54 protein-coding genes (2 of these 54 running past the window's edge) are annotated in these 56,951 nt (G+C 71.8%); 18 read left to right on the top strand and 36 right to left on the bottom strand.

The annotated features are described in order from the left end of the window. From ACZ62B_RS22010 to ACZ62B_RS22000, 3 genes are all read left to right on the top strand, one after another. A protein-coding gene (locus tag ACZ62B_RS22010) for an ABC transporter permease (RefSeq protein WP_344566213.1) crosses the window boundary here: on the top strand, positions 1-360 show its end. 441 nt of this gene lie to the left of the window's left edge; 360 of the gene's 801 nt are visible here — the last part of the coding sequence; the start codon falls outside the window, past its left edge; it ends in the stop codon at positions 358-360. Positions 361-385: 25 nt separating this feature from the next. Then, positions 386-1,804 (top strand): NAD(P)/FAD-dependent oxidoreductase, encoded by a 1,419-nt coding sequence (locus ACZ62B_RS22005; protein ID WP_344566215.1) that lies wholly within the window; start codon positions 386-388, stop codon positions 1,802-1,804. Between the two features lie 85 nt (positions 1,805-1,889). Then, on the top strand, positions 1,890-3,704 hold the full coding sequence (locus ACZ62B_RS22000; protein WP_469691769.1) for a chitinase: 1,815 nt from the start codon (positions 1,890-1,892) through the stop codon (positions 3,702-3,704). Here the strand turns inward: ACZ62B_RS22000 and ACZ62B_RS21995 are convergent. Beyond that, complete coding sequence (locus tag ACZ62B_RS21995) at positions 3,643-4,281, bottom strand: phosphatase PAP2 family protein (protein WP_344566219.1); 639 nt, start codon at positions 4,279-4,281, stop codon at positions 3,643-3,645. The two genes, ACZ62B_RS22000 and ACZ62B_RS21995, sit on opposite strands and share 62 nt — an antisense overlap. A 433-nt stretch (positions 4,282-4,714) precedes the next feature. Continuing rightward, positions 4,715-6,049 carry a 4-aminobutyrate--2-oxoglutarate transaminase gene (gabT, locus tag ACZ62B_RS21990; protein WP_469691767.1) on the bottom strand — a complete coding sequence of 445 codons (1,335 nt, stop codon included), beginning with the start codon at positions 6,047-6,049 and terminating at the stop codon, positions 4,715-4,717. Between the two features lie 344 nt (positions 6,050-6,393). Between gabT and ACZ62B_RS21985 the strand changes: the two genes are divergently transcribed. The 3 genes from ACZ62B_RS21985 to ACZ62B_RS21975 all read left to right on the top strand — a co-directional run bounded on the left by ACZ62B_RS21985 (position 6,394) and on the right by ACZ62B_RS21975 (position 12,556). After that, positions 6,394-8,805: an ATP/GTP-binding protein gene (locus tag ACZ62B_RS21985; protein WP_344566223.1), complete on the top strand. Its 2,412-nt coding sequence runs from the start codon at positions 6,394-6,396 to the stop codon at positions 8,803-8,805. 127 nt (positions 8,806-8,932) lie between these two features. Then, the gene (locus ACZ62B_RS21980; RefSeq protein WP_469691765.1) at positions 8,933-10,489 is read left to right on the top strand and encodes a PucR family transcriptional regulator; all 1,557 of its coding nucleotides are present in this window, start codon (positions 8,933-8,935) and stop codon (positions 10,487-10,489) included. Between the two features lie 621 nt (positions 10,490-11,110). Continuing rightward, the gene (locus tag ACZ62B_RS21975; RefSeq protein ID WP_344565626.1) at positions 11,111-12,556 is read left to right on the top strand and encodes an aldehyde dehydrogenase family protein; all 1,446 of its coding nucleotides are present in this window, start codon (positions 11,111-11,113) and stop codon (positions 12,554-12,556) included. Between the two features lie 75 nt (positions 12,557-12,631). Here the strand turns inward: ACZ62B_RS21975 and ACZ62B_RS21970 are convergent, their stop codons facing one another. Next, positions 12,632-13,348, bottom strand: a complete 717-nt coding sequence (locus ACZ62B_RS21970; RefSeq protein ID WP_469691812.1) for a DUF4190 domain-containing protein — start codon at positions 13,346-13,348, stop codon at positions 12,632-12,634. Positions 13,349-13,462: 114 nt separating this feature from the next. Between ACZ62B_RS21970 and ACZ62B_RS21965 the strand changes: the two genes are divergently transcribed. From ACZ62B_RS21965 to ACZ62B_RS21955, 3 genes are all read left to right on the top strand, one after another. Beyond that, positions 13,463-14,581 (top strand): adenosine deaminase, encoded by a 1,119-nt coding sequence (locus ACZ62B_RS21965; RefSeq protein WP_344565773.1) that lies wholly within the window; start codon positions 13,463-13,465, stop codon positions 14,579-14,581. A 19-nt stretch (positions 14,582-14,600) separates the two neighbouring features. Further along, on the top strand, positions 14,601-15,311 hold the full coding sequence (locus ACZ62B_RS21960; RefSeq protein ID WP_344565628.1) for a glycerophosphodiester phosphodiesterase: 711 nt from the start codon (positions 14,601-14,603) through the stop codon (positions 15,309-15,311). 148 nt (positions 15,312-15,459) lie between these two features. After that, positions 15,460-16,614 (top strand): serine hydrolase domain-containing protein, encoded by a 1,155-nt coding sequence (locus ACZ62B_RS21955; protein WP_469691763.1) that lies wholly within the window; start codon positions 15,460-15,462, stop codon positions 16,612-16,614. On the opposite strand, the gene ACZ62B_RS21950 is transcribed toward ACZ62B_RS21955, so the two are convergent. Both ACZ62B_RS21950 and ACZ62B_RS21945 read right to left on the bottom strand, forming a co-directional pair. Continuing rightward, positions 16,607-17,128 (bottom strand): hypothetical protein, encoded by a 522-nt coding sequence (locus ACZ62B_RS21950; protein WP_344565632.1) that lies wholly within the window; start codon positions 17,126-17,128, stop codon positions 16,607-16,609. The genes ACZ62B_RS21955 and ACZ62B_RS21950 overlap by 8 nt on opposite strands. A 108-nt stretch (positions 17,129-17,236) precedes the next feature. Continuing rightward, positions 17,237-18,676, bottom strand: a complete 1,440-nt coding sequence (locus ACZ62B_RS21945) for a gamma-aminobutyraldehyde dehydrogenase (protein WP_468879598.1) — start codon at positions 18,674-18,676, stop codon at positions 17,237-17,239. Positions 18,677-18,883: 207 nt separating this feature from the next. Here ACZ62B_RS21945 and ACZ62B_RS21940 point away from each other — a divergent pair, with 207 nt between their 5' ends. The 7 genes from ACZ62B_RS21940 (at position 18,884) to ACZ62B_RS21910 (ending at position 25,671) form a co-directional block, all read left to right on the top strand. Then, entirely contained in the window at positions 18,884-19,402 is a 519-nt protein-coding gene (locus ACZ62B_RS21940) for an Lrp/AsnC family transcriptional regulator (protein ID WP_344565635.1), read from the top strand. Positions 19,403-19,404: 2 nt separating this feature from the next. Continuing rightward, positions 19,405-20,778 carry an aspartate aminotransferase family protein gene (locus ACZ62B_RS21935; RefSeq protein WP_344565636.1) on the top strand — a complete coding sequence of 458 codons (1,374 nt, stop codon included), beginning with the start codon at positions 19,405-19,407 and terminating at the stop codon, positions 20,776-20,778. A gap of 217 nt (positions 20,779-20,995) precedes the next feature. Next, a complete protein-coding gene (locus tag ACZ62B_RS21930; RefSeq protein WP_344565638.1) occupies positions 20,996-21,745 on the top strand; it encodes an ABC transporter ATP-binding protein in 750 nt (249 codons plus the stop codon). Continuing rightward, positions 21,727-23,031: a hypothetical protein gene (locus ACZ62B_RS21925; RefSeq protein ID WP_469691759.1), complete on the top strand. Its 1,305-nt coding sequence runs from the start codon at positions 21,727-21,729 to the stop codon at positions 23,029-23,031. The genes ACZ62B_RS21930 and ACZ62B_RS21925 overlap by 19 nt, the downstream gene beginning before the upstream one ends. 145 nt (positions 23,032-23,176) lie before the next feature. After that, positions 23,177-23,584 carry a VOC family protein gene (locus ACZ62B_RS21920; protein ID WP_344565642.1) on the top strand — a complete coding sequence of 136 codons (408 nt, stop codon included), beginning with the start codon at positions 23,177-23,179 and terminating at the stop codon, positions 23,582-23,584. A 128-nt stretch (positions 23,585-23,712) separates the two neighbouring features. Continuing rightward, positions 23,713-24,834 carry an LOG family protein gene (locus tag ACZ62B_RS21915; protein ID WP_468887718.1) on the top strand — a complete coding sequence of 374 codons (1,122 nt, stop codon included), beginning with the start codon at positions 23,713-23,715 and terminating at the stop codon, positions 24,832-24,834. Positions 24,835-24,981: 147 nt separating this feature from the next. Then, positions 24,982-25,671, top strand: a complete 690-nt coding sequence (locus tag ACZ62B_RS21910) for an LAETG motif-containing sortase-dependent surface protein (protein WP_469691758.1) — start codon at positions 24,982-24,984, stop codon at positions 25,669-25,671. A 66-nt stretch (positions 25,672-25,737) separates the two neighbouring features. Here ACZ62B_RS21910 and ACZ62B_RS21905 read toward each other — a convergent pair whose 3' ends face one another. From ACZ62B_RS21905 to rpsB, 11 genes are all read right to left on the bottom strand, one after another. Beyond that, positions 25,738-26,535, bottom strand: a complete 798-nt coding sequence (locus ACZ62B_RS21905) for a maleylpyruvate isomerase family mycothiol-dependent enzyme (RefSeq protein WP_468719611.1) — start codon at positions 26,533-26,535, stop codon at positions 25,738-25,740. 24 nt (positions 26,536-26,559) lie between these two features. Then, positions 26,560-27,579, bottom strand: a complete 1,020-nt coding sequence (locus ACZ62B_RS21900; protein ID WP_344565650.1) for an ABC transporter ATP-binding protein — start codon at positions 27,577-27,579, stop codon at positions 26,560-26,562. After that, the gene (locus ACZ62B_RS21895; protein WP_468719614.1) at positions 27,580-29,181 is read right to left on the bottom strand and encodes an ABC transporter permease; all 1,602 of its coding nucleotides are present in this window, start codon (positions 29,179-29,181) and stop codon (positions 27,580-27,582) included. Between the two features lie 47 nt (positions 29,182-29,228). Further along, positions 29,229-30,311 (bottom strand): thiamine ABC transporter substrate-binding protein, encoded by a 1,083-nt coding sequence (locus ACZ62B_RS21890; protein ID WP_468887722.1) that lies wholly within the window; start codon positions 30,309-30,311, stop codon positions 29,229-29,231. A gap of 210 nt (positions 30,312-30,521) precedes the next feature. Then, the gene (gene rlmN / locus ACZ62B_RS21885; RefSeq protein WP_073937015.1) at positions 30,522-31,628 is read right to left on the bottom strand and encodes a dual-specificity RNA methyltransferase RlmN; all 1,107 of its coding nucleotides are present in this window, start codon (positions 31,626-31,628) and stop codon (positions 30,522-30,524) included. A gap of 61 nt (positions 31,629-31,689) precedes the next feature. Beyond that, positions 31,690-31,860, bottom strand: coding sequence for a hypothetical protein (locus tag ACZ62B_RS21880; protein WP_344565654.1), 171 nt, complete (start codon positions 31,858-31,860; stop codon positions 31,690-31,692). 82 nt (positions 31,861-31,942) lie between these two features. Continuing rightward, entirely contained in the window at positions 31,943-33,067 is a 1,125-nt protein-coding gene (locus ACZ62B_RS21875) for a phosphatidate cytidylyltransferase (RefSeq protein ID WP_344565656.1), read from the bottom strand. After that, positions 33,067-33,624: a ribosome recycling factor gene (gene frr, locus ACZ62B_RS21870; protein WP_030866079.1), complete on the bottom strand. Its 558-nt coding sequence runs from the start codon at positions 33,622-33,624 to the stop codon at positions 33,067-33,069. The genes ACZ62B_RS21875 and frr overlap by 1 nt, the downstream gene beginning before the upstream one ends. 120 nt (positions 33,625-33,744) lie before the next feature. After that, complete coding sequence (gene pyrH, locus ACZ62B_RS21865; RefSeq protein ID WP_030866081.1) at positions 33,745-34,503, bottom strand: UMP kinase; 759 nt, start codon at positions 34,501-34,503, stop codon at positions 33,745-33,747. A gap of 191 nt (positions 34,504-34,694) precedes the next feature. Further along, entirely contained in the window at positions 34,695-35,531 is an 837-nt protein-coding gene (gene tsf, locus ACZ62B_RS21860; RefSeq protein ID WP_344565662.1) for a translation elongation factor Ts, read from the bottom strand. A gap of 154 nt (positions 35,532-35,685) precedes the next feature. Then, complete coding sequence (gene rpsB / locus ACZ62B_RS21855; RefSeq protein ID WP_468719625.1) at positions 35,686-36,552, bottom strand: 30S ribosomal protein S2; 867 nt, start codon at positions 36,550-36,552, stop codon at positions 35,686-35,688. Positions 36,553-36,833: 281 nt separating this feature from the next. On the opposite strand from rpsB, the gene ACZ62B_RS21850 reads away from it, so the two are divergent. Further along, positions 36,834-37,439 (top strand): M23 family metallopeptidase, encoded by a 606-nt coding sequence (locus ACZ62B_RS21850; RefSeq protein ID WP_469691752.1) that lies wholly within the window; start codon positions 36,834-36,836, stop codon positions 37,437-37,439. Between the two features lie 344 nt (positions 37,440-37,783). Here ACZ62B_RS21850 and ACZ62B_RS21845 read toward each other — a convergent pair whose 3' ends face one another. From ACZ62B_RS21845 to ACZ62B_RS21765, 17 genes are all read right to left on the bottom strand, one after another. Further along, a complete protein-coding gene (locus ACZ62B_RS21845) occupies positions 37,784-38,341 on the bottom strand; it encodes a TetR/AcrR family transcriptional regulator (protein WP_469691810.1) in 558 nt (185 codons plus the stop codon). 91 nt (positions 38,342-38,432) lie between these two features. After that, entirely contained in the window at positions 38,433-39,275 is an 843-nt protein-coding gene (whiG, locus tag ACZ62B_RS21840) for an RNA polymerase sigma factor WhiG (protein WP_344565668.1), read from the bottom strand. Positions 39,276-39,557: 282 nt separating this feature from the next. Further along, a complete protein-coding gene (dprA, locus tag ACZ62B_RS21835; protein WP_468719632.1) occupies positions 39,558-40,718 on the bottom strand; it encodes a DNA-processing protein DprA in 1,161 nt (386 codons plus the stop codon). Next, entirely contained in the window at positions 40,715-42,340 is a 1,626-nt protein-coding gene (locus tag ACZ62B_RS21830) for a YifB family Mg chelatase-like AAA ATPase (protein ID WP_469691749.1), read from the bottom strand. The genes dprA and ACZ62B_RS21830 overlap by 4 nt, the downstream gene beginning before the upstream one ends. Position 42,341: 1 nt before the next feature. Then, complete coding sequence (locus tag ACZ62B_RS21825; RefSeq protein WP_382053959.1) at positions 42,342-42,770, bottom strand: YraN family protein; 429 nt, start codon at positions 42,768-42,770, stop codon at positions 42,342-42,344. A gap of 79 nt (positions 42,771-42,849) precedes the next feature. Continuing rightward, the gene (locus ACZ62B_RS21820) at positions 42,850-43,158 is read right to left on the bottom strand and encodes a DUF2469 domain-containing protein (RefSeq protein ID WP_003965949.1); all 309 of its coding nucleotides are present in this window, start codon (positions 43,156-43,158) and stop codon (positions 42,850-42,852) included. A gap of 53 nt (positions 43,159-43,211) precedes the next feature. Further along, positions 43,212-43,739, bottom strand: coding sequence for an NUDIX hydrolase (locus ACZ62B_RS21815; protein ID WP_344565679.1), 528 nt, complete (start codon positions 43,737-43,739; stop codon positions 43,212-43,214). Beyond that, positions 43,729-44,490: a signal peptidase I gene (gene lepB, locus ACZ62B_RS21810; RefSeq protein WP_344565681.1), complete on the bottom strand. Its 762-nt coding sequence runs from the start codon at positions 44,488-44,490 to the stop codon at positions 43,729-43,731. The genes ACZ62B_RS21815 and lepB (ACZ62B_RS21810) overlap by 11 nt, the downstream gene beginning before the upstream one ends. A gap of 33 nt (positions 44,491-44,523) precedes the next feature. Further along, on the bottom strand, positions 44,524-45,513 hold the full coding sequence (lepB, locus tag ACZ62B_RS21805; protein WP_469691746.1) for a signal peptidase I: 990 nt from the start codon (positions 45,511-45,513) through the stop codon (positions 44,524-44,526). Then, entirely contained in the window at positions 45,425-46,492 is a 1,068-nt protein-coding gene (gene lepB / locus ACZ62B_RS21800) for a signal peptidase I (protein WP_469691745.1), read from the bottom strand. Before lepB (ACZ62B_RS21800) ends, lepB (ACZ62B_RS21805) begins: the two co-directional genes overlap by 89 nt. Further along, positions 46,485-47,216: a signal peptidase I gene (lepB, locus tag ACZ62B_RS21795; protein WP_344565684.1), complete on the bottom strand. Its 732-nt coding sequence runs from the start codon at positions 47,214-47,216 to the stop codon at positions 46,485-46,487. The genes lepB (ACZ62B_RS21800) and lepB (ACZ62B_RS21795) overlap by 8 nt, the downstream gene beginning before the upstream one ends. A gap of 45 nt (positions 47,217-47,261) precedes the next feature. Next, positions 47,262-47,612, bottom strand: coding sequence for a 50S ribosomal protein L19 (gene rplS, locus ACZ62B_RS21790; protein WP_004924850.1), 351 nt, complete (start codon positions 47,610-47,612; stop codon positions 47,262-47,264). Between the two features lie 133 nt (positions 47,613-47,745). Further along, positions 47,746-48,579: a tRNA (guanosine(37)-N1)-methyltransferase TrmD gene (gene trmD, locus ACZ62B_RS21785; RefSeq protein ID WP_344565776.1), complete on the bottom strand. Its 834-nt coding sequence runs from the start codon at positions 48,577-48,579 to the stop codon at positions 47,746-47,748. Then, on the bottom strand, positions 48,579-49,130 hold the full coding sequence (gene rimM, locus ACZ62B_RS21780; protein ID WP_344565685.1) for a ribosome maturation factor RimM: 552 nt from the start codon (positions 49,128-49,130) through the stop codon (positions 48,579-48,581). The genes trmD and rimM overlap by 1 nt, the downstream gene beginning before the upstream one ends. Positions 49,131-49,239: 109 nt before the next feature. After that, positions 49,240-49,479, bottom strand: coding sequence for an RNA-binding protein (locus ACZ62B_RS21775; protein ID WP_003973401.1), 240 nt, complete (start codon positions 49,477-49,479; stop codon positions 49,240-49,242). Between the two features lie 2 nt (positions 49,480-49,481). Next, a complete protein-coding gene (gene rpsP, locus ACZ62B_RS21770) occupies positions 49,482-49,901 on the bottom strand; it encodes a 30S ribosomal protein S16 (RefSeq protein ID WP_030866131.1) in 420 nt (139 codons plus the stop codon). Between the two features lie 427 nt (positions 49,902-50,328). Further along, entirely contained in the window at positions 50,329-50,928 is a 600-nt protein-coding gene (locus ACZ62B_RS21765) for a hypothetical protein (RefSeq protein WP_073937032.1), read from the bottom strand. A 585-nt stretch (positions 50,929-51,513) separates the two neighbouring features. Here ACZ62B_RS21765 and ACZ62B_RS21760 point away from each other — a divergent pair. Continuing rightward, complete coding sequence (locus ACZ62B_RS21760; protein WP_468719640.1) at positions 51,514-52,365, top strand: methyltransferase domain-containing protein; 852 nt, start codon at positions 51,514-51,516, stop codon at positions 52,363-52,365. A gap of 60 nt (positions 52,366-52,425) precedes the next feature. On the opposite strand, the gene ffh is transcribed toward ACZ62B_RS21760, so the two are convergent. From ffh to ACZ62B_RS21745, 3 genes are all read right to left on the bottom strand, one after another. Further along, entirely contained in the window at positions 52,426-53,976 is a 1,551-nt protein-coding gene (gene ffh / locus ACZ62B_RS21755; protein WP_344565691.1) for a signal recognition particle protein, read from the bottom strand. A 220-nt stretch (positions 53,977-54,196) separates the two neighbouring features. Continuing rightward, positions 54,197-56,692, bottom strand: a complete 2,496-nt coding sequence (locus tag ACZ62B_RS21750; protein ID WP_469691742.1) for a [protein-PII] uridylyltransferase — start codon at positions 56,690-56,692, stop codon at positions 54,197-54,199. 23 nt (positions 56,693-56,715) lie between these two features. Continuing rightward, on the bottom strand, positions 56,716-56,951 hold the 3' portion of the coding sequence (locus tag ACZ62B_RS21745; RefSeq protein WP_030231663.1) for a P-II family nitrogen regulator. 103 nt of this gene lie beyond the right edge of the window; only the last 236 of its 339 coding nucleotides appear in the window; the start codon falls outside the window, past its right edge — the gene reads right to left on this strand; its stop codon occupies positions 56,716-56,718.

Here is a 56,951-nt window from a genome sequence, read left to right as displayed (position 1 = left end):
AGCTTCGTCGTGGTCGCCGTGAAGGCGCGCGTGATGTCGATGGACCCGAGGCTGGAGCAGGCCGCGCAGGACCTGTACGCCGGCCCGTTCCAGACGTTCGTCCGGGTCACGCTGCCGATCGCCGCCCCCGGCATCGCGGCGGGCGCGCTGCTCGCCTTCGCGCTCTCCTTCGACGATTTCATCATCACCAATTTCAACGCCGGCTCGACCGTCACCTTCCCCATGTTCGTCTGGGGATCGGCACAGCGCGGAACCCCCGTGCAGATCAACGTGATCGGTACGGCCATGTTCGTCATCGCCGTCCTGCTGGTACTGGTCTCCATGGTCATCGGAAATCGCCGCAACCGGCAGAAGGCATAAAAAAGCACCGTAGGGAGTTGAAATCATGGCCCCTGGCGCCATGAGCCGTTGGACGAGATCCCTTTCCGAAGCCCGGCCGGCTTCCTACTGGCTGGACGACCCCGGCAGGCCCGACCCCGAACCCGCCCTCACCGGCGCCGAGACCTGCGACCTGCTGGTCGTCGGCGGCGGCTACAGCGGACTGTGGACCGCGCTGATCGCCAAGGAGCGCGACCCCGCACGGGACGTCGTGCTGGTGGAGGGCCGCGAGGTGGGCTGGGCCGCCTCCGGCCGCAACGGCGGATTCTGCGCCGCCTCCCTCACCCACGGCCTGCCCAACGGACTGACCCGCTGGCCGGACGAGATCCACAAGCTGGAGGAACTGGGCGCCCGCAACCTCGACGCCATCGAGGAGACGGTCGCCCGCCACTCGATCGACTGCGACTTCGAACGCTCCGGCGAGATCGACGTCGCCACCGAGCCCTACCAGGCGTGGGAGCTCAAGGACTGGTACGAGGAGATCCGCGCCAAGGGCCTCGCCGACGGCATCGAGTACCTGGACGCCGACGCCGTACGGGAACAGGTGAACTCCCCGACCTTCCAGGCCGGCCTGTACGACCGCCGGGGCGTGGCCATGCTCCACCCGGCCAGACTGGCCTGGGGACTGAAGCGGGCCTGTCTCGGCCTCGGCGTCCGCGTGTACGAGCACACCCCCGCCCTCACCCTGAAGCCGTACGGCACCGGCATGGCCGTACGCACCCCGTACGGGCGGATCCGCGCCCGCGCGGTGGCACTCGGCACCAACGTCTTCCCCAGCCTGGTCCGGCGGGTCCGCTCCTACACCGTTCCGGTCTACGACTACGCCCTGATGACCGAGCCGCTCACCGCCGACCAACTGGCGTCCATCGGCTGGAAGAACCGGCAGGGTCTCGGGGACAGCGCCAACCAGTTCCACTACTTCCGGCTCTCCGCCGACAACCGGATCCTGTGGGGCGGCTACGACGCGGTCTATCCGTACGGCGGCCGGGTGCGCGCCGAGTACGACGACCGGCCGGAGACCTACGCCAAGCTCGCCGGGCACTTCTTCACCTGCTTCCCGCAACTGGAGGGCGTGCGCTTCACCCACGCCTGGGGCGGCGCGATCGACACCTGCTCCCGCTTCTCGGCGTTCTTCGGCACGGCGTACACGGGGAAGGTGGCGTACGCGGCGGGCTACACCGGCCTCGGCGTCGGCGCCACGCGCTTCGGGGCCGAGGTGATGCTGGACCTGCTGGCGGGGGAACGGACGGAACTCACGGAGCTGGAGATGGTGCGCAGGAAGCCGCTGCCGTTCCCGCCGGAGCCGTTCGCCTGGACCGGCATCGCCCTCACCAAGTGGTCGCTGGCCAGGGCGGACGCGCGGGGTGGGCGGCGCAATCTGTGGCTGCGGACGATGGACCGATTGGGTCTCGGCTTCGACAGCTGAGCCGCGCGGGGGCTTGACAACCGAATTGGTCTGGACCAAATTGAGCGCGCTCCACCCTCCAATTCCCCCCTGCCCGGAGGCCCTTGTGGACCGCTCCAGACCTCTCGCGCGCCGGCCCCTCGTGGCGCTGCTCACCGCCACCGCCCTCGCCGCCACCGGCATGACCGCACTGTCGTCGGCCGCCCGCGCGGCCGACGCGGACCTCGCCAGGAACGGCGGCTTCGAGTCCGGCCTCGACGGCTGGAGCTGCACGGCCGGTACGACCGTGAACTCGCCGGTGCACAGCGGTAGTTCGGCGCTGAAGGCAACTCCGGCGGGCGCCGACAACGCCCGCTGCGCACAGACCGTCACCGTGAAACCGGACTCCCAGTACACGCTCTCCGGTCACGTCCAGGGCAGCTACGTCTACCTGGGCGCGAGCGGCACCGGCACCACCGACGTCTCCACCTGGGCCCAGTCGGCCCCCGGCTGGCAGCAGCTCACCACCACCTTCCGCACCGGCCCCTCCACCACCCGCGTCACCGTCTACACCCACGGCTGGTACGGCACCGGCGCCTACCACGCCGACGACATCACCCTGGTCGGCCCCGGCGGCGAGACCGGCCGGCCGCCCGCCCCGCCCACCGGCCTCAGGACGGGCACCGTCACCTCGACCAGCGTGGCCCTGTCCTGGTCACCGGTCGCCGACGCCACCGGCTACGCGGTCTACCGCGACGGCACCAAGGTCCAGAACGTCAGCGGCACTTCGGCCACCGTGTCCGGACTGTCGCCCTCGACGGCGTACGCCTTCCAGGTCGCCGCCGTGAACGACGCGGGCGAGTCGGCCCGTTCGGCCACCGTGACCGCGACGACGGGCGCCCCCGACTCCGGCGGCGGCCCCTCCGACCTCCCGGCCCACGCCCTGGTCGGCTACCTCCACGCCAGCTTCGCCAACGGCTCGGGCTACACGCGCCTGGCCGACGTGCCCGAGAGCTGGGACGTCATCGACCTGGCCTTCGGCGAGCCCACCTCGGCCACCTCCGGTGACATCCGCTTCGACCGGTGCCCGGCCTCCGAGTGCCCCGGCGTGGAGAGCGACGCCGAGTTCAAGGCGGCGATCAAGGCCAAGCAGGCGGGCGGGAAGAAGGTGCTGATCTCCATCGGCGGCGCCAACGGCCAGGTGCAGCTCACCACCACGGCCGCCCGGGACACCTTCGTCTCCTCCGTGTCGAAGATCATCGACGAGTACGGGCTCGACGGCCTGGACATCGACTTCGAGGGCCACTCCCTCTCCCTGAACGCCGACGACACGGACTTCAGGAACCCGAAGACCCCGGTGATCGTCAACCTGATCTCCGCCCTGAAGACCCTCAAGGCCAAGTACGGCGACGACTTCGTGCTGACCATGGCCCCGGAGACCTTCTTCGTCCAGCTCGGCTACCAGTACTACGGCACCGGCAAGTGGGGCGGCCAGGACCCGCGGGCGGGCGCGTACCTCCCGGTGATCCACGCCATGCGCGACGACCTGACCCTGCTGCACGTCCAGGACTACAACTCCGGTCCGATCATGGGCCTGGACAACCAGTACCACTCCATGGGCAGCGCGGACTTCCACATCGCCATGACCGACATGCTGCTCACCGGCTTCCCGGTGGCGGGTGACGCGAACAACGTCTTCCCGCCGCTGCGCGCCGACCAGGTCGCCATCGGCATGCCGGCCACCACCAACGCGGGCAACGGGCACGTGTCCCCGGCCGAGGTCACCAAGACCCTCGACTGTCTGACGAAGCGCACGAACTGCGGCGGTTACGCGACCCACGGGACGTGGCCCGGACTGCGCGGGCTGATGACCTGGTCGATCAACTGGGACCGGTTCGGAGGCTGGGAGTTCCAGCGGACGTTCGACGGCTACTTCGGCTGAGCGACAGCCGGAGGCAGATCAGCAGCACCGCGCCGAGGCACCAACTGGCCGCCACGTCCAGCGGCCAGTGGTAGCCCCGGCGCACCAGCCCGTACGAGGCGCCGGCGACCAGGACGGCGCAGGCCGCGACGAGCGCGCGACGCACCGCCGGTGACCGCAGCAGCGGCAGGAGCAGCAGCGTCGCCGCGCCGTACGCCACCACGGCGGTGGCCGTGTGCCCGGAGGGGTAGTAGCCGACCGCCGGGGGCACGGCCGGGGTGCCGGGGCGGTCGGTCCACTCCTTCAGGGGCGCGACCAGCGCCGGCACCAGCACCATCGCCAGGGCCCCGGCGGCGGGCGGCAGCCACCAGCGGTCCCCGCCTGTGGCACGTCCGTGCCAGGCGACGTACGCCAGGGCGACCGTCAGGACGGGGAGGGCGACCTGGACGTTGCCGAGGTCGGCGAGCAGTTCGGAGGCCTGGTCCGGGTGGACCAGCTCCCGGCTCAGCCGCTCGTCGAGGCCCACCAGCGGGCCGTCGGCGACGACCTGCCAGGTGATCAGCGCGAAGAGGAGAACGGGCGGTCCCAGCAGCAGCATGGTGCACAGCTTCGCAGGTGGGGCCCGGCGTACGCCGAAGGGCCAGTGCAAAGGGGGGGGTATGCACTGGCCCTTCTGGGAACGGCTTGCCGTATCAGGTGCCCGGATGGCCGTCCGGACCGGAACGTCGCGCGCCCCGGGGGGTTTGGGGCGGGCGACCGTCCGATCATGAGGAGATCCGAAGCCCTCAGGCCCCGGTTGTGTGCGCGAGGGCACGACCAGGTCGAAGCTGGGGAGGCCCCGTCCTGGAACCACCCACAGTTCCCTGTGGGCGGGGTGTATCTCTCATCCGCGTAGAAACCTACGGCAGGGGGTGGCCCCGCGACAGGGCCGACGGGCTCCTGTCATCCACCCCGCACACGTTCTTCACACGCTCTGCCGCTCGTCGGCCCCGGCGGTCCGGGGCAGGCGGCTCACCTGCCCCGATGCCGGCTCAGATGCGCGCGAACGCCTGCTCGATGATGTCGAGGCCCTCGTTCAGCAGGTCCTCGCCGATGACCAGCGGGGGCAGGAAGCGCAGCACGTTGCCGTAGGTGCCACAGGTCAGGACCAGCAGGCCCTCCTGGTGGCAGGCCTTGGCCAGCGCGGCCGTCGCCTCGGGGTTCGGCTCCTTGGTGTCGCGGTCCTTGACCAGCTCGATGGCGATCATCGCGCCCCGGCCGCGGACGTCGCCGATGACGTCGAACTTCTCGGCCATGGCGGTGAGGCGGGCCTTCATGACCGACTCGATGTTCTTCGCCCTGGCGTTGAGGTCGAGCTCCTTCATCGTCTCGATCGCGCCGAGCGCGCCCGCGCAGGCGACCGGGTTGCCGCCGTAGGTGCCGCCCAGGCCGCCGGAGTGGGCGGCGTCCATGATCTCGGCGCGGCCGGTGACGGCGGCGAGCGGCAGGCCGCCCGCGATGCCCTTCGCGGTGGTGATCAGGTCCGGGACGATGCCCTCGTCCTCACAGGCGAACCACTGGCCGGTGCGGCAGAAACCGGACTGGATCTCGTCGGCGACGAAGACGATGCCGTTGTCCTCGGCGAACCGGCTGATCGCGGGCAGGAAGCCCTTGGCCGGCTCGATGAAGCCGCCCTCGCCGAGCACCGGCTCGATGATGATCGCGGCCACGTTCTCGGCGCCGACCTGCTTGGAGATCTGGTCGATGGCCTGCGCGGCGGCCTCCGGGCCCGCGTTCTCCGGGCCGGTCGGCCAGCGGTAGCCGTAGGCGACCGGGACGCGGTACACCTCGGGCGCGAACGGGCCGAAGCCGTGCTTGTACGGCATGTTCTTCGCGGTCAGCGCCATGGTGAGGTTGGTGCGGCCGTGGTAGCCGTGGTCGAAGACGACGACCGCCTGGCGCTTGGTGTACGCACGCGCGATCTTGACGGCGTTCTCGACGGCCTCGGCGCCGCTGTTGAACAGCGCGGACTTCTTGGCGTGGTCGCCCGGGGTCAGCTCGGCGAGCGCCTCGGCGACGGCCACGTAGCCCTCGTACGGCGTGACCATGAAGCAGGTGTGGGTGAAGTCGGCGAGCTGGGCGGAGGCGCGGCGGACGACGGCCTCGGCGGAGGCGCCGACGGAGGTCACGGCGATGCCGGAACCGAAGTCGATCAGCTGGTTGCCGTCGACGTCCTCGATGATGCCGCCGCCCGCGCGGGTGGTGAACACGGGCAGCACGGAGCCCACGCCCTGCGCGACCGCGGCGGTACGGCGGGCCTGCAGCTCCTGCGACTTCGGTCCGGGGATGGCGGTGACGACGCGGCGCTCCTGCGGAAGTGCGGTCATGCGGGGCTCCTGGGGGGTGTTTCGGACGCTTGCGTTCTTTTCTCGCAGGCTAGGGCGGGGAGCGGGGGGTGGGCATGCTCCATGTGGGCGTTGTGCGGGGGGCGGGGTTGTCCGTGGTGGACATACCCCAGCCGCGGGCAGTCGTGCCGCTGGGGCGATGGGGGTACCTCCCGCTCGAGCGAAGCCGAGAGCGGGGGAGGGTGGGCGCGGCGGCACCCGCGAACGCGGGCGAGTGAAACCCGCCCCCGCCCGGCCCCGGCCGCGTAAGCAGTGAACTCGACCTGTCAGGGCGTTAGATTGACTCGCTGATGGTGGATGGAGCGGCAGCTCAGGGGGCAAGGGCGATGAACAGCGACGGTACCCAGGACGCACGGGGCGCGCATGCCGACCCCGTCCCGCGCCCGGCGGGCCCACCGGACGTACCGAGGACGCCACCGCGCCCGAGCCGGGCGCCGGGTGTACCGCCCGTACCCGAACAGGCTCCCCGGTCCGCGTCCACCGTCGCCGCATGGCTCGACGCGGAGCGGCCGGCCGCCCGGCCGGGGATCTGGCGGTACGGCTACCGCCCGAAGCAGATCCCGGAACGAATCGCTCCGGTGACGGTCGCCGGCATGCTGATCCCGGTCGCCCTGGCGATCGGGGCATGGTCGCTCTGGCGGCGCGGCTACTTCCCGTTCAAGGGCGCCGTCCTGCGGCTCTTCACACCGAACGACTGGTGGTGGGCCGGTTCGGTGGTGACTCCCAAGCCGGTCGAGGGACGCGTGGAGCCGCTCCCGGGGATGCTCTTCCTGCATGTCGCCGACGCCGTCTTCTTCGCCGCGCTCGTGCTCGCGGTGGGTGTGCTCGGCAGCTGGCGGGCCATCGTCCGCCACTACGTGAGCCGCGTGTCCCAGCCGGGACAGGCCCTGATCGCCGCCGGTCTGGCCGTCCTCGTCCTCAGTTTCGTCTTCCCCGACGCCTTCCCGGGGCTCGGCTGGGCGGAGGCGCCGGTCGTCTATCCGCTGCTGTCCCTCACCGTGCTGATCACGGACAGCTACGACCTGATGGCCTCCACCCTCTACACGTACACGCTGTACACGGTCGTCACGCTGCTCGTGCTGTGGCCGTTCGCCCGCCTCGGCGACTGGTGGCCGTACGCGAGGAAACTGCTCGCCCCCCGTCGACCGGCCACCGTCGCCCCCGACGTACCCGACCGGCCCCGCTCCCAGTGGCCCGCGCTCCGCGACGCCGGCCAGCACGAGGCCGCGGACCTGCTCACCGCCGAGGTCACCGGCGGCCGGATGAACGACGTCGACTGCGCCCGCGTCGAGCACGCCTTCGCCACCGCCCGGCGCACCGCCACTCTGGGCGCCTTCCGCGACACCGTCCTGAGCCGGGGCGGCGCGGCGTGGACGCATCCCTCCGGCGCCCGGGACGTGCCGCGCCGGACCGCCCGCCACGACCTGCTCGCCGGTCAGGTGCGCATCGGCCGCTGGGTGGAGCACGAGCACGCCCCGCAGCCGTACCACGGCGCGGGAGCGGCCCTCGGCCCGGACGTGCTCGGCACCTCGCTGCTCGCCGTCGGCCCCTCCGGGTCCGGCAAGACCCGCACCCTCGTCGAGCCGGTGACCGAGGCGCTCGCCGTGCAGGCGCTCACCGGGAGCTGTGCCGTCGTGGCCGTCTCCGCCGCCGGGAGCCCGCTCGGCGGAGACGGCCTCTTCGACGTGATCGTGCGGATCGGTGACGCGTCCTCGGCGCACGACCTCGACCCGTACGCCGAGTCCGACGATCCGGACGAGGCGGCCGCGATGCTCGCCGAGGCGCTGGTGGGCGACCTCGACACGGGCGGCGCGCAGGGTGCCGCCACCGCCCTGGCACAGCTGCTCGGCCCCTTCCGGGCGGTGCACGGGCGCTTCCCCGCCCTGCCGGAGCTGCGCGAGCTGCTGGAGGGCGAGGAAAGGGCGCTGACCCCGTTGCGGCAGGCGCTCGCCGAGAGCGGGAACGACATCATGGGCCGCGAGCTCGACGCGCGCGTCCGGCAGACGGGTACGCCGGGCGACGCGGGCCGGCCCCTGGCCGACCGGCTGGCGCTGCTGGACCGGCCGGTGTTCACGGGCTTCTTCGGCAGGGGCGGACCGGGCCGGCTCTTCTCCCTGCGCGCGATCGCCCACCACCCCCTGCGGGTGCGGATCGACCTGCCCGAGCACGGCCACGAGGAGGCCGGCCGGCTGATCACACGGCTGGTGCTCGCACAGTTCCACGCCGCCGTCCGGGTCGGCCGGCGCACGCACTTCGCCGCTCTGGTCCTGGACGACGCGACCGGCACGGTCACCGCGGAGTCGGTCCGGCGCGTCCAGCGGCTGCGTTCACAGAACGCGGGCGTGCTGCTCACCCTGCGCACCGTCGGTGACGTCCCCGAGCCGCTGCACGGCCCGCTCTACGGAGCGGTGGGCTGCCGTATGGCCTTCTGCGGTGTCACCACCTGGGACGGCAGCCGGTTCGCGCAGACCTGGGGCACCGAGTGGGTGGAGACGACGGAGATCGCCAAGCACACCGTCTTCGCCGACCAGCCGATGACGCGGTTCCTCCACGCGGTGCGCAAGCGGCTGACGGGCGAGGACGTGACGACGGAAGCGGTCACCGTGCGCCAGGTCGAGCGGGAGCGGTGGTCGGCGTCGCAACTGGCGCACGCGGTGCCGCCCGGGCACGCGGTGCTGTCACTGACGACCGTCGAGGGCGAGCACGCGCCGCCGCTGCTGGTGGACCTGCGGGGGTGAGCCGTCCGGTCCGGGCGGCCGGGGACCGTACAGTGAGGCAGAATCGACACGGGCCGTTCATACGCAGCGGCCAAAAGATCACCGCGTTCTCACACACCCGCCGCAGACCCGAAGGCTCAAGGCACTCATGCCCCCGACGCTCGCCTCGCTCGTCCACCACTCCGCGCTCAAGCTGACCGTGCGCGCGGGCGAGGACCGCCTCGACGTGCCGGTCCGCTGGGCGCACGCCAGTGAGCTCGCCGACCCCGTGCCGTACATGGAGGGCGGGGAGCTCCTGCTGATCACCGCGCTGAAACTCGACGCGGAGGACCGGGAGGCGATGCGCCGCTACGTGAGGCGGCTGGTGGGGGCGGGAGTCGTGGGCCTCGGGTTCGCCGTCGGCGTCCACTACGAGGACATCCCCGACGCCCTGGTCGACGCGGCCCGCACGGAGGGCCTGCCGCTCCTCGAGGTGCCGCGCCGCACCCCCTTCCTCGCGATCAGCAAGGCCGTGTCCGCCGCCATCGCCGCCGACCAGTACCGCGCGGTGACCGCGGGCTTCGCGGCCCAGCGGGAACTGACCAAACAGGCCCTGACCGAAGGCCCGGAGGGGCTGCTGGCCGCGCTCGCCGCGCAGGTCGACGGGTGGGCCGCGCTGTACGACGCCTCGGGCGCCGTCGTGGCCACGGCACCGGAGTGGGCGGGCCGGCGCGCCGCGCGGCTCACCCCGGACGTGACCCGGCTGCGGGAGCGGTCCGCGCCCGCCTCCTCGGTCGTGGCCGGCCCGGAGAACGAGGACCGGGTCGAACTGCACTCCCTCGGCACCGGCCGGCGCCCCCGCGCGGCGCTCGCCGTCGGCACCGCCGCCGCCCTCGGCACCGCCGAGCGGTACGCCGTCCACTCCGCCATCGCCCTGCTCACCCTGACCACGGAACGCTCCCGCTCGCTGCACGCCGCCGAGCAGCGCATCGGCGCCGCCGTGCTGCGCATGCTGCTCGCCGGGGAGCCGGACCACGCCCGCGCGGTGGCCGGGGACCTGTACGGCGGTCTTCTCGACGCGCCCTTCCGGATCATCGTGGCCGCCGGGGGCGAGGGGAACGGGGACGCCCTCGGAGCCCTCGCCGAGGTCGCGGAGTCCGCCGCCGCCCGCTCCGGGGAGGTGGTCCTGGCCGTGCCGGAGGGGAACCGGCTGGTGATACTGGCCTGCGACGGCGGCGCCGCCGTGGCCGCCTGCTGCGACCACGCCGCCGCGCGGGAGGCGGCCCGCAAGGCCGACGACGACGAACTGGTCGTCGGACTGTCCGCACCGGCCGGCCCGATCGCCGCGTCCACCGCCTACAAACAGGCTGAACAGGCTCTCTCGGTGGCGCGGCGGCGTGGACGGGTGCTGGTGGAACACGAACACATGGCCGCGGGCTCAGTGCTGCCGCTGCTCGCCGACGACGCGGTCAGGGCGTTCGCCGACGGGCTGCTGCGCGCCCTGCGCGAACACGACGCGACGGGCCGCGGCGACCTCGTCGCCTCTCTCCGCGCCTGGCTCTCCCGCCACGGCCAGTGGGACGCGGCGGCGGCCGACCTGGGCGTCCACCGCCACACCCTCCGCTACCGCATGCGCCGGGTCGAGGAAATCCTCGGCCGCTCCCTGGACGATCCGGACACCCGCATGGAGCTGTGGCTCTCCCTGAAGGCGACGACGACGGATTGACGTCCTCACCCGCCCGGGGGCGGGTGATTCCGGCCCGTACCGCTCCGCAGCACCACCACGGGTCCGGCCCCTGTCCCACGGGCCTCTGCCGACCGGTGAGGGCCGGCCTCACGCGGCCTCCGCAGACCTGACTTCCCGCCCGTCCGGCGACGGGCCGGGCAACCCCGTCGCCCGGCCCGTCGATCTCAGCCCTCCCCCTGCGGACCTTCAGGTCACCACGGCCCCCTCCCAGCCCCCCCGTCCCCCTCCCCCAGCCCGCCCGGCGCCCCCCTTCCTTCCCAGCCCGTCCATCCCTCTCCCCCAGCCCGCCCGTCCCTTCCCCCCAGCCCGCCCGGCGGCCCCCTTCCTTCCCAGCCCGCCCAGCCCTCTTCCTCCCAGCCCGCCCGGCGTTTGAGGGCAAGGGGGTCTGGGGCGCAGCCCCAGGGACGGGACGGGAAGGGGCGGCGGGGGCGAAAACCCAAAGACCCGCACCCCCACCCCACCCCACCCCGCCAAACCGTAGAACCCCCACACCCCCACCACTACGACTCGGCCAAACTCCACCCCCCGCCCTCCGCCCTACCGTGGATCCAGCAACCCACCCACCCACACCCCCAACCGCGGAAGGGCCGGAACCCGCACATGACTTCCACCACCGCCTTCTGGCTCGCCGGCCGCCAGGCCACCGGCGAGACCACCTTCGACGTCACCTCCCCCTGGGACGGCCACACCGTCGGCACCGTGAGCGTCCCCACCGACGCCCAGGTCGAAGAGGCCGTCTCCGCCGCCCACGCCGTCCGCGAGGACTTCGCCGCCACCCCCGCCCACACCCGCGCCGCCGCCCTCGACCACGTCAGCCGCCGCCTCGTCGAGCGCACCGAGGAGATCGCCCGCCTGATCTCCGCCGAGAACGGCAAGCCGGTCAAGTGGGCCCGCGGAGAGGTCGGCCGCGCCGTCTCCGTCTTCCGCTTCGCCGCCGAGGAGGCCCGCCGCTTCAACGGCGGCGAGGCCCAGCGCCTGGACACCGACGCCGGCGGTCAGGGCCGGCTCGCCTTCACCCGCCGCTTCCCCAAGGGCGTCGTCCTCGGCATCGCGCCGTTCAACTTCCCGCTGAACCTGTGCGCCCACAAGATCGCCCCCGCGATCGCCGCGGGCGCGCCGATCATCCTCAAGCCGGCCCCCGCCACGCCCCTCTCCGGCCTGATCCTCGGTGAGCTGCTCGCCGAGACCGAGCTGCCCGCCGGCTCCTGGAGCATCCTCCCGGTCCCCAACGACCGCATGCCCGCCTTGGTCCAGGACGAGCGCCTCCCGGTCATCTCCTTCACCGGCTCCGAGACCGTCGGTTACGCGATCATGGACTCGGTGCCGCGCAAGCACTGCACCCTGGAGCTGGGCGGCAACGGCGCGGCCGTCGTCCTCGCCGACTTCGCGAGCGACGAGGACCTGGACCGGGCCGCGCAGCGCATCGCGACCTTCTCCAACTACCAGGGCGGCCAGTCCTGCATCTCCGTGCAGCGCGTGATCGCCGACGCCTCCGTGTACGACCGGCTGCTGCCGCGCATCGTCGCCGCCGTCGAGGCGCAGGTCACCGGCGACCCGAACGACGACGCCACGGACGTCGGCCCGCTGGTGAGCGAGGCCGCCGCGCAGCGCGTGGAGTCCTGGGTCGACGAGGCCACCGCCGCGGGTGCCAAGCTCCTCACCGGCGGCAAGCGCGACGGCGCCTCCTACGCGCCGACCGTGCTCACCGACGTACCGGCCGACGCGACGATCGCCCGCGAGGAGGTCTTCGGACCGGTGCTGACCGTGCAGAAGGTGGACGGCGAGGCGGCGGCCTTCGCGGCCGTCAACGACTCCAAGTACGGCCTCCAGGCGGGCGTGTTCACGCACGACCTGCAGACCGCCTTCCGGGCCCACCGCGCCCTGGAGGTGGGCGGCGTCGTCATCGGCGACGTGCCGTCCTACCGCGCCGACCAGATGCCGTACGGCGGCGCCAAGCAGTCCGGTGTGGGCCGCGAGGGCGTGAAGTTCGCGATGGACGACTACACCTACGAGCGGGTGATGGTCCTGACGGGCCTCGCGCTCTGACCCACCCGCGAAAGGCCGACGGCCCGAGCCCACTGTGCGGGGGCTCGGGCCGTCGGTCCTTGTCGACCGGTGTGGTCAGCGGAAGGCGGGAGCGGTGACGGCCGGGCGGTGGGCGCCGTAGTAGTCCTCGTCCTCCCAGCTGTCCTCCTCGCTGTTGATGGCGGCCACGACGCCGATGGCTATCAGGACGATCACGGCGATGCCGAGGACGAGTCCGATGATGCCCGTGATCAGGCCGGTCTGGGCCTGTCCGTGGTTGTCGGCCAGGCCCTGCTCGGCCTTCTGGCGGCCCTTGATGCCGAAGACGATGGCGAGGATGCCGAGGACGACGGAGACCACGCCGTACAGGCAGAACAGGCAGCAGGCCAGGATGCCGAGCACCATGGCCGCGACGCCCATGCCGTTCTGCCGCTGCATCGGCATGCCGGGCCAGCCGTAGCCCGGCGGGTAGCCGGGGTATCCGTAGCCGCCGGGTGCGCCGGGGCCGGTGGGCGCGACGGGCGGCGGGGGCAGCGCGGAGCCCGGGGCGTCGAACGGCGTGGCACCGCCCGGGGGCATGCCTCCGGCGGGCGGGACGAAGCCGGCGCCCGGCATCCCGGCGATGGTGGGCTGGCTGTGCACGGACGGCGGCTGCGGCGCGGACAGCCCGTCGGCGACGGTCGGCGTGGCCGGTGACTGCGGCGGCCGGCCGGCGCCGGACGTGCGGTCCTTGTCCAGCGAGGGCCTGTCCTCCGGGGCCGCCCAGGGGTCGTCGGCGCCCGTGTCCCCGCCCGGCTGCGTCGCGTCCGTCATCTGGAGTTCCCCCTCGGCCCTCGATCGTCCGGCCATGCTACGGCTCCGCCGCCCCGTGCCGCCCCGCGCCCCCTCCCCGACCGCCTACGATGACCCCGAGTCACCGATCAGCCGATCATCCGCGTCCCGCCGCTCGCGCGGTCGAAGGGGCGCCGTTCCGGGGAGGAACCCTTGACCGACCGTCTCGTCGAGCCGCGCGTCCCACACGATCTGCGGGCCTTCATCGCCGGGCTGCCGAAGGCCGAACTGCACGTGCACCACGTCGGGTCCGCCTCCCCCCGCATCGTCTCGGAGCTGGCCGCCCGCCACCCCGACTCCAAGGTCCCCACCGACCCCGAGGCCCTGGCCGACTACTTCACCTTCACGGACTTCGCCCACTTCATCGAGGTGTACCTGTCCGTCGTCGACCTCGTCCGCACCCCCGAGGACGTACGGCTGCTGACCTACGAGGTGGGCCGTGAACTGGCCCGGCAGCAGGTGCGGTACGCCGAGCTGACCATCACCCCGTTCTCCTCCACCCGGCGCGGCATCGACGAGCGTGCCTTCATGGACGCGATCGAGGACGCCCGCAAGGCGGCCGAGGCCGAGTTCGGGACGGTGCTGCGCTGGTGCTTCGACATTCCCGGCGAGGCCGGTCTCGAGTCCGCCGAGGAGACCGTGCGGCTCGCCACCGACGACCGGCTGCGCCCGGAGGGCCTGGTCTCCTTCGGTCTCGGCGGACCCGAGATCGGCGTGCCCCGGCCGCAGTTCAAGCCGTACTTCGACCGCGCGATCGCCGCCGGGCTGCACTCCGTACCGCATGCCGGCGAGACCACGGGACCGGAGACGGTGTGGGACGCGCTGAACGAGCTGGGCGCCGAGCGCATCGGGCACGGCACCAGTTCCGCCCGCGACCCCAAGCTGCTCCAGCACCTGGCCGAGCGGCGCATCCCGCTGGAGGTGTGCCCCACCTCCAACATCGCCACCCGCGCGGTGACCGACCTCGACGAGCACCCCGTCAAGGAGTTCGCCCGCGCCGGCGTCCTGGTCACCGTCAACTCCGACGACCCGCCGATGTTCGGCACCGACCTCAACAACGAGTACGCGGTCGCCGCGCGGCTGCTGGAGCTCGACGAGCGGGGACTGGCCGGGCTGGCGAAGAACGCGGTCGAGGCGTCGTTCATGGACCCGGCCGGCAAGGCGCGGCTGGCCGCCGAGATCGACGCCTACACCGCGTCCTGGCTCGCCTCCTGACCACCCGCGAAGGGCCGCCATGCAGAACGTGACCGCCGTGGCCCACCGCGGCGACCCCTACCGCGTCCGCGAGAACACCCTCGCCTCGCTGCGGTCCGCGCTCCACCGGGGCGCGGACGCGGTGGAGATCGACGTACGCCTCACCCGGGACGGTGTCCCGGTGCTGCTGCACGACGGCACGCTGAAGCGGCTCTGGGAGCACGACCGTCCGCTGCTGTCGCTGTCGTGGGAGGAGGTGCGCGCGGTCACGGACGACGGGGTGCCCACGCTCTCCGACGCGCTGGCGGCGACGGACGGCGGCCGGGTGATGATCGACCTGCCCGGCACGCCGGACGTCCGCGCGGTACGCCGGATCGTGGACGCCGTGCGCGAGCGGGACGCCCAGGACCGCGTGTACTACTGCGCGGGCGCCCCCGCCATGCTCGCCGTGCGCGCGGCGGACCCGTCCGCCGAGATCGCGCTCACCCGTACGACGCTGGCACCGGCCCGCGCCGGTCTGCTGGAGGCGATCCGTCCGCGCTGGCTGAACTACCGCTTCGGCCTGGTGGACCGCGCTCTCGCGGACCGTGTCCACCAGGCCGGCTATCTGCTCTCCGTCTGGACCCCGGACACCCGCCGCTCCATGCGCCGCCTGCTGGCCCTGGGCGTCGACTCGATCACCACCAACCGCATCGACGTGCTGTGCGCGCTGCGTGCGGCCGGGGGCCGGTCGGGGCGGCAGGCACCTTAGGGGCAACCCCTGACAACTCCCTTGCGCATTCAGGGGAGTTGGTCGGGGGCGTGCCAGGGCGGGCGCCCTACCTGACGACGATCCGGAGGCGGCCCGCGCGGCCGGAGGATGATCACGTCCTTCCGCCGGACCCCCCGAGGAGCAGCCGATGCACGCCCGCCGCCGTACCACCCTGCTCGCCGCCTCCCTCGTCCTCGCCCTGGGCGCGGGCCCGCTCGCCGCGCCCGCGTTCGCCTCGCCCGCGCCGCGGGCACCCGTGTGCAGTACCGCACCGTCCCACCAGGCGTTGTGCGAGGCGATCGGGGGGCTGCCCGACGCGACCACGACCGCCGCACTGGTCCGGCTGGGCGGTACCGAGGGTTCCTGGCAGGGCAGTTCGGGGGTGCGGGACCTGGTGAGCGGCCGGGCGGCCGACCCGGACGCGCGGTTCAGGGCCGGTTCGACGACCAAGGTGGTGACGGCCGCCGCCGTCCTCCGGCTCGCGGCGCAGGGCGAGGTCGACCTCGACGCGTCGATCGAGCGCTACCTCCCCGGCCTGCTCGGTCCCGAGTTCGAGGAGCCCGTCACCGTACGGAACCTGCTGAACCACACCAGCGGCATCCAGCCGGGCGCCAGTTGGGGGAACACCTTCGAGGAGCAGTACGCGCACCGCTACGACACGCTCACCCCGCGGCGGGTCGTGGAGTCGGCGGTCGCGAAGGGACCGGCGTTCGACGCCGGTGATGAGCAGCAGTACCTCAACATCAACTACACGATCCTCGGCCTGCTGATCGAGAAGGTGACCGGGCGGTCGTACGCCTCCGAGGTGGCCCGGCTCGTGCTGCGCCCCGCCGGGATGCGGCACACGTACTTCCCCGGCACCGACCCCCGCGTCCGCGGACCGCACCACCACGGCTACCAGGCGGTCGAGCGACCGGACGGGACGACCCGGCTCGTCGACGTCACCGAGTGGAACGTGGCCGACCGCTGGGCGGCCGGGGACATGATCTCGACCACCGCCGACCTGGAACGGCTCGTCACGGCCCTCTTCGGCGGACGGATCGTGCCCGAACCGCAGTTGCGGGAGATGTTCACGGTCCCGGCGGACATCGAGGGCGCCGCCTACAGCGCGGGCCTGACCCGTCTGGAGCTCCGGGGCACGGTCTACTGGGGCAAGAGCGGTGCCCGCCCCGGCTACAGCACGATGATCGCCGCGACCGAGGACCTGAGCTTCACCCTCGTGTACTCGCTCTCCGACACCGACGCGAAGGACACGACGTCGAACCCGGTCGCCGAGCGCATCAAGGCGGCCGCTCTCACGTAGCGAGGACCGGCGCCGGGTTCGGCGTGAGCGCCTCCAACCGCTTGATCTTCCGGCGTACGGCGTACAGCGGGATCACGCCGAACACGCCGAACGCCATGTCGATGACGCTCCACCAGAAGGGGATGCCCCGGATCGGGCCGCAGACGAGGGCGAGCGGGACGATGCCGGCGCAGGCGATCATGCCGAACTCGATGACCCAGATGTTGCGGACGGGGTCGCGGTAGGGGCCGTAGAAGGCGACCGCGATCACGAGGTGCGCGAAGGCGAGCCAGTCGGTGCCGTAGAGGAGGAAGGGGTACTCGGCGTCGGCGGTGTCGAGCCCCTGGCGTACGCGCTCGATCCAGTCCATGAGGCCGGGGAGGTGCTCGGGCGCCGACAGGGACCGGAGCAGGTCCTCGGTCCAGCGCAGTTCGTGCACCAGCGGGAAGGCCGTGGCGCCGCTGAGCACCAGGCAGACGACGAAGAAGACCAGCCAGGCGCGAATGCCCTTGAGCAGGGCGGCTCTGTCGCTCATGGCAGCAGCGTACGCCCAGAGTTGAACATGTTCAAAAACAAGGTTCGGTTCCTGGAGACACGTCGGCCCCGGACGGTGGTGCACCGTCCGGGGCCGACGCTTCGACGCCTATCCGTCCAGGGACGTCATCACGTGCTTGACGCGCGTGTAGTCGTCGAAGCCGTACGCCGAGAGGTCCTTGCCGTAGCCGGACTTCTTGAAGCCTCCGTGCGGCATCTCCGCGACCAGCGGGATGTGGGTGTTGATCCACACGCAGCCGAAGTCGAGCTTCTTGGACATGCGCATCGCGCGGGAGTGGTCCTTGGTCCACACCGAGGAGGCCAGCGCGTACTCGACGCCGTTGGCGTACTCGACGGCCTGGTCCTCGTCGGCGAAGCGCTGGACGGTGATGACCGGGCCGAAGACCTCCTTCTGGACGATCTCGTCGTCCTGGTTGAGGCCGGAGACGACGGTCGGGGCGTAGAAGAAGCCCTTGTCGCCGACGCGCTTGCCGCCGGCGACCACGCGCGCGTGCGCCGGCAGCCGCTCGATGAAGCCCTCGACCTGCTTGAGCTGGTTGGGGTTGTTGAGCGGGCCGAAGAGGACGTCCTCGTCGTCCGGCATGCCGGTCTTGGTGTCGGCTGCGGCCTTGGCGAGCGCGGAGACGAACTCGTCGTGGATCGACTCGTGCACGAGCACGCGCGTGGCGGCCGTGCAGTCCTGGCCGGCGTTGAAGAAGCCCGCGACGGAGATGTCCTCGACGGCCTTGGCGATGTCGGTGTCCTCGAAGACGACGACCGGGGCCTTGCCGCCCAGCTCCAGGTGGACCCGCTTGAGGTCCTTGGACGCGGACTCGGCGACGGACATGCCCGCGCGCACCGAACCGGTGATGGACGCCATCGCCGGGGTGGGGTGCTCGACCATGAGGCGGCCGGTGTCGCGGTCGCCGCAGACGACGTTGAAGACGCCCTTGGGCAGGATCGAGCCGAGGATCTCGGCGAGCAGGACCGTGGAGGCCGGGGTGGTGTCCGAGGGCTTCAGGACGACCGTGTTGCCCGCGGCGATCGCCGGGGCGAACTTCCACACGGCCATCATCATCGGGTAGTTCCAGGGGGCGACCTGGGCGCACACGCCGATCGGCTCACGGCGCACGAAGGAGGTCAGCCCCTCCATGTACTCGCCGGCGCCCTTGCCCTCCAGCATCCGCGCCGCGCCCGCGAAGAAGCGGATCTGGTCCACCATCGGCGGGATCTCCTCGGTGCGGGTCAGCCCGGTGGGCTTGCCCGTGTTCTCCACCTCGGCCGCGATGAGTTCCTCGGCGCGCTCCTCGAAGGCGTCCGCGATCTTCAGCAGGGCCTTCTGGCGCTCGGCCGGAGTGGTGTCGCGCCAGCCGGGGAACGCCTCGGCGGCGGCGGCCATCGCGGCGTCCACGTCCGCCTGCCCGGACAGCGGAGCGGTCGCGTACGCCTCGCCCGTGGCGGGGTTGACCACCTCGGTGGTCCGTCCGTCGGCGGCGTCCCGGAACTCCCCGCCGATGTAGTTGCGCAGACGACGCAGCTCGGTGCTCACTGCAGGCCCTCCTGGTGTTCCTTGTGGGTGTCCGAGGTGTCTGAGATGTCAAGAAATGACCATTGTCCAACCTCTGAGACACCCACCCTAGACCGACGGCAGACGTTTTCAACACCCCTACCCAAGCCACTCCTGCGAAATCCGCAAGCTGAGACGTCCCAGACAACGAAATTCATCGATCGAGCCTTGCGAAACTGTCGATACGTCGTGCACAGTGGCACCGTGGCCAGTCGAAGCGCAGACCCGAAGGACTCCCGCGAGTCCAAGAACGGCGGCGGTCCCCAGTTGGACGCCGTCTCCCTCGCCATCATCGAGCAGCTCCAGGAGGACGGCCGCCGGCCGTACGCCGCCATCGGCAAGGCCGTCGGCCTGTCGGAGGCGGCCGTGCGCCAGCGCGTCCAGAAGCTGCTCGATCAGGGCGTGATGCAGATCGTCGCCGTCACGGACCCGCTCACCGTGGGCTTCCGCCGCCAGGCGATGGTCGGGGTCAACGTCGAGGGCGACGTGGAGTCCGTGGCCGACGCGCTGACCGCCATGGACGAGTGCGAGTACGTGGTGATGACCGCGGGCTCCTTCGACCTCATGGTCGAGATCGTCTGTGAGGACGACGACCACCTTCTGGAGGTCATCAACCGACGCATCCGGGCCGTTCCCGGAGTGCGCTCCACCGAGAGTTTCGTCTACCTCAAGCTCAAGAAGCAGACCTACATGTGGGGAACCCGATAATCGTGAGCACCGACCGCCCCCAGGACCTCAGCAAGTCCGCGTACGACCACCTGTGGATGCACTTCACCCGCATGTCCTCGTACGAGAACTCCCCCGTCCCCACCATCGTCCGGGGCGAGGGCACCCACATCTACGACGACCGGGGCAAGCGCTACCTCGACGGCCTCGCCGGCCTGTTCGTGGTGCAGGCGGGCCACGGCCGTCAGGAACTCGCGGAGACCGCCTCCAAGCAGGCCCAGGAGCTGGCCTTCTTCCCCGTGTGGTCCTACGCCCACCCCAAGGCCGTCGAGCTGGCGGAGCGGCTCGCGCACGAGGCGCCGGGCGACCTCAACAAGGTCTTCTTCACCACCGGCGGCGGCGAGGCGGTGGAGACCGCCTGGAAGCTCGCCAAGCAGTACTTCAAGCTCGTCGGCAAGCCGACCAAGTACAAGGTCATATCCCGCGCGGTGGCCTACCACGGCACCCCGCAGGGCGCCCTGTCCATCACCGGACTGCCGGGCCTGAAGGCCCCGTTCGAGCCGCTCGTCCCGGGCGCGCACAAGGTGCCCAACACCAACATCTACCGGGCGCCGATCCACGGCGGTGACCCGGAGGCGTTCGGCCGCTGGGCCGCCGACCAGATCGAGCAGCAGATCCTCTTCGAGGGCCCCGACACGGTCGCGGCCGTCTTCCTGGAGCCCGTGCAGAACGCCGGCGGCTGCTTCCCGCCCCCGCCCGGCTACTTCCAGCGGGTGCGCGAGATCTGCGACCAGTACGACGTGCTGCTCGTCTCCGACGAGGTCATCTGCGCCTTCGGCCGGCTGGGCACGACGTTCGCCTGCGACAAGTTCGGCTACGTGCCGGACATGATCACCTGCGCCAAGGGCATGACCTCGGGCTACTCCCCCATCGGCGCGTGCATCGTCTCCGACCGGCTCGCCGAGCCGTTCTACAAGGGCGAGAACACCTTCCTGCACGGCTACACCTTCGGCGGCCACCCGGTCTCCGCCGCGGTCGGCATCGCCAATCTCGACCTGTTCGAGCGCGAGGGCCTCAACCAGCACGTGCTCGACAACGAGGGCGCCTTCCGCGCGACCCTGGAGAAGCTGCACGACCTGCCGATCGTCGGCGACGTCCGCGGCAACGGCTTCTTCTACGGCATCGAGCTGGTCAAGGACAAGAACACCAAGGAGTCCTTCGACGCCGACGAGACCGAGCGCGTGCTCTACGGCTTCCTGTCGAAGAAGCTCTTCGAGAACGGCCTGTACTGCCGGGCCGACGACCGCGGCGACCCGGTCGTCCAGCTCGCCCCGCCGCTGATCTCCGACCAGGAGACCTTCGACGAGATCGAGCAGATCCTGCGCGCGACCCTCTCGGAGGCCTGGACCAAGCTGTAGGCCGAACGAGGTTCCGATCTTCCCTTTGGATGATCAACACCGGCCCCGGTGCCGCCCGTTCGAGTGAGAAACGGACGCCCGGGGCCGTGTGCTGTCCGGCCTCCCGCCGCGGCCTGCCTAGCGTTCCAGTGACCGATCGGCCCTGCCTTCGTTCCCCCGGACGGGGGATTTACCCGAAGAGCGCACGACATTTCCGATCCGAACCGAGGTGTACGCCATGGTGGCCCCACCGGACAACGACGTGCTCTGGGCGCGAGCCCTGCACTACCGGTACGACGACGGCTCACCCGGACTGAGCGGGGTCTCGCTCGGCGTCCGGGAGGGCGAGATCCTCGCCGTCGGCGGCCCGCGCGGCAGCGGCAAGACGACCCTGCTGCGCTGTCTGTCCGGCCTGCTGCCCGCGAAGGACGGCGAGGTCTGGTTCAACAGCGTGCCCGTGCACACCATGAGCCCCGTCGCCCGCGAGCGGCTGCGCCGGGACCGCTTCGGCTGGATCGACCCGGAACCGGTGCTGGTGCCCGAGCTGAACGTCTGGGAGAACGCCGCCCTGCCGCTGATGCTGCGCGGCACCGACCGGCGCCGCGCCAGGACGGCGGCCCTGGAGTGGCTGGAGCGCCTCGACATCGGCGACAAGGCCCGCAGGCACCACGGGGAGCTGACGCAGGCGGAGCGGCAGCGGGTGTGCATCGCCCGCGCCCTCGCCCCGGCGCCCTCGGTGCTGTTCGCCGACGAGCCGACCGCCCCGCTGTACCGCGTCGACCGCGGCCACGTGCTGCGCACGCTCACCACGGCTGCCCGCTCGCACGGCATCACCGTGGTCCTCGCGACCCACGACGCGCAGACCGCGGCCCTCGCCGACCGCACCGTGTCGCTGCTCGACGGGCGGCGGGTGCGCACCGTACATCTGCCGCCGGTCGCCGGGGCGGCCGAGACGGAAGGCCGGGCGGCGTGCTCGCTCTCCGTCTGACCCGAAGCGCCCACACCGCCGTCCAGCTGCGCCGGCTCCTGGTCGCGGCCGCGTCCGCGGGCACGGGCTTCCTGCTGCTCAGCACCCTCGGCCACGCGCTGGGCCACCCCGACCCGGCCTCCTCGGCACTCCGGCTGGCCTGGTGCGCGATCCCGCTGGCGGCCACGGTGTACTTCGCGATCGCGGTCGCCCGCACCGATCCGGGCACCCGGCCCCGGCCCGGTCTGTCGGCGATCGGTCTCGGTCCCGCCCGGCTGATGGCGGTCTCCGCGGCCACCACGGCGCTGTCCTGCGCGCTGGGCTCGCTGCTGGCCCTGCTGGTCTTCCTCCAGCTGCGCGGCGACCTCACCGGCGTGCCCTCCGACGGCGCCGCGACGGACTTCCTCGCCACCGGCCGGCCGCTTCCGCTGCCGGCCGCCCTGACCCTGCTGGCGCTCGTGCCGCTGAGCGCGTCGGCGGCCGTGGCGGTGGCGCTGCGGCCGCGTGAGCCGGCGGCGGGCGCGGCCCGCGCGGGACGGACGTACGGCAGGTTCGGCGCGTACCGGCGCACACCGGTGCGCGAGTCGTTCGGGGCGTACGGACGGTTCGGCGGGCAACTGGGAGCGGCGGCCCGCGGCCGGCGTACGGCCGAGGCGGCACCGGAGCGGGAGGACGCGGCGGAGGAGGTTCCCGGGACGGCCGCCGGGCCCGCCGTGCCGCTCACGCCGCCGTCCGGGCTGCCGTGGGGCATCGCGGTACTGGCGGTCGGCCTGGCCGTGGAGGCCTTCGCGAGCCGTACGGGCGGCGGGGGCGCGCCGGGTGACCGGCCCTCCGCGCTGCTCGGTCTGGCCCTGACCGCCGTAGGTCTCGCCCTGGCCGGTCCCGGCCTCGCCCATCTGTGCGGCAGGCTGCTGCAGACGGTACGGCCCGGCGCGCTGCGGCTGCTGGCCGGACGGGTCCTGATGACGGAGGCCACACGCATCGGACGCCCGCTGGGTGTGGTCTGCGCGGTGCTGTCGGCCGCGTACGCCATGGCCTCGCTGCACGACCGCGCGGACGCCTCCACCGGCCCGCTCGTCGTGCTCGGGGTGCTGGTGGTGGCCGGCTGCACGACGGCGACACTGCTGACGGCCGCCGTCGAGGCCAGGCAGGCCCGCGCCGGCACCACCGCCGCGCTGCGGCGCCTCGGGGCGGCCACGGGGACGCTGCGCCGGGCCGCCGTGCTCCGCGCGGGTGCGCTGCTGGCCCTGTTCGGGCCGTTGACCCTGGTCGTGGCCGAGCTGTCGGCGTGGCCGCTGGCCCGCTGAGAGCGGTCCGAAAACCGGCCCGGAAACCGGCCCGGAAACCGGCCCGGAAACCGGTCCGAAAAAAATCTCCGCGGGCCGATGAGTTCCGCGCGGGCCCCCGGTCTACCCCACGAACGCCACGGAACCAACCGGGAGAGGCCCCGCCATGTACCAGCAGATGATCTTCGTGAACCTGGCCGTCAACGACCTCGACGCCTCGAAGAAGTTCTTCACGGAGCTCGGCTACTCGATCAACCCGCAGTTCAGCGACGAGACCGCCGCGTCGGTCGTGATCAGCGACACGATCATCGCGATGCTGCTGACCAAGGAGAAGTACGCGGGGTTCACCAAGAAGGAGATCGTGGACGCCTCGAAGAGCAGCGAGGTGCTGCTGGGGCTGAGCGCGGAGAGCCGCGAGAAGGTCGACGAGCTGGTGGAGAAGGCCGTCGCGGCGGGCGGCTCGGTCGCCGGCGAGACCCAGGATTACGGCTTCATGTACGGCCGCGCCTTCGACGACCTCGACGGCCACACCTGGGAGGTCATCTGGATGGACCCGGCCGCGGTGCAGGGCTGACGCGCACGCGGGCCCGGGGGATGTCGTCCGGATCGTGCCGGGGCCGCGGGCCCCGGCACGCGCTCCCCCCAGGCGGTGCTGTCGCCGGTTGCCGGCCCGGTCCGAACGGCACCCCCTAGCATGGGCGGGTGCAGACGAGTCCCGCCCACGCCGTCCATCACGGGGACCGCGAGATAGAGACGCTCGAGGAGTTCGACGCGATCGTCTCGTCCCGCGGCACGCTCTCCGGATTCCGTGTCCAGTCCGTCGACCTGACCGACCGGACACGGGAATTGCTCACCAACGACACCGCCGGGGCCGTCTTCCTCGGCTGCCCGATGCGCCCCGACGCGGCGGAGAAGCTCCGCGCCGACGGCGCCCTGGTGCTCCCTCCCGTCCCCGGCCTGCCCTTCGACCCGTACCGGGGACATCTCTACACACCTGGCGACCTGTTCGCCTCGCTCGACAAGGGCTACGAGGCGACCCCGGACGCGCTGGCCTACGCCTGGTTCCAGCGGACCAAGGCGGACGGCGACATCTTCGCCTCCATGCTGCGCGCGGTCCACGACGACTCCATGTCCGACGCCCTCGACGAACTCCTGCGCGGGGCGCGGGTCGTGGGCGTGATGGGCGGTCACGCGATGGCCCGCGGCACCGAGGAGTTCCGGGGTGCCGCCCGGCTCGGACGGGCGCTGACCCACGCCGGGTTCACGGTGGCGACGGGCGGCGGTCCGGGTGCGATGGAGGCGGCGAACCTCGGCGCCTACGCGGCCCCGTACGACGACGCCATGCTGGACGAGGCCTGCGAACTCCTCGCCTCCGCGCCCTCGTTCGCGCCGTCGATCACCGACTGGGCGCGTGCCGCCTTCGAGGTGCGCACCCGCTGGCCGAAGGGCAACCACTCGATCGGCATCCCCACCTGGTTCTACGGCCACGAGCCGCCGAACGCCTTCGCCTCGCACATCGCGAAGTACTTCGCCAACGCCACCCGCGAGGACGGGCTGCTGGCCCGCTGCGACGCGGGCGTGGTGTTCCTGCCGGGCGCCGCCGGGACCGTACAGGAGATCTTCGACAACGCGACGCCGAACTACTACGGGTCGCGCGGTGAGCCCACGCCCATGGTGCTGGTGAACCGGGCGCACTGGACGGAGAGGCTGCCGGCCTGGCCGCTGCTGCGGTCGCTCGCCCGGGAGCGCTCGATGGAGGCCCGGATCGCCCTGGTCGACCGGATCGAGGAGGCCCCGGAGGCCTTGAAACGTCTGGGCGGTTAATAAGAAGGCAAAGCCCGGTACCACTGTAGGCATATGCGTTGACACTACTTATGCGGCGCTTATAGACCTGAGAGCCACATGGGAGTGCTGATGCTGCATCAACTCTCCCTCAACCCCCCGCATTTACGCTCTCTCGTAAGGACAAACGTGGCAGTTCTGTCCGTATCCCGCCGTACCGTCGCGCGCTCCGTGCGCGCCCTCGGTGTCGTCTCCGCGTCCGCCGCCCTCGCGATCGGCGTCGCCGGCAGCGCGGCGGCCTGCAACATCACCGAGTTCTCGGCCGAGGCCAAGTGCGTCGGCGACAAGGGCGTCATCACCGTCACCGACAAGGACCCGGCCGGCGTCCCCGCCACCATCACCGTGTTCCTGCAGGACAAGCAGGTCGGCGAGCAGGTGGTCAAGGGCACCGCTGAAGGCACCACCATCACCTTCGAGGAGGACTGGAAGCCGAACGCCGAGTACCGCATCCACGTCGACGCGAAGCCCTACGTCGACGAGGACATCAAGCCGAACCTGGTCACTCCGGCGACGGCCTGCAAGACGGAGGAGAAGCCCCCGGTCGAGGAGGAGCCGAAGCCGGCTCCGGCTCCGTCGGAGTCCTCCTCCACTCCGGCCGAGGAGCCCGAGCCGACCCCGTCGGAGTCGGAGAGCGAGAGCACCGCTCCGGCGGACACCTCGAGCAACGCGCCCTCCCCGGCCGGCGAGTCGAACCTCGCCGAGACCGGTGCCGACTCCAACACCGGTCTGATCGCCGGCATCGCGGTCGCCCTGGTCGTGGCCGGCGGTGGCGCGGTCTTCTTCGGCATGCGCCGCCGCGGGGCGAACAGCCAGCGCTGACGCCTCACGCACACGGTGGCGGCCCGTCCCCTTTCCCGGGGGCGGGCCGCTTCCGTCACCGGCCGCTCAGCCGAACGTCGCCCGCTCCAGCCAGAACTCCAGCAGCTTCCGGTCGCCGAGCACGTCGAGTCCGGGGGCGTCCAGCGGCAGCCGTCGGTAGAAGGCGAGGAGCACGGAGGTGAGCGGGCCGCGCAGGGCGACGGTGGCCTTCTCGTGGCCGCGCCGCCAGGAGACGCCCTCCTCGCCGAGCTCGATCAGCCACTCCGAGTGGGTCTCCGGCCGGGTCCCGGTGGCGTGCAGGTGGATGGTGCGCCGGGGTCCGCGCAGGTCGTGCACCGTGTCGTCCGGCAGTGTCCGCTGCGCCCACTCCACGATCTCCAGCCATTCGTCGAGCGCGTCGGCGGCGATCTCGGGCGCGACCTCGTAGGGCAGCCCGGCGGCCAGGGTGGCGTCCGCGCGGTGGACGGTCACCTCGTGCGTCATACGGCGGGCCCAGAACCCGGCGTTGTGGATCCCGGCCCAGCTCCACACCTTCGCGTCCGGCCCGGCCTGGCGCAGCGCGCCGACGACCAGCTCGCCGGACTCCGCCAGCCAGGCGTCCAGCGCACCGGGATCACCCCACGGCCCGGGCCCGCCGAACCCCGGCACCCGATCCTCGGGGACGTCGTCCTCGGCCCCGGTCCGCACCATGACGTCCACCCAGCGCAGGGCGCCGCCGGTGTGCCGTACGAGCTGCTCCAGGGACCAGTCGGGCGTGGTGGGCACGGTGCCGGACAGATCGGCGCCGGACGTCACGACCGTCCGCAACTGCCCCACCTGGTGTGCGATTTCCTCGCAGTAGCGGTCATGCGCGAGTGGTGTCATGCCGCACACCCTAGGCAGCCGCGCTCATCCCAGCACGGCGATTTCCGCCGCGTCGAACTCCACCCCGGCCTCGTCCCCGACCTCCGGCGCGGCCCTGAGCGCGCAGGCCGCCTCCAGGCGGGGCGCGTCCTCGGGCTGGAGATGGACGGTGACATGGGTGCCGCGGAAGGTGCGCGCGGCCACCGTGCAGCGCAGGCCCTCGCCGGCCGGGACCAGGCGGACACCGGCGGGGCGGACGAGAAGGGTCCGTGTGCCCTGCGGGGCGCCTTCCGGGACGGGGAGCTTGCCCCAGGGGGTCACCGCGACGTCGTCGCCCACCGTCGCCTCGACGACGTTCTCGAAGCCGAGGAAGCGTGCCACGAACGCGTCGGCCGGACGCTGCCACACCTCGAGCGGCGTACCGGACTGGGCGATCCGTCCGTCCCGCATCACCACCACCCGGTCGGCCAGCGCGAACGCCTCACCCTGGTCGTGGGTCACGGCGAGCACCGTGGTGCCCAACCTGCCGAACAGTTCGCGCAGTTCGACGACCAGACGTTCCCTGAGCGACCGGTCGAGCTGCCCGAGCGGCTCGTCGAGCATCAGCAGCCGGGGACTGGGCGCGAGGGCGCGGGCGAGCGCCACGCGCTGCTGCTCACCGCCGGACAGCGCGGCGACGGCGCGTCCGGCCGCGTCCGGCAGTCCCACGAGGCCCAGCAACTCCCGTACGCGGTCCGCCTGCTCGCCCCGCGACGCGCCGTGCATGCGCAGGCCGAAGGCGACATTGCCGCCCACGTCCCGCTGCGGGAAGAGCTGGTGGTCCTGGAACATCAGTCCGACGCCGCGCTTGTGCGCGGGCACGCCCGACTGGTCGTGTCCGTCGAGCGACACCCGCCCGGAGTCGAGGGGCTGGAGTCCGGCCACCGCCCGCAGCAGCGTGGACTTGCCGCTGCCGCTGGGGCCGAGCACGCACACGATCTCGTGCTCCGCGACCCCCAGGTCGACGGCGTCCAGCACCGGCCGCCCGCCGAAGCGGACGGTCGCGGCCTGAAGGCTCAGCAGCATCTAGAACTCCCCGGTCCGGTCGGTCCGCAGCCGCTCGAGCACGAGCAGCGCCACCGCGCACACGATCATCAGAATCGTCGACAGGGCCATCGCCTGGCCGTAGTTGAGCTCCCCGGGCCGCCCCAGCAGCCGCGCCACGGCCACCGGCAGCGTCGGATTCTCCGGCCGCGCGATGAACACCGTCGCCCCGAACTCGCCCAGCGACACCGCGAAGGCGAACCCGGCCGCGATCAGCAGCGCCCGCCGCACCAGCGGCAGGTCCACCTCCCGCCACGCCCGCCACGGCGACGCCCCGAGCACCGCCGCCGCCTCCCGCAGCCGTACGTCCACGGCCCGCAGCACCGGCAGCATGGTCCGTACGACGAAGGGGACGCCGACCAGCGCCTGTGCGAGGGGGACCAGGATCCAGGAGGCGCGGAGGTCCAGCGGCGGCTCGTCGAGGGCGATCAGGAAACCGAAGCCGACGGTCACCGCGGACACCCCGAGCGGCAGCATCAGCAGCGCGTCGAAGCCGCGCACCAGCCGTCCCGCGTCCCGCCGGGTCAGCGCCACGGCGGCGAGAGAGCCGACCAGCACCGCGATGGCGGTGGCGGCGACGGCGTACTGGAGCGAGTTGCCGACCGCCTCGATCGGCGCGACCAGGAACACTCCCCCGTCGTCCCGGGTCAGCTCCCGGTAGTAGCCGAGGCCGGCGGCGCCGAAGGAGCGTTCCACCAGGACGGCGAGCGGCAGCAGGAGCAGTACGGCGACGGTGGCGACGACTCCGCCGAGCAGCGTCCACTGTCCGGCGCCGCGCGGACGGCGCGCGGTCACCGAGGCGTCCACCAGCCGCAGCGCGGTCTCCCGGCGCCGTACGGTCCAGGCGTGCAGGGCGAGGATCGCGCCCACGGCGACGAACTGGATCATCGTCAGGACGGCGGCCGTGGACAGGTCGAAGATCTCGGAGGTCTGCCGGTAGATCTCCACTTCGAGGGTGGAGAAGGCGGGCCCGCCGAGGATCTGCACCACGCCGAAGGAGGTGAAGGTGAACAGGAAGACCATCAGCGCGGCCGCGGCCACGGCGGGCGCGAGCGCGGGCAGGGTGACGGTCCGCCAGGCCGCGAACCGGGAGGCGCCGAGCATCCGCGCGGCCTCCTCCTGCCGCGGGTCGAGCTGCGACCAGAGTCCGCCCACGGTGCGTACGACGACGGCGTAGTTGAAGAAGACGTGCGCGAGCAGGATCGCCCACACGGTGGTGTCCAGGCGCAGACCCCACAGCTCGTCGAGGAGTCCGCCGCGGCCGACGAGCGCCATGAACGCCGTACCGACGACGACCGTCGGCAGCACGAACGGCACGGTGACCACGGCCCGCAGCACCTGCTTGCCGGGGAAGTCGAAGCGGGCGAAGACGTACGCGCCGGGCAGGGCGATCAGCAGGGTGAGGGCGGTGGAGACGAGGGCCTGCCAGGTGGTGAACCACAGCACCTGACGGACGTCGGGCTGCGCCAGTACGTCCCCGATCCGCCCGAGGTGCCAGGTCCCGTCGGCCTTCAGTCCGCGCGCGACGATCGCGGTGACGGGGTAGGCGAAGAAGACGGCGAAGAACGCGACGGGCACGGCCATCAGGCCGAGCCGCGCCGCGCTTCCGCGCCGCCTCGCCGCGGTCCGCGTCACCTCAGTACGAGCGAGGTCCACGACTTGACCCACTGGTCACGGTTGTCGGCGATCTTCGCCGGGTCCATGGTCTGCGGGTCCTTCGCCTGCGGCCCGAACTCCACGAACTCCTGGGGCACCTGGGCGGCCTCCCGCACCGGGTACACGAACATGTTGAGCGGCATGTCGTCCTGGAACGTCTTGCTGATCAGGAAGTCGAGCAGGGCCTTGCCGCCCTCGGGGTTCTTCGCGTTGCTCAGCAGTCCGGCGTACTCGACCTGGCGGAAGCAGGTGCCCTCGGCGACGCCGGTGGGCGCGGTCTCCGGCTTCGGGTCGGCGTAGATGACCTCGGCGGGCGGCGAGGAGGCGTAGGACACCACCAGCGGCCGGTCGGCCTTGGCCTCCTTGCCGCCGGCCGAGCCGGAGAACTCCTCGTTGTAGGCCTGCTCCCAGCCGTCGACCACCTTCACGCCGTTGGCCTTGAGCTTCTTCCAGTAGTCCGGCCAGCCCTCGTCCCCGTACTTCGCGGCGGTGCCGAGCAGGAAGCCGAGGCCGGGCGAGGAGGTGGAGGCGTTCTCGACGACGAGGAGGTCCTCGTACTCGGGCTTGACCAGGTCGTCGAGGGTCTTCGGCGGGGTCAGGTCGTGCTCGGCGAACCACGCCTTGTCGTAGTTGACGCAGATGTCACCGGTGTCGACGGGGGTGACCCGGTGCTTGTCCCGGTCCACGCGGTACTCGTCGAGGATCAGGTCGGAGCCCTCGGCCTCGTACGGCTGGAACAGCCCGTTGTCGAGGGCGCGGGAGAGCAGGGTGTTGTCGACGCCGAAGAAGACGTCGCCCTGGGGGTTGTCCTTGGTCAGGACCGCCTTGTTCACGGCCTGCCCGGCGTCGCCGTCCTTGAGGACCTTGAGCCGGTAGCCGGACTGCTTCTCGAAGGCGGCGACGACGTCCTTCGACACGGCCCACGAATTGTGGCTGACGAGGGTCACGGTCTTGGACCCGCCGCCGCTCGAATCGTCGTTGTCGGACGACCCGCACGCGGACAGGGTGACCAGCCCCAGCCCGACGGCCAGGACCGTGACCTTCTTGGTGATGCCCACTTGATTCCTCCTGGAGTGACCAGGAAGAGACGCGGCCCTGCCCGGGGCCCCTGGGCGGGGTCCCGGGCAGGGCGCAACAGCTCGAGTGATGACCGATCTCCCTACCCAGAATGACCTGGGCGAGGTTCGGAGGGTCTGCGGCCGGTGCCGCACTCTCAGCGCTGTGGCGCTCCCCTGTCGGAATATGCAGATGTGATTGCTCCGGTCACATTACCGTTCGCTCGCGGCGAGCTGACCACACGCCCCGTCGATCTCCTGCCCACGGGTGTCCCGGATCGTCACCGGCACACCGTGCGCGGCGATCGCCTCCACGAACGCCTTCTCGTCCTCGGGACGGGAGGCGGTCCACTTGGAGCCGGGGGTGGGGTTGAGCGGGATCAGGTTGACGTGCACCGGGCGGCCCTTGAGCATCCGCCCGAGGCGGTCACCGCGCCAGGCCTGGTCGTTGATGTCCCGGATGAGGGCGTACTCGATGGACAGCCGCCGGCCCGACCTGGCCGCGTACTCGAACCCGGCGTCGAGCACCTCGCGCACCTTCCACCGCGTGTTCACGGGGACGAGGGTGTCGCGCAGTTCGTCGTCGGGGGCGTGCAGCGAGATGGCGAGCCGGCACTTGAAGCCCTCGTCGGAGAACCGGTGGATGGCCGGGACGAGACCGACGGTGGAGACGGTGATCCCGCGCTGCGACAGCCCGAGCCCGTCCGGCTCGGGATCGGTGAGGCGGCGAATCGCCCCCACGACCCGGTTGTAGTTGGCGAGCGGCTCGCCCATGCCCATGAACACGATGTTGCTCAGCCGCGCCGGGCCGCCGGGGACCTCGCCGTCCCTGAGCGCCCGCATCCCGTCCACGATCTGGTGCACGATCTCGGCGGTGGACAGGTTCCGGTCGAGACCGGCCTGCCCGGTCGCGCAGAACGGGCAGTTCATGCCGCAGCCCGCCTGGGAGCTGATGCACATGGTCACCCGGTCCGGGTAGCGCATCAGCACGGACTCGACGAGCGTGCCGTCGAACAGCTTCCACAGCGTCTTGCGTGTCGTCCCCTGGTCGGTCGACAGATGCCGTACGACCGTCATCAGCTCCGGAAGCAGCGCCTCCTGCAGCTTGCCGCGGGAACCGGCGGGGACGTCGGTCCACTGCTCCGGGTCGTGCGCGTACCGCGCGAAGTAGTGCTGCGAGAGCTGCTTGGCACGAAACGCCTTCTCACCGACCGCGACGACCGCCTCCTTCCGCTCGGCGGGCGTGAGATCGGCAAGGTGCCGCGGCGGCTTCTTGGCTCCGCGGGGGGCGACGAAAGTAAGTTCTCCGGGCTTAGGCATGGCGTTACCAGTGTCGCAGATCCACACGGGTGACCCGGCCGGGCTCAGAAAAGGCCGGCGATCAGGACATGATCAGGACGAAGACGTTGCTCACGTAGGTCTTCGTACGGTGCCACGGGCCGCAGTAGCGGCGTGGCCTGCGGCGGCCCTTCTGGTCGAGGAGCGCCTCGCACCATCGGCAGGGCAGTTCACCGTGGTACCTGCCGTCGTCTCCCCGCCTCGCCTGCGCCATGCAACGACTTTAAACGCCCCGGACAGCGGTCGGGCCCCCGCCCGGGAAGGACGGGGGCCCGATCCGGCCACGTGGACGAGGATCAGCCGGACCCGACGAACAGCACCAGCAGCAACCACACCACCGGCGCCGTCGGCAGCAGGGAGTCAAGACGGTCCATGATGCCCCCGTGCCCCGGGAGCAGGGTGCCCATGTCCTTGATGCCCAGGTCCCGCTTGATCATGGACTCGCCCAGGTCGCCCAGTGTGGCGCTGGCCGCGACCGCGAGGCCGAGCAACAGGCCCTGCCACCAGCTGCCGTCGTCGATCAGGTACTGCATGCACAGCGCGCCGACGACCATCGCGAAGGTCACCGCGCCCAGCAGGCCCTCGCGGGTCTTGCCGGGGCTGATGCGCGGGGCGAGCTTGGTCCTGCCGAAGCGCCAGCCGACCGCGTACGCGCCGGTGTCGCTGACGACCGTCAGCAGCAGGAAGGTCAGGACGCGCCACGGGCCGTCGTCGGCGGTGAGCATCATCGTGACGAAGGTCGCCAGGAACGGCACGTAGAACGTCGCGAAGACACCCGCCGTGACGTCCTTGAGGTAGCCCTCGGGCGGCGCCGTCATACGCCAGACCAGCACCGCCAGCGCGGTGAGCGCCATGGCGACCCACGCGCCCTCGGCCTCCCAGGCGTACCCGGCGACGACCATGGCCGCACCGCCCAGCGCGAGCGGCACCAGGGGCGCCTTGATGCCCTTGCGCTCCCGCAGCCGCGACGTCAGCTCCCACAGGCCCACCACCACGGCGACGGCGACCACGCCGACGAAGACGGCCTTGACGACGAACAGCGACGCGACGATCACCACGCCGAGTCCGACGCCGACGCCTATCGCGGCACCGAGATCGCGCCCCGCGCTCTTCTTCTGCGGTGCGGGTGCCGGCTGCGGGGCGTCGGGCATGGGCTCCGGATTCTGCGGCACCTCCCCCGGAAGGGGGCGGGCCCGCGTCGGTTCGTCTCGGAACAGGGGGCCGCTCAGCCGAACGGCCCCCCGGTCCACATCCTGGTCTCCGCCGTGTTCGGGTACGTCGGGCACGACGGGCATGGGGCGAGTGTGCTGCGCGTAGTGCGCATCGTACGCGGGACCCACCGGAGCAGCTCCCTGGCCGGGCCCGTGGTCGGACGGCCCCCAGTACCCGGTCTGCGGCGTCCCCCAGGAAGAGTCGTTCATCAGACCTCGAGCAGCTCCGCTTCCTTGTGCTTCAGGAGCTCGTCCACCTGGGCGACGTACTTCGCGGTGGTGTCGTCGAGCTCCTTCTCCGCACGGCGGCCCTCGTCCTCGCCGACCTCGCCGTCCTTGACCATCTTGTCGATGGCGTCCTTGGCCTTGCGGCGGACGGAGCGGATGGAGACCTTCGCGTCCTCGCCCTTGGTCTTGGCGACCTTGATGTAGTCACGGCGGCGTTCCTCGGTGAGCTCGGGGAACGTCACCCGGATGATGTTGCCGTCGTTGCTCGGGTTGACGCCCAGGTCGGAGTCGCGGATCGCCTGCTCGATGTTGCGCAGGGCGCTCTTGTCGAACGGGGTCACCACGGCCATGCGCGGCTCGGGCACGGAGAACGAGGCCAGCTGATTGATCGGCGTCAGCGCGCCGTAGTAGTCGGCCACGATCTTGTTGAACATCGCCGGGTGCGCACGGCCGGTGCGGATCGCGGCGAAGTCCTCCTTGGCGACCACGACGGCCTTCTCCATCTTCTCCTCGGCTTCGAGGAGGGTCTCTTCGATCACCACTTGCTCCTGCGTGTCTTGAGTAGGCCCGGCCGCGGTTCCCCGTCGGGGCGGCGGCCGGCTGCGTCGCGTCTTCTTCCTGCACGGTTCCCGACCGGCAGGACATTGTCCATCCCCCGGTCAGTTGCGGCCGGCTTGGTCGCCCACCAGCGTGCCGATCTTCTCACCCTTGACGGCACGGGCGATATTGCCCTCCTTCAGGAGTTCGAAGACGACGATCGGAAGGCTGTTGTCACGGCAGAGCGTGACGGCCGTGGCGTCGGCGACCTTCAGGTCCCGGGTGATGACCTCGCCGTAGCCGAGCGCGTCGAACTTCACGGCGTCCGGGTTGGTCTTCGGGTCGGAGTCGTAGACGCCGTCCACACCGTTCTTGCCCATGAGCAGCGCCTCGGCGTCGATCTCCAGGGCGCGCTGGGCGGCGGTGGTGTCGGTGGAGAAGTACGGCATGCCCATTCCGGCGCCGAAGATGACCACGCGGCCCTTCTCCAGGTGCCGCACGGCGCGCAGCGGAATGTAGGGCTCGGCGACCTGCCCCATGGTGATGGCGGTCTGCACGCGGCAGTCGACGCCCTCCTTCTCCAGGAAGTCCTGGAGGGCGAGGCAGTTCATCACGGTTCCGAGCATGCCCATGTAGTCGGAGCGGGCGCGGTCCATGCCGCGCACCTGGAGTTCGGCGCCGCGGAAGAAGTTGCCGCCGCCGATGACGATCGCGATCTGCGCGCCGTCCCGTACGACGGCCGCGATCTCACGCGCGATGGCGTGCACCACGTCGGGGTCGACGCCCAGGCCCCCGCCACCGGAGAAGGCCTCTCCGGACAGCTTCAGCAGAAACCGGCCGCTCACTTTGCCGTCGTCGCTCTTCTCAGCCTTGGTGGTCATCGTCGGTTCCCGCCTCTTTCACGTGTTGCACATACGAAGAAGGCCATTGCCGGTGGGGTGTGCTTCGCATCCCATGCGGCAATGGCCTCCTCGTCAGATCTGCTGTCGTCCGGCACGCGCGCGTGCGTGGACGCGTGTCCGAACGACTGCCGTCGACCCTATCGGGGTCGCGCGCCCGTCGCGGTACGGACTCAGATGCCGACCTTGATGCGCGTGAAGCGCTTCAGGGTGACACCGGCCTCGTCCAGGACCTTCTGGACGGACTTCTTGTTGTCCAGCGCGTAGGGCTGGCCGAGCAGCGTGGCGTCCTTGAAGAAGCCGTTGAGGCGACCCTCGACGATCTTCGGCAGGGCGGCCTCGGGCTTGCCCTCGGCGCGGGTGGTCTCCTCGGCGACACGGCGCTCGGACTCGACGACCTCGGCCGGCACGTCCTCCTTGGAGAGGTACTTCGGCGCGAAGGCGGCGATGTGCTGGGCGACGCCCTTGGCGATCTCGGCGTTCGGCTTGTCGAGCTCGACGAGCACACCGATCTGCGGGGGCAGGTCGGGCATCGTGCGGTGCATGTACGCCGTCACGTAGCCGTCGGCGAACTGGGCGAAGCGGTCCAGGACGATCTTCTCGCCCAGGTTCGCGTTGGCCTCGTCCACGAACGCCTGGACGGTCTTGCCGGCCTCGATCTCGGAGGCGAGCAGGGCCTCGAGGTCGGCCGGGGAGGTCTTGACGACGTGCTCGGCGATGGCGTTGGCCACGGCCTGGAACTTCTCGCCCTTGGCGACGAAGTCCGTCTCGCACTTCAGCTCGACGAGGACGCCGGAGGAGTTGTCGTCGGCGATGATCGAGACCACGGCGCCGTTCTCGGCGGAGCGGCCCTCGCGCTTGGCGACGCCCTTCTGGCCCTTGATGCGGAGCGCCTCGACGGCCTTCTCGACGTTGCCCTCGGCCTCGTCCAGCGCCTTCTTGCAGTCCATCATGCCGGCGCCGGTGAGCTCCCGGAGCTTCTTGACGTCGGCGGCGGTGTAGTTCGCCATGAGTCTGTGATCTTTCTCGAAGTCTGGAGGTTCGGAGATCTGCGGGTCAGGACCTACCTGAGGGCAGGTCCCCGACTCGCCGCTGACCTACGGGTGAACGGCGGGAGCGGATGTGATGTCACCGCTCCCGCCGTCATCGGCTCTGATGGAGCGGTCAGGCCTGCTCGGCCTCGGCGGCGGGGGCCTCAGCCGGCTGCTCGGCCTCGGCGGCGGCCGGAGCGGCCTCCTCGGCCTTCTCGTCGGCCTTCTTCTCGCCCGCGAGCAGGTCGCGCTCCCACTCGGCCAGCGGCTCACCGGCGGCCTTCTCGCCCTTGCCGGCCTCGGCGACACCGGAGCGGGACATCAGGCCCTCGGCGACGGCGTCGGCGATCACGCGGGTGAGCAGGGTGACGGAGCGGATCGCGTCGTCGTTGCCCGGGATCTTGTAGTCGACCTCGTCGGGGTCGCAGTTGGTGTCGAGGATGGCGACGACCGGGATGTTGAGCTTCCGGGCCTCGCCGACCGCGATGTGCTCCTTCTTGGTGTCCACGATCCAGACGGCGCTGGGCACCTTCTGCATCTCGCGGATACCGCCGAGGGTCTTCTCCAGCTTGGCCTTCTCGCGGGAGAGGACCAGCAGCTCCTTCTTGGTGAGGCCGGAGGCGGCCACGTCCTCGAAGTCGATCTGCTCGAGCTCCTTGAGGCGCTGCAGACGCTTGTAGACGGTCGAGAAGTTGGTGAGCATGCCGCCCAGCCAGCGCTGGTTGACGTAGGGCATGCCGACACGGGAGGCCTGCTCGGCGATGGCCTCCTGCGCCTGCTTCTTCGTGCCGACGAACATGACCGTGCCGCCGTGGGCGACGGTCTCCTTGACGAACTCGTAGGCGCGATCGATGTACGACAGCGACTGGAGCAGGTCGATGATGTAGATGCCGTTGCGCTCCGTGAAGATGAAGCGCTTCATCTTCGGGTTCCAACGACGGGTCTGGTGACCGAAGTGGACGCCGCTCTCCAGCAGCTCCCGCATCGTGACGACGGCCATGGCCGTATCTCCTTGAATTTCTCGGTTGTGCCGCGGATGCCGGACGGCTTCCGCGCCTGACGCCCACGACGCGCCGTTGCCACGAAGGACCGAGGGGCGCTGGCATCGGGATCCGGCGGTGACCGGTCCTGATGTCGGGGCGTGCGAAGTCGACCCGGTGGCCCGGGTCGCCACCAGAAGTGTACGGGACCCGCGAGGCGCCGGGTGACGCCGTTGTCCACAAACGGCCGGTGGTCCACGGGTCCGGGCGGTGATCACGGATGTCCGGAAGGCTCCGCGGCATGCGAAAGAGTGCATTCACGAGGGCGTGTACGCGACTGGTCCTTCTGGTGGTCCTGACCCTGGCGGCGCTGCTGGCCCCGCCTCCGCCGGGCCTGTCGGCGGCGGGGGCGGTGGCGGTGGCGCCGACGGGTGAGGACACCGGGACGCCGGCCGTCGGACGGGCGTGGCCGGTGGGGGTACGGCCGCGGGTGCTGCGCGGCTGGGAACCGCCGGCGACGGTGTACGGGCGCGGGCACCGGGGCGTGGACCTGGCGGCTCCGCCGGGGACGCCGGTACGGGCGGTGGCGGCGGGCCGGGTCTCCTTCGCGGGCCGGGTGGCCGGAAAGGGCGTCGTCTCGGTGGAGCTGACCGGCACGGGCGACCCCCCGTTGCGCACCACCTACGAACCGGTCCGCGCGTCGGTGACCGAGGACGACGAGGTGACGGCGGGCGAGGTGATCGGCACGGTGGAGCCCACGGGCTCCCACTGCGCGGCCCCCTGCGTCCACTGGGGCCTGCTGAAGAACGACACCTACCTGGACCCGCTCACCCTGCTGCCCCCATGGCTCCTGTCCGGAGGCCCGTCAAGACTGCTACCGGTGCTCGGGGTGCCGATGCCGACCTGAGGCACACCTGCCCGGCCCGGGGCCGGACCGAGCGCGACCCGCGCCGGCACAGAGTCGCGGGAGCCGGGCGGCACCGCCGAGCGACCACCGACAGGTACGACCGCACCGGACCCGTACGGCCCGACGCGGCCGACACCGACCGGAACCTCACCTGGCCGAACCGAGGACACCCGCACCGGCACAGGGCCACGGGAGCCGGGCGGCACCGCCGACAGGTGCGGTCGCTCCAGAGCCGTGCGGCCGGATCGGGCGCGGCCACGGCGGGTCGGGGTGGCGGGAGCCGGGAGAGGCCGCCTGGTGGGCTTCGCGGGAGTGGCCGGGAAGACGCCGCCGTGGCGCGGCCGTCAGCCGCTCACGCCTCTGAGGGCCATCGAGACGGCCGCTTCGGTGATCGCTTCGGGGTGTTCCGCCGCGCCCAGCTCGATGCGGCGCACGGCCGCGTCGACCACGCCCTGGAGGAGCATCGCCGCGAGGCGGGGCTCGGCGTGGTCCAGGTCGGCCAGGGCCTCGACGATCATCGCGATGAGGCCGCCGTGGGCCGCGCGGATCTTCTCCCGGGCGCCGGCGTCGAGCTCGCTCGCGGAGATCGCGACCACGGCGCGGTGCCGCCGGTCCCCGACCAGTTCCAGCTGCTTGCGGACGTAGGCCTCGATCTTGGCCTCGGCGCCGTCGGCGACCGCCATCGCCGCCTCGACCTCCGCCGCCCAGACCGGGAAGTCGACCTCGCACAGCTCCTCGACCACGGCGGCCCGCGAGCGGAAGTACTCGTACACGGACGAACGCGCGAGGCCGGTGCGCTCGGCGAGGGCCGGGAAGGTCAGCGCCTCCGTACCGCCCTCGGACAGCAGGGAGCGTGCCGCGTCCAGCAGGGCGGCTCGCTGCATCGACCGGTGCTCGGCCACGGAGGCCGCTCGAATCCTTGGCACGTCGACCACTTTACGGACGCCCCGCCCGCGGCGGCCAGAGGACCGGCCCGCTCCGGGCCGGAAGGGCTCAGCGGCCGAAGCCCGCCAGCTTCGCGCGCAGCTGCAGCACGGACTTGGTGTGGATCTGGCTGACCCGGCTCTCGGTCACCCCCAGCACATTGCCGATCTCGGCGAGGGTGAGCCCCTCGTAGTAGTACAGGGTGACCACGGTCTTCTCCCGCTCCGGCAGTGTGTTGACGGCCCGCGCGAGGAACCTCCGCAGCTCCCGGTCCTCGGCCACCTCCACCGGGTTGTCGGCGGCGGTGTCCTCCAGGGTGTCCATGAAGCTGAGCTGATCGCCGCCGTCACCCCCGGCGTGCAGCAGCTCCTCCAGGGCGACGACGTTCGCCAGCGACAACTGGCTGAAAACCGCGTGCAGATCGGCCACCGTGATGCCCATCTCGCCGGCGACCTCGCTCTCCGACGGTGTGCGGCGCAACCGCGCCTCCAGCGTGGCGTAGGCGCGCTCCACGTTGCGCGCCTTCTGCCGCACCGAGCGCGGGATCCAGTCCAGCGCCCGCAGCTCGTCGATCATCGCGCCCCGGATGCGGGTGATCGCGTAGGTCTCGAACTTGATCTCCCGGTCGACGTCGAACTTCTCGATCGCGTCGATCAGCCCGAAGACCCCGGAGGAGACGAAGTCCGCCTGCTCGACATTGGGCGGCAGCCCCACGCTGACCCGGCCGGCGACGTACTTCACCAGCGGCGAGTAGTGCAGGATCAGCTGTTCCCGCAGTCTTTCGTCCCCCGTCGCCTTGTACGACCGCCACAGCTCGTCGAGTGTCGAGGGAGCGGGCGGCCGCACGCTGCCACCGTCGCGGGCGGCTGGGGGGATCGCCGCCCGGTCGGACCCGGAGGTGTGCTGGGGCATTCGTCGCCTTGTGCCGTTCTGCCGTGGACCGGTGCTGCCTGGGTGCGCTGTCTGTCCGATGTCTGGGTGCCTGTCCTTGCCTGTCCGTGTCGGGATCCTCGTGAGCGTAGCGTGACTAAGGCGTCGCGGTGTGCGAAGAAGCGAGGCAGGACCGTGCGCAGATTCGTTCCGGGTGCCGTTCCACCGGGGCACACCCGTCGCTCTGAGTGATCGACGGGGTAGCCCAACTGGCGTAGATTCCAAGGGGTGTCGGGGTTCCCCCGGACGGCCGAACACGCTGTGTCAGCGAGGCTCGGGACCGTCCCGGACCGGGATCATCGCCTGGCGCGTCAACTTCCAGCCGTCGCCGTGTCGTTCGACGTAACCAAGTGCTCGTAGTTCGTACAGTCTGGCGATCGCGTCGTCCGGGGTGGTCTGCGCGGCGAGCGCGATCTCGTCGGGCCGGGCCGTTCCGCGCCCCGGCAACGCGGCGAGGACCTGCCGTCCGGCCGGGTCGAGCAGGTCCCGGGGCAGCACCGGTCCCCGGCGTTCCGGCGCGAGTTCGCCCATGTCGCCGACCAGTTCGACGACCTCGGCGGCGTCGGTGACCAGCACCGCGTCCTGCCGCAGCAGTTCGTGCACCCCTGCGGAGAGCCCACTGGTGGCCGGCCCCGGTACTCCCATCGTGTGGCGTCCCAGACGGCGGGCCGCCCGGGCGGTCACCAGGGAGCCGCTGCGGTGGGCGGCCTCGACGACGACGGTGCCCCGGGTGAGCGCGGCGATCACCCTGTTGCGGAGGATGAACCTGCTCGGTGTCGGGTGATCACCGGGCGGCAACTCACCGACGACCAGTCCCTGTTCGGCGATTCTGCCGATCAGCCCGATGTGGCCGCGCGGGTAGGGCCGGTCGACTCCGCAGGCGAGTACGGCGATGGTGGCGCCGCCCGAGCCGAGGGCGCCGCGGTGGGCGGCGCCGTCGACCCCGTAGGCGCCGCCGGACACCACGATCCAGCCGCGTTCGGCGAGACCGGCGGAGAGGGTGGCGGCCATGTGCGCGCCGTACTCGGTGCAGGCGCGGGCGCCGACGACGGCGACCGAGCGCAGCGCCCACATCCGCAGGTCCGCTCCCCCGCGCACCCACAGCCCGAGCGGCCGGGCGTCGCCCAGGTCGTCGAGCTGTCCGGGCCATTGCGGGGTGCCGGGACCCACGAAACGCACCCCGGCGTTCCGCGCGACGGCGAGGTCCCTGCGCGGTTCGGCCCGCTCGGCCCGGGCCAGTAACCCGGCCCACCGCTTCCCGCTCACCCCCGGCAGCGGATCCCCCCGTTCCCGCAGCCGTCGCACCACGGCGTCCACGCCGAGCTCCCGCACCCAGCGCCCGCCGGTCTCGTCACCGGGTTCGACGACCCGGGTGAGGAAGACCCGGCCGAGCAGTTCGCCGTCGGGTCCGGCCACGGCGCTCACACCCCCGCCCCGATGGCCATGGGCACCCCGCGCGGGACGCCGGTGCGCAGTTGCAGGGCGAGGGCGACGTCCGCGGCGCCGGGCCGCCCGTGGCCGGCCAGGTCGGCGACGGTCCAGGCGACCCGCAGGACCCGGTCGAGTCCCCGGGCGGTGAGCACGCCCCGTTCCAGGCTCCGTTCGGCGTCGTCCATGGCGCCGGGGGCGGCGTGCCAGCGGCTGCGCAGTTCCCGTCCGGGGACCTCGGCGTTGGTGCGCCACGGGGTGCCGGTGAGCCGCGCCGCGGCACGGTCCCGGGCCGCGCGCACCCGGTCGGCGACCGCGGCGGTGGTGTCGCCCCGGGCACCGCCCGCCGTCAGTTCGTCACGCGTGACGCGGTCGACCTCGACCCGCAGGTCGACCCGGTCGAGCAGCGGCCCGGACAGCCTGGCCTGGTAGCGGCGGATCGCCGAGGGCGGGCACTCGCACTGCTCGTTCGTCTGCGAGAAGCGCCCGCAGGGGCACGGGTTGGCGGCGAGCACCATCAGGAAGCGCGCCGGGAAGCGCACGACGCCGGCGCTGCGCGCGATGATCACGTGTCCGGACTCCAGCGGCTGCCGCAGGGCGTCCAGGGCCTTGCCGCTGAACTCCGGGGTTTCGTCCAGAAAGAGCACGCCCCGATGTGAGAGGGACACCGCTCCCGGCCGGACCGTACCGGCGCCGCCGCCGACGAGTGCCTGCATGGTGGCCGAGTGGTGCGGGGCGCAGTAGGGGGCCGTGTCGATCAGGGGTTTGTCCACGGGGAGCAGTCCCGCCACCGAGTGCACGGCCGTCACCTCGAGCGAGGCCTGCCGGTCCAGCGGCGGCAGGACCGACGGCAGCCGCTCCGCGAGCATGGTCTTGCCGGCGCCGGGCGGCCCCTCCAGGAAGAGGTGGTGTCCGCCCGCCGCGGCCACCTCCACGGCCGTCCGTGCCGCGAGCTGGCCCACGACGTCCGCGAGGTCATGGCCCTGGTCGCACGATGCCGCGCCGACGCTGTGCATCCCGGTGTCCGCTCCGGTGCCCGGGGCGCGCAGCCCCGCCAGCAGCGGGTCGGGCCGTGTCCGGTCCTCGGCGTCCTCCTCCGGCACGGGCTCGTCGGTGAGCACCGCGATCAGCTGGCGCAGGCTGCGGACGCCCAGGACGGACACGCCCGGCACCAGCGAGGCCTCGGCGGCGGCGCACTCGGGCACCACCACCTGCTCGTATCCCGCGTCGGCCGCGGCCAGTACCGCCGGCAGGATGCCGCGCACCGGCCGCACCCGGCCGTCGAGGCCCAGCTCGCCGATCATGACGATGTCGCCGAGCACCCGCGGATCGATCCGTTCGGCGGCGCCGAGCACGGCACAGGCGACCGCCAGGTCGAAACCGCTGCCGGCCTTCGGGACGGACGCGGGGCTGAGTCCCACGGTGAGTTTCTTCTGCGGCCACTCGCCGCCGGAATTGACCACGGCCGCCCTGACCCGGTCCCTGCTCTCCGTCAGGCTCTTGTCCGGCAGCCCCACCAGTGTGAAGGCCGCGACCCCGGGCTCCAGGTCGGCCTGGACCTCCACGACCACGCCCTCGACGCCCACCAGCGTCACCGAGCACGTACGCGCGAACCCCATGTCAGGCCACCCCCCGGACGTGCTCGACGACGGGGGCGCCGCGGGCCGGCAGCAGCACGCCGACCAGGTCGATGCGGACCCCACCGGGCGGCGCTCCCCCGTGCTCCTGGAGCCAGCGTTCGGCGAGGCTCCGCAGGCGGTCGGCCTTGGCCGCCGTGACCGCCTCCATGGGGTGCTGGAAGGGTCCTGCCCTGCGGGTCTTCACCTCGCAGACGACCAGGGCGTCCCCGTCGCGGGCCACGATGTCGATCTCGCCGGTCCTGCCGCAGCGCCAGTTGCGGTGCAGGACCGTCATGCCGGCCTGGGTCAGCCGCCGTGCGGCCAGTGTCTCGCCGTACCTGCCGAGTGCGCTGCGTGCCCGATGTGCGGTCCGCACGCTTCGTGTGTTCCGTGCGTTCATGTCGGCACCACCTCCGGCGCCAACGGTCACGCATCCCGCCCGCCGGAGTGGATCTTGGTGCGGAACCCGGCGGCTGTGGACAACTCCGTCACCCGCACGGGTACGCCGGTCACCCGCCCGGCAGCTCCAGGTCGCTCTTGTTGAGCTCCTCGATGTTCACGTCCTTGAACGTCAGCACGCGCACCTGCTTCACGAACCGGGCCGGCCTGTACATGTCCCAGACCCAGGCGTCCGCCATCGACACCTCGAAGAACACCTCGCCCTGGACCGAGTGCACCTGCATCTCGTAGTCGTTGGTGAGATAGAAGCGCCGTTCGGTCTCGATCACGTATTTGAACAGACCGACGACATCGCGGTACTCCCGGTAGAGCTTGAGCTCCATCTCGGTCTCGTACTTCTCGAGGTCCTCGGCGCTCATGGCATGTTCCCCTTCAGCCGTGCGATCCCACCATTGTGCGCCAGTCCCGGGCGTCACTGGACGATTTCGGTGTCCAGGGTCACGGGTCCGGCCGGGGGACCTTCGTCGAGCAGTGTGCGCAGCAGCCCGGCGAGTCTGGTCGGATACACCGTCTCATGTGCCCGGGCGAGTTCCGGGCACGTCCACCAGCGTGCTCCGGAGACACTGCGCCGCTCCAGCTCGGTCAGCGCCGTGGCCGCGGTCTCGGTCCGGGTGGTGCGGGCGAGGTAGTACCACTCGTCCTGGTCCCAGCGGCGGCCGGCGAACGGGAAGGAGCACCTCCGCCGCCACAGCACGGGACCGAGTTCGACCTCGGTGATGCCGGTCTCCTCGGCGAGTTCCCGCAGGGCGGCCTGTTCACGGGTCTCGTCGCCCTCCACGCCTCCGCCGGGCGTGAACCACCAGTCGTCGGCGGGGTCGTCCGGTTCATGGCCGTGCAGCAGCAGGATGCGGTCCCGCGGGTCGAGCAGGACGACCCGGGCGACTCTGCGCAGTCCGCCCGTGTAGGAGTCCTCGACCGCCGGGACGGGCTCAGCGGGCATCGGCGGTCCCCGCGTCGGCCCTGGTCCCGGACGCAGCCGCCCGCTTGGCGACGGGACCGTACGCGGCCCCGCCGAGGATGAGCACGGCACCGGCGACCACCAGCGCGACGACGGTCCTGAGCGGGCCCGGCGAGGAAAGCGCGCCGAGCCGTTCGAAGCCGGTAGGCGCCTCGAGCATGCCGTTCATCGGCCAGACCACGGCGTCGACCCTGCCCTGGACCGCGCCGCGGGAGACGGTGCCGCCGGCGGCGTCGGTCAGATGGGCCGTGGAGTCCAGCGACCCGGAGCGCTCGTCGCCGAGCAGGAACAGGCGCCCCTCGGGCACGGTCACCTCGGGGATGGCGCCGAACTCGGCCGCCGTGCCCCCGGAGAGGTACGGCTCGTCGATCGCCTCGCCGTTGACCTCCAGCTTGCCGTCCCGGCAGCAGGAGACCGTGTCGCCGCCGACGGCGACCACCCGCTTCACCATGGGGAGGTCCGACCACGTCGTGTCCGTGAAGACGACCACGTCACCACGGCGGACGTCATCACCGTCGATGCGCTCGGCCAGCACCCGGTCACCGGCACCGACCGTCGGCGCCATCGACGGGGTGGGCACGGTGTACGGCCGGTACAGCACCGCTCCCCAGGCGAATCCGCCGAGGAACATCACCAGACCCAGGGCCACGGCCAGCCCGGACAGCCGCTGCCCGGTCCTGCCGCCCGGGCCCCTGCTGCCCGGGACCGTACGCGTCGTGCTCTGACCACTCATGGGCGGCACCCTACCCGGCGGTACCGGACAGGGTCAGCCCTTCCGGCGGCCCTCTCCGACGCCGTACCGCCGGCGCCGCCAGAGCACCAGCGGCACCGCGCCCGCGAGCGCGAGTCCCTGGGGCGCGGCCGTCAGGACCGCGGCGGCCGACGGTCCGGCGGCCAGACCGGGCTGGTCGAAGGTGTCCGGGACGGGCAGGTTGGTCCAGCGGTTGACCGGCCAGGCGATGACGACGGCGCGGCCGACGACCTTGTCCACGGGAACGAAACCGTTGTTCTTGTCGCCCTGGTTGTAGCGCGAGTCCCGGGAGTTCTGCCGGTGGTCGCCCATGACCCAGATGTGGCCCTCGGGGACCTTCACCTTGAACTGGCCGCCCTGGTCGTCCTGGCTGCACGGGGTGTTGCCGGGATACACGTACGGCTCGTTCAGCGCCATGCCGTTGACCTTCAGCGGGCCGGTGCCCTTGCACTCGATCGTGTCACCGCCGACCCCGACGACCCGCTTGATCAGGTCCTTCTCCTCCGCGGACGGCATCAGACCGATCCAGCTGAGGACCTGCTGCAGGGGGTTCGGGTCGGGCGTCGGCTCGCCGGCCAGCCAGTTGTCGGGGTCGTGGAAGACGACGACCTCACCGCGCTCGGGCTCGGAGCCGAACCAGGGGGTGAGCTTGTCGACGAGCACCCGGTCACCCTGCTGGAGGGTGTTCTGCATCGAGTCGGAGGGGATGGAGAACGCCTGCACCAGGAACGTCTTGATCAGCAGCGCCAGCACCAGCGCGATACCGATCAGGATCGGCAGCTCCTTCCAGAAGGAGCGGGGCTGCTTCGCCTGGGGGGTGTCGTCGCCCGAACCGCCCTGCGCCGTGGGGGGCTGTCCGCCCCCGGGTCCGTCGCCGTCACCCGCCGGGGATTCGTTCCCGGAGGTCACGAAGTCGTCAGCCGTCGGACCCGCCGCTTCCACGGGACGTCCGCGGTGCTCCTCGCCCTCGCGCCCGGACCGTGCGCCAACCGCCGCATCCCCCACGCCAACTCCTCACTCTCTGCCGCCGCCCGCGCCATGCCCGGCGCAGGCCCACCACTCCCATAACGAGCGGGAGTTCCGCAGGGCTCGGGAGCTGGACCGTTCCATCGGGATCGTCCGGGGCAACCCTATGCGACAGCGGGGCGGCAGCGGTCGACCCCGGCGCCGAGTCCGACACGGACGCGTAGGCCGTCGGTTCCTCCAGCGTGCTCCAGTGGTCGAGCGGCCAGGCGATGACCATGGCCCGGCCCACCACCTCGTCCTCGGAGACGGTGCCGCCGTAGTCGGTGTCCTGGTGGGAACGGGAGTCGGCGGAGTTCGCCCGGTGGTCGCCCATCACCCACAGCCGCCCCTCGGGGACGGTGACGTCGAACGGAGTCGCGGACGGGGCGTTGCCGGGGTACAGGTAGTCCTCGTTCAGGGGGACGCCGTTGACGGTGACCCGGCCCTGCTTGTCGCAGCACTGGACGCGGTCGCCGCCGACGCCGACGACCCGCTTGATCAGGTCCTTCTCGTTCTCGGACGGCAGCAGCCCGATGAAGGTGAGCCCTTCCTTGATCTGCTTGATCCCGACGGGGTCGTCCTTCTTCGGCGTGGTCTGCTCGTCCCGGAGCCAGCCGCCGGGGTCCTTGAACACGACGACGTCCCCGCGCTGCGGCTTGGAGCCGAACCACGGGGTGAGCTTGTCGACCAGCACCCGGTCGCCGATCCGGATCGTCTGTTCCATGGAGCCGGACGGGATGACGAAGGCCTGGACGAGGAACGTCTTCAGCACCAGCGCTATCACGACGGCGACGCCCACGAGGAGGGGGATCTCCTTGACGGCGCTGCGCCTGCGGCGCCGCTTGACCTTGCGCTGGAGCTTGCGCCGCTCGGCCCGGCTGCGTCCGGGGCTCGGTCCGGCCGCGCGACGGGAGCCGGTGGGCAGCAGGTTCTCCGCGGCGCTGTCCGGGGCGCCGCGGGGTTTGCCGCGGTTACCCATGGGCTCCCCCCACCGCGTTCGTCTCCGGGGCGGGCACGCGCGCGTAGGCGTCGGGCCGGTGCAGCCGGGTGGCGCGGTCGAAGGGCGATACGATCCCGTCGGCGCGGCCGATCACGCTGTCGACCGGGATCATGCCGCCGCCGGGCGAGCCCAGGTGGTCGCGGGAGTCGCTGGAGTTGCTGCGGTGGTCACCGAGGACGAACAGGCGCCCGTCGGGCACGACGACGTCGAAGGGCACCGTGGAGGGGCTGTCGCCGGGGAACAGGAAGCCCGACTCGTCGACCGACCGGCCGTTCACCCGGATCCTCCCCTCCCCGTCACAGCAGACCACACGGTCCCCGCCCACCCCGACGACCCGTTTGACGTAGTCGGAGTCACCGAAGTACCCGGCGCCGTCGAACACGATCACGTCACCGCGCCGCGGCCCGGCGCCGAAGCGGTATGCCAACTTGTTTACGAGCACGCGGTCCCCGGCCCTCAATCCGTGTTCCATCGATCCACTGGGAATCTGGAACGGCCGCGCCACGAACGTGTTCACCGCCAGCAGGAACACCAGGCAGAGCAACAGGGTCAGGGTAATCCGCCCGCCGGGCAGCCAGGACGTGAGGCGCGACACCAACGCGGAACGCGACCGCCCCTCCGGCCCCGCCGCCCCCGAGGTGTTCTCGGGTCCGGCCGGGGGGAGGGAGCGGTCGCGCTCCGTCGGCTGTGCTTCGGTGTCCATCGGGGCCAGATGCTATCCGGCCGCGATATGACGCCGGTAAAGCGCTCAGTTCTCGCGCTTCTCCTTGATCTTCGCCGCCTTGCCGCGCAGCTCGCGCAGGTAGTACAGCTTGGCGCGGCGGACGTCACCGCGGGTGACGAGCTCGATCTTCTCCACGATCGGGGTGTGCACCGGGAAGGTGCGCTCGACGCCGACGGAGAAGGAGACCTTGCGGACCGTGAAGGTCTCGCGCACGCCGGCACCCTGGCGGCGGATGACCACGCCCTTGAACTGCTGCACACGGGAGCGGTTGCCCTCGATGACGCGCACGTGGACGTTCACGGTGTCGCCGGGACGGAAGGCGGGGACGTCGCTGCGCAGCGACGCGGAGTCGACGGAGTCGAGCAGGTGAGACATTTCGTCTGCTTTCTTCGCTGATGCCGCAGGTCATCAACGGCAACTAGAGGCTGGGGTCGATGCCGTGCGGTTCGGGACGGGCGTCGTGTCCCCCTGCGGCAGGGGCGCACGCCGGACGACGCACAGCAGCGGCCTATTCTTCCACGCCGTCGGTCCTGCGCCAAAATCGGCCGTACGGCTCTCCGGCGGGATCCGGTTCCCAGCCCAGGATGGACAGCATCTCGCGGTCCTTCTTGTCGAAGGCCTCGGGCTCGCAGCGCTCGATGAGGTCGGGCCGGTTGGCGGTGGTCCGGCGCAGCGCCTCGTCGCGCCGCCAGCGGGCGATCTTCCCGTGGTGGCCGCTGAGCAGCACGTCCGGGATGCCGCGCCCGCGCCACCGCGGCGGCTTGGTGTGGACGGGGCCCTCCAGGAGGCTCGCCATGGCCCCGGGCGCGAAGGAGTCGTCGCGGTGCGACTCGGCGTTGCCGAGGACGCCGGGGAGCAGCCGTGCGACGGCCTCCGTGACGACCAGGACCGCCGCCTCGCCGCCGGCCAGCACGTAGTCGCCGATGGACACCTCGTACACGGGCATCCGGGTGGCGTACTCGTCGATGACACGGCGGTCGATGCCCTCGTAGCGGGCCGGGGTGAAGACCAGCCAGGGGCGCTCGGAGAGCCGGACGGCGAGTTCCTGGGTGAAGGGACGGCCGCTGGGGGTGGGGACGATCAGGGCCGGCTCGCGGGAGCCGGTCTCGTAGCCGTCCGCCAGGACCGAGTCCAGCGCGTCCCCCCACGGCTCGGTCTTCATGACCATGCCGGGGCCACCGCCGTACGGGGTGTCGTCGACGGTGTTGTGCCGGTCGTAGGTCCAGTCGCGCAGGTCGTGCACGTGGACGTCGAGCTGACCGCGCGCGCGTGCCTTGCCGACGAGGGAGACGTTCAGCGGTTCGAGGTACTCGGGGAAGATCGTGACGACGTCGAGCCGCATCACGCCTCGTCTCCGGAGTCCCGGGAGGAGGCGACCTCGGCCCGGTCGTCGATCAGACCCGGCGGCGGGTCGATGACCGCGCGCTGCTCCTCGAGGTCGATCTCGGTGACGATCTCCTCGACGAACGGCACGTACACCTCGGTGCCGTCGGGGCGCTCGACCACGAAGAGGTCCTGGGTGGGCAGGTGCGAGATCTCGGTGATCCGGCCGACCTGCTCGCCGTCCTCCGTGACGACGTCGAGGTCGATCAGCTGGTGGTCGTAGTACTCGTCCTCGTCCTCGGGCCGCTCGTCCGGGTCGACGTCGGCGATGAGGAGGGTGTTGCGCAGGGCCTCGGCGCCGTTGCGGTCGCGGACGCCCTCGAAGCGCAGCAGGAGACGGCCGCTGTGGACGCGGCCGGTCTCGATGGTGAGCGGCCCGACGGAGGCGGGGTCGGTGGCCAGGACGGCGCCGGGCCCGAGCCTCAGCTCCGGTTCGTCGGTACGGACCTCCACGGTGACCTCGCCCTTGATGCCATGGGCGCGGCCGATGCGAGCGACTACCAGCTGCACTGTGCTTGATCTCCTGTCGGACTGCGACGAGCCGTTCACGGCTCATACGACTGCGGGCCGGGGACGGCCCAGTGGCCCTCCCCGGCCCGAGCCGGTGCTGCGTTCGGCGTCAGCGGACGTGGTCCACGTCGACGAGGTCGACACGGACACCGCGGCCGCCGATGGCGCCCACGACGGTACGCAGAGCGCGTGCGGTGCGGCCGTTGCGACCGATCACCTTGCCGAGGTCGTCCGGGTGGACCCGGACCTCGAGCACGCGCCCGCGGCGCAGGTTGCGCGAGGCGACCTGCACATCGTCAGGGTTGTCGACGATGCCCTTCACGAGGTGCTCGAGAGCCTCCTCGAGCATGCTCAGGCCTCGGTCGACGCGGACTCGGCGGCGGCCTCGTCCTTCTTCTCAGCCTTCTTCTTCTGGGTGATCGCCTCACCCTTGCCCTCGTCCTCGCCACCGAGCGCCTCGAAGGACGGGCGGGCGGGCTTCTCGGCCGCCTGAAGCAGCGGAGCCGGGGCGGGCTCGCCCTTGAACTTCTGCCAGTCGCCGGTCTTCTTCAGGATGGCGAGCACGGGCTCGGTCGGCTGGGCGCCGACACCGAGCCAGTACGCCACGCGCTCGGCGTCGACCTCCATCACCGACGGGTTGTACGTCGGGTGGTACTTGCCGATCTCCTCGATGGCCCGGCCGTCACGGCGGGTACGGGAGTCGGCGACGACGATGCGGTAGTGAGGCGAACGGATCTTGCCCAGACGCTTCAGCTTGATCTTGACTGCCACGGGAGTGGACTCTCCTGATTTTGACGTGGTTGGGCACGGCGGGATGTGCCGCGTGGGGTTGCGGTACCCGAGTGCCCGATGGACGCGTCAGCCGGAGGAGAGAGGGGTCCTGTGCGGCTGTCGAGTACAGCTAGCCATTCTGCCACACCCTGTGGGGCGGGGGTGACCGAGGGGTGGGCGCGGTTGACGGGCGCCCGGCGCTGGTGTGGGCCGGGAGGTGTTCGCGCAGCCCGGCGCCTACGGGGCGCCTCCCCCACTCTCGGCTGCGCTCGAGCGAGAGGTACCCCCACCGCCCACCCGTGCCGCCCTGGGGGTACCTCCCAGGCATTCAAGGCACTGGGGGAGGCACGACTGCCCGCGGATCGCGGGGAGCGGCAGCGGGGCGGGGGCGGCGGGGTGGTCCCGGCATCCACGAGATGCCGGGGCGTCAGCTTGCCGCTGCTACCACTTCTGGGATCTGGAAGGGTTTGCCGCAGCCGCCGCAGACGATGGGGGCCTGGGCGAGGACCGAGGGGACGACGCGGACGTTGCGGCCGCAGTCGCAGACGGCCTTGACGCGGACGCCGCCCCCGGAGGAGCCGTGCCGCGCGGCCGGTCCGCGGAAGCTGCGGGCCGTGTCGCCCGCGGTCGCCGCGGAATGGGCCTTCAGGGCGCGCTGGAGGCGCTCCGTCGTCGGACGGTAGCGGCGCTTCGCCTCGGGAGTGAGCGTGACCAGGGAGAAGCCGCTGCTGGGATGCGGTTCCTCGGGGTGGTCCAGGCCCAGTTCCTCGGCGATGGCGAGGAATCTGCGGTTGTGGTAGCGGCCGGCGCGGGATGTGTCGCGTACACCGCGCGCGGCGGCGACGCCGTGGACTGCCTCGTGCAGCAGTCGTTCGAAGGAGAGTTCGTGACCGCACGCGGACGACGACTCCCCGATCAGGGACTCGGGCGCGGCAAGATCGGGCAGCTCGGGGTGGTACCGCTGAATATCGGCCCACGCCTGCGCCAGCTCTGCGGCGAGAACAGGTGGTGTCTGTGTCGTGCTCACGTAATGACAACGAGCCTGGGTGCCTCTGTGTTCCGATTCCGGGGCATCCCAAATAATTTGCACGTACCCGTCAGTTGCCGCTGATGCGTCCTGACGAGTACGGGTGCGCTGATCTGCGGAGAAGCCTCGCAGCTCGCCTCAAGGTGGTGCGTAGGCTGACGTACGCCCCCACGTGTAAGCGGTCTCCGCGCGGCGGCGCGCGTGAGGCTCGCGGATGCGCAAGAGGCGTTTCGGTCGCTCTCACGGGGACCCGGCGCCCGGCTCGGCGGGCACGCCACGGGCGCGACGTTACCGGGTCCGCCCCCGCGACCGCGCACCGCCCCGCCACAAGCCGCTCCAGGTCCCGTCGACCTTGGCCGGAACCGGCGTACGAGTGCCTTCAGCGTGGCGGACCGGACGGCCCGGGATTACCGGAATGTGAATTCTTGCCACTGGCACAAGCCGACTGCCAACCGCCGCCGCATTCCACTGGACGACACGACGAGGGCGGAGTTTCCTGGCATACGGGGGGTGTGCGGGGCGCACTGCACGGGGGCCAGGGAATCGGGCACTGCGGCAACTCTCGGCTGATTGGGGCGCTTACCTATGACACCTACGCTCGTGCGGCAGCACCCGCCTCGCACGGGGGCCGTCCCCCGTGTGGACCTGCGTGCACGCGCGCGTGACTGGTCCGAGATCCAGGAGCGGATGCTCGTACCGCTCTACGAGGCCGTCTACGAGCGACTGGACGTGGGACCCGCGACACGGCTGCTCGGCCTCGGCTGCGGCTCCGGGCTGGCCCTGCTGATGGCGGCCTCGCGCGGTGCCGCGGTCACCGGCGTCGACACCTGTGCCGACCGGCTGGCCCTCGCACGGGAGCGGCTGCTGCCCGACCAGCAGCGGGAGCCACGCGCGCGTGCCGACAACCGGATCGTGCACGGCTCGCCCGCCCGGGCCGCTCGCGCGGACGCGTACACCGTGGTGACCGCCTTCGAGCCGATCGGCTGCCTCACGGGCGACGCGGAAGAGCTGGGCGACCTGCTCGCCGAGGCGGTGCCGCTCGCCGGGCGCGGAGCGGCCGTGGTGCTGGCCGGCTGGGGTCCGCCGGAGCGGTGCGCCACGGCGTCCGTGCTCCGGGTGGCCGCCAAGCTGGCGGAGCCGCTGCGCGGCGCGGGCACCTGGCGCCCCACGGACCGCGACGACCTGGAGCGGGTCGCCGCGCGGGCGGGGCTGCGGCCGGACGGCTCCGGACGGGTGGCCTGCCCGTTCGGCTACGCCGACGCGGACAGCGCGGTACGGGGCCTGAAGTCGACCGGGCTGTTCGACCCGGCGGTCACGGCCACGGACCAGGCGCAGGTCGACAAGGAGCTGGCGGAGGCCCTGCACCCGTACCAGCGGCGGGACGGGACCGTGTGGATGCCGAACGTGTTCCGGTACCTCGTCGCGCGCACGCCCTGAGAAACGCCGCTGGGGCGCCCCTCGCGCGAGGGGCGCCCCAGTGACGTACCGGCGTGGGTCTCAGCCCATGAACTTCTTGAACTCGTCGGGCAGCTCGAAGTCCTTGCCGCCCTGCTGCGGCAGCCCGAAGGCGCCCGCGCCCTCGGCGGCGGCGGCGCGGCGCGCGGCCTCCTCCTGCTCCTGCTGCTTGCGCTTCATCGGGTTGCCGGAGCGCTGCTTGCCCTTGGCCTGCTTCTGCTTCTTCTTCTGCCGGCCGGGCCCGCCGCCCATGCCCGGCATCCCGGGCATCCCCGGCATGCCGCCGCCCTGGGCCATGCGGGACATCATCTTGCGGGCCTCGAAGAACCGCTCGACCAGGCCCTTCACGGCGCTGACCTCGACACCGGAACCCTTGGCGATACGGGCGCGGCGCGAGCCGTTGATGATCGTCGGCTCCTGGCGCTCGGCCGGGGTCATCGACTTGATGATCGCGGCGGTGCGGTCGACGTCGCGCTCGTCCAGGTTGTTGATCTGGTCCTTGATCTGGCCCATGCCGGGCAACATGCCGAGCAGCTTCGAGATGGAGCCCATTTTCCTGACCTGCTCCATCTGGGCCAGGAAGTCGTCCAGGGTGAAGTCCTGGCCCTTCTTCGACGCCAGCTTGGAGGCCATCTTCTCGGCCTCTTCCTGGCTGAACGTCTTCTCCGCCTGCTCGATCAGGGTGAGCAGGTCACCCATGTCGAGGATGCGGGAGGCCATCCGGTCCGGGTGGAAGGCGTCGAAGTCGTCGAGCTTCTCACCGTTGGACGCGAACATGATCGGCTTGCCGGTGACCTGCCGGATCGACAGCGCCGCACCACCGCGCGCGTCACCGTCGAGCTTGGAGAGCACCACGCCGTCGAAGCCGACGCCGTCGCGGAACGCCTCGGCGGTGTTGACGGCGTCCTGACCGATCATGGCGTCGACGACGAAGAGGATCTCGTCGGGCGAGACCGCGTCGCGGATGTCCGCGGCCTGCTGCATCATCTCCTGGTCGATGCCCAGGCGGCCGGCGGTGTCCACGATCACGATGTCGTGGACCTTGGTCTTCGCGAACTCGATGGAGTCCTTGGCGACCTTCACCGGGTCGCCCACGCCGTTGCCCGGCTCGGGCGCGTAGACGGCGACGCCCGCGCGCTCGGCGACGACGCTGAGCTGGTTGACGGCGTTGGGGCGCTGGAGGTCGGCGGCGACCAGCACCGGCGAGTGGCCCTGCTCCTTCAGCCAGCGGCCGAGCTTGCCCGCGAGGGTGGTCTTACCGGCACCCTGCAGACCGGCCAGCATGATCACGGTCGGCGGCTGCTTGGCGAAGCGCAGGCGGCGGGTCTCGCCGCCGAGCACGTGGACAAGCTCGTCATTGACGATCTTGAGAACCTGCTGGGCGGGATTCAGCGCCTTGGAGACCTCGGCGCCCAAGGCCCTGTCCTTGACGTTCTTGATGAACGACCGGACGACCGGCAGGGCCACGTCCGCTTCCAGCAGGGCGATGCGGATCTCACGCGCCGTGGCGTCGATGTCCGCTTCGCTCAGCCGGCCTTTTCCGCGGAGGTTTTTGAAAGTCGCGCTGAGGCGGTCGGAGAGAGTATCGAACACGGCGGCGTCGGTCCTCGGGGTTGGGGGCGAGACTGGGCTGCCCTCCAGGGTATCCGGCCCGGCAAGCGAATCGCCCCCGCCCACTGCAACGAGTGGACGGGGGCGGACCCCCGCGTCGGCGGGGAGCAACCGAGGATCGTGACAAGTTCGTCGTTCACGATCGGACCACCCCCGCTTCGGCGGGGAGCACACCCGATCAACGCACGGAGTGTCCACAGAGTTACGCCCGCAGCGCCTCCTCCAGCTTCCGGGCCACGGCCACCGCCTCTTCCCCCGGCAGAGGCACACCCTGCTCCTGTGTCACGTAGAAGGCGTCCACGGCGTTCGCGCCCAGCGTGGAGACGTGGGCGCTGCGCACCCGTACCGCCGCGTCCTCCAGCGCCCGCCCGATCCGGAACAGCAGGCCCGGTGCGTCCTGCGCGCGGACCTCTATCACGGTGGCGTGCCGGGAGGCGGCCGGGGCGACCGTCACGCGCGGGGGCGGGGCGATCACGCCCCGGCGGCGGGGGTAGGCGGCGTCCCGTTCGGCGAGGCGGGCGGCGATGTCCAGGGTGCCGTCGAGGGCGCGTACGAGGTCCGCGCGGAGGCGGGCGGCCTGGGGCAGGGAGCCGTACTCGGCGGCGACCCGCCAGTCCAGCAGCAGGACCGAACCGTCGACACCGTCCGGGAGGTCCAGGGCGCGCAGCTCGGCCGTCCGTACGGTCAGCCGGTGCATGGCGAGCACCCCGGCCACGGCGGGCAGCACGCCCGCCTGGTCGGGTACGGCGATGCGCAGTTCCACGCCCAGCGGTTCGGGGTCGCCGGAGGGCTCGGCGGGCGGCTCGGTCTGCGCCCTCAGGGACAGCACGGGCGCGCCCGTGGCGACCGCCTCGATCGCGAGGCGTTCCTGTTCCGCGGTGGGCGCGGTCTCCTCGGGTCCGTCCGGGGCGTCTCCGGAGAACACGGCGGAGACCCGTTCGACCAGGTCGGCGACGAGCGAGGCGCGCCAGGACGACCAGGCGGCAGGACCGGTGGCGAGGGCGTCCGCCTCGGTGAGGGCGTGCAGCAGTTCGAGGGTGCCCTGGGTGCCGACGGCGTCGGCGACCGCGCGTACGGTGGCGGGGTCCTCCAGGTCGCGCCGGGTGGCGGTCTCGACGAGCAGCAGATGGTGGCGTACGAGGGTGGCGATCACGGTGACGTCGTGCTGGTCGAAGCCGATGCGGGCGGCCACGTCCCGGGCGATGACCTCGCCGGCCACCGAGTGGTCGCCGGGCCAGCCCTTGCCGATGTCGTGCAGCAGCGCGGCGACCAGCAGCAGGTCGGGGCGGCTGACGCGGCGGGTGAACGCGGAGGCGCGTACGGCGGTCTCGATGAGGTGCCGGTCGACGGTCCACAGGTGCACGGCGTTGCGCTGCGGGCGGCAGCGCACCCGGTCCCAGTCCGGCAGCAGCAGGCTGACCAGGCCCTCCGCCTCCAGCGCCTCCCAGACCTCGACGGTGGGGCGCCCCGAGCCGAGCAGGGTGACGAGCTGTTCGCGGGCCTCGGCGGGCCAGGGCGCGGGCAGGGGGCGCGCGCCGGCCGCCATGCGCCGTACGGCGTGCAGGGAGAGCGGGAGTCCGGCCTGGGCGGCGGCGGCCGCGGCGCGCAGGGGGAGCACGGGGTCGCGTTCGGGGCGCGCCGCGCGGGCGAGTACCACCTCGCCGTCCTGCTCCACGACCCCTTCGGCCAGCGGGGAGCGCTCGGGCGCGGGTTTCCCACCTCCCAGCGCCCTCCCGTCGCCCACCACCGCCCTTCTGAGGAAGTCGCTTCGCTCCCTTGCCAGTTTGCGCAGCCGCGGCCGCACCGCGCGGGAGCGCAGGACGCGTCCCACCTCGCGCCAGGTGACGTCCCCGGCGTAGGCGATGACCCGCGCGGCCTCGTAGACCTGCCTCAGCAGCGCGTCCGCGTCGAGCACGTCCAGTTCGGCCGCGACCTGGTCCTGTTCCTGGAGCGCGAGCCGGTCGGTGGCGCGTCCGGTCGTCAGGTGCAGGGCGTCCCGTACGTCGAGGAGCCGGCGGCGGGCGTCGGCGAGGCCCTCGCGCGGGGCGTCGGCGAGCCAGGAGGCGGCCACCGCGCGCAGGGCGGTGGCGTCGCGCAGTCCGCCGCGGGCCTCCTTGAGGTCGGGTTCCAGGAGGTACTGCAGTTCGCCCTGGCGTTCGGCGCGTTCCTCGCACAGCTCCCGCAGGGCGGGGAGACGTTTCGGCGCCTGGTTGCGCCAGTCGGCGAGCACCGCCGTGCGCAGCGCGGTGGTGAGGCCGAGGTCACCGGCGATGTGCCGGGCGTCAAGGAGGCCGAGCTGCACCTTGAGGTCCTCGCCCGCGGTCCTGCGGGCCTCGGCCGGGGTGCGGACGGAGTGGTCGAGGGCGAGGCCCAGGTCCCAGACGGGGTACCAGAGGCGGTCCGCGAGGGCGGCGACCGCCTCGGGATCGGTGCCGTCGTGCAGCAGGAGCAGGTCGAGGTCGCTGCGCGGGGAGAGTTCCGCGCGCCCGTAGCCGCCCACGGCGACCAGGGACACTCCGCGCGCCCCCTCCGCGCCCGCGGCGAACAGTCCGCCGAGCCAGTCGTCGGTGAGGTCCGCGAGGGCGGTACGGCGCGGCGGCCCGGACCGCGCCTCCTCGGTGAGGAGGCGCAGCCGGGCCGCCGCGTAGCCGCCGGGTCCCGAGTCCTCTGTTTCTTCCGTCACGTTCGTACTCGTCACCCGGCGGCTCCCGTTCCCGTGTGTCAGAGCGCGTCCGGACCGCGCTCGCCGGTCCGCACCCGTACGGCCGTCTCGACCGGGATCGACCAGACCTTGCCGTCGCCGATCTTCCCGGTGCGGGCCGCCTTGACCACGACGTCGATGAGCTGCTCGGCGTCGTCGTCCTCGACCAGCACCTCGATGCGGATCTTGGGCACCAGGTCGACGGTGTACTCGGCACCGCGGTAGACCTCGGTGTGGCCGCGCTGGCGGCCGTAGC

It is taken from the genome of Streptomyces sp. NPDC053426 (genome assembly GCF_055585405.1).
This window is presented reverse-complemented; position numbering and strand designations above follow the sequence as displayed.

Excerpts from the sequence above, each read along its gene's own strand:
- rplS (WP_004924850.1), bottom strand. The coding sequence starts at position 47,612 with ATGTCTCACCTGCTCGACTCCGTCGACTCCGCGTCGCTGCGCAGCGAC.
- lepB (WP_344565684.1), bottom strand. The coding sequence starts at position 47,216 with ATGGACACCGAAGCACAGCCGACGGAGCGCGACCGCTCCCTCCCCCCG.
- ACZ62B_RS21960 (WP_344565628.1), top strand. The coding sequence starts at position 14,601 with ATGCAGAACGTGACCGCCGTGGCCCACCGCGGCGACCCCTACCGCGTC.
- ACZ62B_RS21820 (WP_003965949.1), bottom strand. The coding sequence starts at position 43,158 with ATGAGCGCCGAGGACCTCGAGAAGTACGAGACCGAGATGGAGCTCAAG.
- ACZ62B_RS21850 (WP_469691752.1), top strand. The coding sequence starts at position 36,834 with ATGCGAAAGAGTGCATTCACGAGGGCGTGTACGCGACTGGTCCTTCTG.
- trmD (WP_344565776.1), bottom strand. The coding sequence starts at position 48,579 with ATGCGGCTCGACGTCGTCACGATCTTCCCCGAGTACCTCGAACCGCTG.
- ACZ62B_RS21815 (WP_344565679.1), bottom strand. The coding sequence starts at position 43,739 with ATGCCCGCTGAGCCCGTCCCGGCGGTCGAGGACTCCTACACGGGCGGA.
- whiG (WP_344565668.1), bottom strand. The coding sequence starts at position 39,275 with ATGCCCCAGCACACCTCCGGGTCCGACCGGGCGGCGATCCCCCCAGCC.
- ACZ62B_RS21760 (WP_468719640.1), top strand. The coding sequence starts at position 51,514 with ATGACACCTACGCTCGTGCGGCAGCACCCGCCTCGCACGGGGGCCGTC.
- pyrH (WP_030866081.1), bottom strand. The coding sequence starts at position 34,503 with ATGACCACCAAGGCTGAGAAGAGCGACGACGGCAAAGTGAGCGGCCGG.
- ACZ62B_RS21895 (WP_468719614.1), bottom strand. The coding sequence starts at position 29,181 with ATGGCCGTGCCCGTCGCGTTCTTCGCCGTCTTCTTCGCCTACCCCGTC.
- ACZ62B_RS21880 (WP_344565654.1), bottom strand. The coding sequence starts at position 31,860 with ATGGCGCAGGCGAGGCGGGGAGACGACGGCAGGTACCACGGTGAACTG.
- ACZ62B_RS21950 (WP_344565632.1), bottom strand. The coding sequence starts at position 17,128 with ATGAGCGACAGAGCCGCCCTGCTCAAGGGCATTCGCGCCTGGCTGGTC.
- ACZ62B_RS21920 (WP_344565642.1), top strand. The coding sequence starts at position 23,177 with ATGTACCAGCAGATGATCTTCGTGAACCTGGCCGTCAACGACCTCGAC.
- rlmN (WP_073937015.1), bottom strand. The coding sequence starts at position 31,628 with ATGCCTAAGCCCGGAGAACTTACTTTCGTCGCCCCCCGCGGAGCCAAG.
- ACZ62B_RS21955 (WP_469691763.1), top strand. The coding sequence starts at position 15,460 with ATGCACGCCCGCCGCCGTACCACCCTGCTCGCCGCCTCCCTCGTCCTC.
- rpsB (WP_468719625.1), bottom strand. The coding sequence starts at position 36,552 with ATGGCCGTCGTCACGATGCGGGAGCTGCTGGAGAGCGGCGTCCACTTC.
- ACZ62B_RS21875 (WP_344565656.1), bottom strand. The coding sequence starts at position 33,067 with ATGAACGACTCTTCCTGGGGGACGCCGCAGACCGGGTACTGGGGGCCG.
- gabT (WP_469691767.1), bottom strand. The coding sequence starts at position 6,049 with ATGACCGCACTTCCGCAGGAGCGCCGCGTCGTCACCGCCATCCCCGGA.
- ACZ62B_RS21980 (WP_469691765.1), top strand. The coding sequence starts at position 8,933 with ATGCCCCCGACGCTCGCCTCGCTCGTCCACCACTCCGCGCTCAAGCTG.
- ACZ62B_RS21830 (WP_469691749.1), bottom strand. The coding sequence starts at position 42,340 with ATGGGGTTCGCGCGTACGTGCTCGGTGACGCTGGTGGGCGTCGAGGGC.
- ACZ62B_RS21995 (WP_344566219.1), bottom strand. The coding sequence starts at position 4,281 with ATGCTGCTGCTGGGACCGCCCGTTCTCCTCTTCGCGCTGATCACCTGG.
- lepB (WP_344565681.1), bottom strand. The coding sequence starts at position 44,490 with ATGAGTGGTCAGAGCACGACGCGTACGGTCCCGGGCAGCAGGGGCCCG.
- ACZ62B_RS21905 (WP_468719611.1), bottom strand. The coding sequence starts at position 26,535 with ATGACACCACTCGCGCATGACCGCTACTGCGAGGAAATCGCACACCAG.
- ACZ62B_RS21975 (WP_344565626.1), top strand. The coding sequence starts at position 11,111 with ATGACTTCCACCACCGCCTTCTGGCTCGCCGGCCGCCAGGCCACCGGC.
- ACZ62B_RS21930 (WP_344565638.1), top strand. The coding sequence starts at position 20,996 with ATGGTGGCCCCACCGGACAACGACGTGCTCTGGGCGCGAGCCCTGCAC.
- tsf (WP_344565662.1), bottom strand. The coding sequence starts at position 35,531 with ATGGCGAACTACACCGCCGCCGACGTCAAGAAGCTCCGGGAGCTCACC.
- ACZ62B_RS21985 (WP_344566223.1), top strand. The coding sequence starts at position 6,394 with ATGAACAGCGACGGTACCCAGGACGCACGGGGCGCGCATGCCGACCCC.
- ACZ62B_RS21775 (WP_003973401.1), bottom strand. The coding sequence starts at position 49,479 with ATGCTCGAGGAGGCTCTCGAGCACCTCGTGAAGGGCATCGTCGACAAC.
- lepB (WP_469691745.1), bottom strand. The coding sequence starts at position 46,492 with ATGGGTAACCGCGGCAAACCCCGCGGCGCCCCGGACAGCGCCGCGGAG.
- ACZ62B_RS21900 (WP_344565650.1), bottom strand. The coding sequence starts at position 27,579 with ATGCTGCTGAGCCTTCAGGCCGCGACCGTCCGCTTCGGCGGGCGGCCG.
- ACZ62B_RS21970 (WP_469691812.1), bottom strand. The coding sequence starts at position 13,348 with ATGACGGACGCGACGCAGCCGGGCGGGGACACGGGCGCCGACGACCCC.
- ACZ62B_RS22005 (WP_344566215.1), top strand. The coding sequence starts at position 386 with ATGGCCCCTGGCGCCATGAGCCGTTGGACGAGATCCCTTTCCGAAGCC.